The sequence below is a fragment of the Mycobacterium innocens genome, from assembly GCF_900566055.1.
In the GTDB taxonomy this organism is placed as follows: Bacteria; Actinomycetota; Actinomycetes; order Mycobacteriales; family Mycobacteriaceae; genus Mycobacterium; species Mycobacterium innocens.
Genome location: NZ_UPHQ01000099.1, coordinates 1 through 57,671, shown reverse-complemented (window position 1 = coordinate 57,671; position 57,671 = coordinate 1). Strand labels below are relative to the sequence as shown.

Annotated in this window: 50 protein-coding genes and 3 pseudogenes (1 of these 53 running past the window's edge); 16 read left to right on the top strand and 37 right to left on the bottom strand. The window is 67.2% G+C overall.

Features of this window, described 5'->3' with window-relative positions:
• Positions 1-197: the 3' portion of a Rieske (2Fe-2S) protein gene (locus tag EET03_RS11065; protein WP_082274519.1), read on the top strand. The gene continues 415 nt to the left of window position 1, outside the view; 197 of the gene's 612 nt are visible here — the last part of the coding sequence; its start codon lies off the left edge, out of view; the stop codon is at positions 195-197.
• An 81-nt stretch (positions 198-278) separates the two neighbouring features.
• Here the strand turns inward: EET03_RS11065 and EET03_RS11060 are convergent.
• Positions 279-1,546 (bottom strand): annotated as a pseudogene (locus EET03_RS11060) (PucR family transcriptional regulator).
• 334 nt (positions 1,547-1,880) lie between these two features.
• Between EET03_RS11060 and EET03_RS11055 the strand changes: the two are divergent.
• The 3 genes from EET03_RS11055 to EET03_RS11045 are packed head-to-tail and all read left to right on the top strand — an operon-like array spanning position 1,881 to position 5,533.
• Positions 1,881-2,621 (top strand): lysophospholipid acyltransferase family protein, encoded by a 741-nt coding sequence (locus tag EET03_RS11055; protein WP_099194373.1) that lies wholly within the window; start codon positions 1,881-1,883, stop codon positions 2,619-2,621.
• Positions 2,622-2,624: 3 nt separating this feature from the next.
• Positions 2,625-4,259, top strand: coding sequence for an acyl-CoA ligase FadD12 (gene fadD12 / locus EET03_RS11050; protein WP_075541796.1), 1,635 nt, complete (start codon positions 2,625-2,627; stop codon positions 4,257-4,259).
• The gene (locus tag EET03_RS11045) at positions 4,256-5,533 is read left to right on the top strand and encodes an alpha/beta hydrolase (protein WP_075541797.1); all 1,278 of its coding nucleotides are present in this window, start codon (positions 4,256-4,258) and stop codon (positions 5,531-5,533) included. Before fadD12 ends, EET03_RS11045 begins: the two co-directional genes overlap by 4 nt.
• A 671-nt stretch (positions 5,534-6,204) precedes the next feature.
• Here EET03_RS11045 and EET03_RS11040 read toward each other — a convergent pair.
• The 11 genes and pseudogenes from EET03_RS11040 to EET03_RS10990 form a co-directional block, all read right to left on the bottom strand.
• Complete coding sequence (locus EET03_RS11040) at positions 6,205-7,590, bottom strand: WS/DGAT/MGAT family O-acyltransferase (RefSeq protein WP_075541798.1); 1,386 nt, start codon at positions 7,588-7,590, stop codon at positions 6,205-6,207.
• 73 nt (positions 7,591-7,663) lie between these two features.
• Positions 7,664-8,641, bottom strand: a complete 978-nt coding sequence (gene whiA, locus EET03_RS11035) for a DNA-binding protein WhiA (RefSeq protein ID WP_099194120.1) — start codon at positions 8,639-8,641, stop codon at positions 7,664-7,666.
• Positions 8,638-9,724 (bottom strand): annotated as a pseudogene (locus EET03_RS11030) (YvcK family protein). Before EET03_RS11030 ends, whiA begins: the two are co-directional and overlap by 4 nt.
• Positions 9,721-10,626, bottom strand: coding sequence for an RNase adapter RapZ (rapZ, locus tag EET03_RS11025; protein WP_063470466.1), 906 nt, complete (start codon positions 10,624-10,626; stop codon positions 9,721-9,723). Before rapZ ends, EET03_RS11030 begins: the two are co-directional and overlap by 4 nt.
• The gene (uvrC, locus tag EET03_RS11020; RefSeq protein ID WP_075541801.1) at positions 10,623-12,566 is read right to left on the bottom strand and encodes an excinuclease ABC subunit UvrC; all 1,944 of its coding nucleotides are present in this window, start codon (positions 12,564-12,566) and stop codon (positions 10,623-10,625) included. Before uvrC ends, rapZ begins: the two co-directional genes overlap by 4 nt.
• 285 nt (positions 12,567-12,851) lie before the next feature.
• Positions 12,852-13,235 (bottom strand): ricin-type beta-trefoil lectin domain protein, encoded by a 384-nt coding sequence (locus EET03_RS32380; RefSeq protein ID WP_279637674.1) that lies wholly within the window; start codon positions 13,233-13,235, stop codon positions 12,852-12,854.
• A 111-nt stretch (positions 13,236-13,346) separates the two neighbouring features.
• Positions 13,347-14,030 carry a hypothetical protein gene (locus EET03_RS11010; RefSeq protein ID WP_075541802.1) on the bottom strand — a complete coding sequence of 228 codons (684 nt, stop codon included), beginning with the start codon at positions 14,028-14,030 and terminating at the stop codon, positions 13,347-13,349.
• A gap of 24 nt (positions 14,031-14,054) precedes the next feature.
• A complete protein-coding gene (locus EET03_RS11005) occupies positions 14,055-14,525 on the bottom strand; it encodes a PH domain-containing protein (protein WP_075541803.1) in 471 nt (156 codons plus the stop codon).
• Entirely contained in the window at positions 14,522-15,004 is a 483-nt protein-coding gene (ribH, locus tag EET03_RS11000; protein WP_075541804.1) for a 6,7-dimethyl-8-ribityllumazine synthase, read from the bottom strand. Before ribH ends, EET03_RS11005 begins: the two co-directional genes overlap by 4 nt.
• Positions 15,001-16,287: a bifunctional 3,4-dihydroxy-2-butanone-4-phosphate synthase/GTP cyclohydrolase II gene (locus EET03_RS10995; protein ID WP_075541805.1), complete on the bottom strand. Its 1,287-nt coding sequence runs from the start codon at positions 16,285-16,287 to the stop codon at positions 15,001-15,003. Before EET03_RS10995 ends, ribH begins: the two co-directional genes overlap by 4 nt.
• 383 nt (positions 16,288-16,670) lie before the next feature.
• Entirely contained in the window at positions 16,671-17,318 is a 648-nt protein-coding gene (locus EET03_RS10990) for a riboflavin synthase (protein ID WP_075541806.1), read from the bottom strand.
• Between the two features lie 118 nt (positions 17,319-17,436).
• On the opposite strand from EET03_RS10990, the gene EET03_RS10985 reads away from it, so the two are divergent.
• Both EET03_RS10985 and EET03_RS10980 read left to right on the top strand, forming a co-directional pair.
• On the top strand, positions 17,437-18,138 hold the full coding sequence (locus EET03_RS10985; protein WP_075541830.1) for an LppX_LprAFG lipoprotein: 702 nt from the start codon (positions 17,437-17,439) through the stop codon (positions 18,136-18,138).
• On the top strand, positions 18,138-19,691 hold the full coding sequence (locus tag EET03_RS10980) for an MFS transporter (protein WP_099194119.1): 1,554 nt from the start codon (positions 18,138-18,140) through the stop codon (positions 19,689-19,691). The genes EET03_RS10985 and EET03_RS10980 overlap by 1 nt, the downstream gene beginning before the upstream one ends.
• 4 nt (positions 19,692-19,695) lie before the next feature.
• Here the strand turns inward: EET03_RS10980 and ribD are convergent, their stop codons facing one another.
• The 4 genes from ribD to fmt are packed head-to-tail and all read right to left on the bottom strand — an operon-like array spanning position 19,696 to position 23,794.
• The gene (ribD, locus tag EET03_RS10975) at positions 19,696-20,715 is read right to left on the bottom strand and encodes a bifunctional diaminohydroxyphosphoribosylaminopyrimidine deaminase/5-amino-6-(5-phosphoribosylamino)uracil reductase RibD (RefSeq protein WP_075541831.1); all 1,020 of its coding nucleotides are present in this window, start codon (positions 20,713-20,715) and stop codon (positions 19,696-19,698) included.
• A 7-nt stretch (positions 20,716-20,722) separates the two neighbouring features.
• Positions 20,723-21,421 carry a ribulose-phosphate 3-epimerase gene (gene rpe / locus EET03_RS10970; protein WP_099194372.1) on the bottom strand — a complete coding sequence of 233 codons (699 nt, stop codon included), beginning with the start codon at positions 21,419-21,421 and terminating at the stop codon, positions 20,723-20,725.
• Between the two features lie 43 nt (positions 21,422-21,464).
• On the bottom strand, positions 21,465-22,859 hold the full coding sequence (locus EET03_RS10965; protein WP_075541808.1) for an RsmB/NOP family class I SAM-dependent RNA methyltransferase: 1,395 nt from the start codon (positions 22,857-22,859) through the stop codon (positions 21,465-21,467).
• Positions 22,856-23,794, bottom strand: coding sequence for a methionyl-tRNA formyltransferase (gene fmt, locus EET03_RS10960; RefSeq protein WP_075541809.1), 939 nt, complete (start codon positions 23,792-23,794; stop codon positions 22,856-22,858). The genes EET03_RS10965 and fmt overlap by 4 nt, the downstream gene beginning before the upstream one ends.
• 196 nt (positions 23,795-23,990) lie before the next feature.
• Here fmt and EET03_RS10955 point away from each other — a divergent pair, with 196 nt between their 5' ends.
• Positions 23,991-24,815 (top strand): class I SAM-dependent methyltransferase, encoded by an 825-nt coding sequence (locus EET03_RS10955; protein WP_075541832.1) that lies wholly within the window; start codon positions 23,991-23,993, stop codon positions 24,813-24,815.
• Positions 24,816-24,881: 66 nt separating this feature from the next.
• On the opposite strand, the gene EET03_RS10950 is transcribed toward EET03_RS10955, so the two are convergent.
• Positions 24,882-25,367 carry a MarR family transcriptional regulator gene (locus EET03_RS10950; protein ID WP_425271520.1) on the bottom strand — a complete coding sequence of 162 codons (486 nt, stop codon included), beginning with the start codon at positions 25,365-25,367 and terminating at the stop codon, positions 24,882-24,884.
• Positions 25,368-25,586: 219 nt separating this feature from the next.
• On the opposite strand from EET03_RS10950, the pseudogene EET03_RS10945 reads away from it, so the two are divergent.
• Positions 25,587-26,211, top strand: a pseudogene (locus tag EET03_RS10945) (class I SAM-dependent methyltransferase).
• Positions 26,212-26,236: 25 nt separating this feature from the next.
• On the opposite strand, the gene EET03_RS10940 reads toward EET03_RS10945, so the two are convergent.
• Together EET03_RS10940 and EET03_RS10935 are read right to left on the bottom strand one after the other, a co-directional pair.
• Complete coding sequence (locus EET03_RS10940; RefSeq protein ID WP_208649037.1) at positions 26,237-28,255, bottom strand: primosomal protein N'; 2,019 nt, start codon at positions 28,253-28,255, stop codon at positions 26,237-26,239.
• A 49-nt stretch (positions 28,256-28,304) separates the two neighbouring features.
• Positions 28,305-29,042 carry a lysoplasmalogenase gene (locus EET03_RS10935; RefSeq protein WP_075541810.1) on the bottom strand — a complete coding sequence of 246 codons (738 nt, stop codon included), beginning with the start codon at positions 29,040-29,042 and terminating at the stop codon, positions 28,305-28,307.
• Between EET03_RS10935 and EET03_RS10930 the strand changes: the two genes are divergently transcribed.
• Positions 29,041-30,006 (top strand): alpha/beta hydrolase, encoded by a 966-nt coding sequence (locus tag EET03_RS10930; protein ID WP_099194117.1) that lies wholly within the window; start codon positions 29,041-29,043, stop codon positions 30,004-30,006. The two genes, EET03_RS10935 and EET03_RS10930, sit on opposite strands and share 2 nt — an antisense overlap.
• Before the next feature lie 10 nt (positions 30,007-30,016).
• Here EET03_RS10930 and EET03_RS10925 read toward each other — a convergent pair whose 3' ends face one another.
• A complete protein-coding gene (locus tag EET03_RS10925) occupies positions 30,017-31,045 on the bottom strand; it encodes an AraC family transcriptional regulator (RefSeq protein WP_075541812.1) in 1,029 nt (342 codons plus the stop codon).
• Positions 31,046-31,120: 75 nt separating this feature from the next.
• Between EET03_RS10925 and EET03_RS10920 the strand changes: the two genes are divergently transcribed.
• From EET03_RS10920 to EET03_RS10910, 3 genes are all read left to right on the top strand, one after another.
• The gene (locus EET03_RS10920; protein WP_075541813.1) at positions 31,121-32,512 is read left to right on the top strand and encodes a cytochrome P450; all 1,392 of its coding nucleotides are present in this window, start codon (positions 31,121-31,123) and stop codon (positions 32,510-32,512) included.
• A complete protein-coding gene (locus EET03_RS10915; RefSeq protein ID WP_075541814.1) occupies positions 32,509-33,987 on the top strand; it encodes a flavin-containing monooxygenase in 1,479 nt (492 codons plus the stop codon). The genes EET03_RS10920 and EET03_RS10915 overlap by 4 nt, the downstream gene beginning before the upstream one ends.
• A gap of 89 nt (positions 33,988-34,076) precedes the next feature.
• Positions 34,077-34,652, top strand: a complete 576-nt coding sequence (locus EET03_RS10910) for a pyridoxamine 5'-phosphate oxidase family protein (protein ID WP_075541815.1) — start codon at positions 34,077-34,079, stop codon at positions 34,650-34,652.
• Positions 34,653-34,680: 28 nt separating this feature from the next.
• Here the strand turns inward: EET03_RS10910 and metK are convergent, their stop codons facing one another.
• The 13 genes from metK to pyrR all read right to left on the bottom strand — a co-directional run bounded on the left by metK (position 34,681) and on the right by pyrR (position 48,300).
• Entirely contained in the window at positions 34,681-35,892 is a 1,212-nt protein-coding gene (gene metK, locus EET03_RS10905) for a methionine adenosyltransferase (protein WP_063470482.1), read from the bottom strand.
• 126 nt (positions 35,893-36,018) lie between these two features.
• Positions 36,019-37,272, bottom strand: coding sequence for a bifunctional phosphopantothenoylcysteine decarboxylase/phosphopantothenate--cysteine ligase CoaBC (coaBC, locus tag EET03_RS10900; RefSeq protein ID WP_075541816.1), 1,254 nt, complete (start codon positions 37,270-37,272; stop codon positions 36,019-36,021).
• 16 nt (positions 37,273-37,288) lie between these two features.
• Positions 37,289-37,618, bottom strand: a complete 330-nt coding sequence (gene rpoZ, locus EET03_RS10895) for a DNA-directed RNA polymerase subunit omega (RefSeq protein WP_023373127.1) — start codon at positions 37,616-37,618, stop codon at positions 37,289-37,291.
• Between the two features lie 73 nt (positions 37,619-37,691).
• Positions 37,692-38,285 carry a guanylate kinase gene (gmk, locus tag EET03_RS10890; protein WP_063470484.1) on the bottom strand — a complete coding sequence of 198 codons (594 nt, stop codon included), beginning with the start codon at positions 38,283-38,285 and terminating at the stop codon, positions 37,692-37,694.
• 146 nt (positions 38,286-38,431) lie between these two features.
• On the bottom strand, positions 38,432-38,749 hold the full coding sequence (gene mihF, locus EET03_RS10885) for an integration host factor, actinobacterial type (protein WP_015355818.1): 318 nt from the start codon (positions 38,747-38,749) through the stop codon (positions 38,432-38,434).
• A 337-nt stretch (positions 38,750-39,086) separates the two neighbouring features.
• Complete coding sequence (locus tag EET03_RS10875; RefSeq protein WP_136625680.1) at positions 39,087-39,323, bottom strand: hypothetical protein; 237 nt, start codon at positions 39,321-39,323, stop codon at positions 39,087-39,089.
• A gap of 128 nt (positions 39,324-39,451) precedes the next feature.
• Positions 39,452-40,276, bottom strand: a complete 825-nt coding sequence (gene pyrF / locus EET03_RS10870) for an orotidine-5'-phosphate decarboxylase (RefSeq protein WP_075541819.1) — start codon at positions 40,274-40,276, stop codon at positions 39,452-39,454.
• The gene (gene carB, locus EET03_RS10865; RefSeq protein WP_075541820.1) at positions 40,273-43,647 is read right to left on the bottom strand and encodes a carbamoyl-phosphate synthase large subunit; all 3,375 of its coding nucleotides are present in this window, start codon (positions 43,645-43,647) and stop codon (positions 40,273-40,275) included. The genes pyrF and carB overlap by 4 nt, the downstream gene beginning before the upstream one ends.
• A gap of 82 nt (positions 43,648-43,729) precedes the next feature.
• Entirely contained in the window at positions 43,730-44,866 is a 1,137-nt protein-coding gene (gene carA, locus EET03_RS10860; protein ID WP_075541821.1) for a glutamine-hydrolyzing carbamoyl-phosphate synthase small subunit, read from the bottom strand.
• A complete protein-coding gene (locus EET03_RS10855) occupies positions 44,863-45,360 on the bottom strand; it encodes a PH-like domain-containing protein (RefSeq protein WP_075541822.1) in 498 nt (165 codons plus the stop codon). The genes carA and EET03_RS10855 overlap by 4 nt, the downstream gene beginning before the upstream one ends.
• Before the next feature lie 121 nt (positions 45,361-45,481).
• Positions 45,482-46,774 (bottom strand): dihydroorotase, encoded by a 1,293-nt coding sequence (locus EET03_RS10850; RefSeq protein ID WP_075541823.1) that lies wholly within the window; start codon positions 46,772-46,774, stop codon positions 45,482-45,484.
• Positions 46,771-47,727, bottom strand: coding sequence for an aspartate carbamoyltransferase catalytic subunit (locus EET03_RS10845; RefSeq protein ID WP_075541824.1), 957 nt, complete (start codon positions 47,725-47,727; stop codon positions 46,771-46,773). Before EET03_RS10845 ends, EET03_RS10850 begins: the two co-directional genes overlap by 4 nt.
• Positions 47,728-47,736: 9 nt before the next feature.
• Positions 47,737-48,300 (bottom strand): bifunctional pyr operon transcriptional regulator/uracil phosphoribosyltransferase PyrR, encoded by a 564-nt coding sequence (gene pyrR / locus EET03_RS10840; RefSeq protein ID WP_075541825.1) that lies wholly within the window; start codon positions 48,298-48,300, stop codon positions 47,737-47,739.
• 848 nt (positions 48,301-49,148) lie between these two features.
• Here pyrR and EET03_RS10830 point away from each other — a divergent pair.
• Positions 49,149-49,781, top strand: a complete 633-nt coding sequence (locus tag EET03_RS10830) for a class I SAM-dependent methyltransferase (protein WP_075541826.1) — start codon at positions 49,149-49,151, stop codon at positions 49,779-49,781.
• 3 nt (positions 49,782-49,784) lie between these two features.
• Here EET03_RS10830 and EET03_RS10825 read toward each other — a convergent pair whose 3' ends face one another.
• The 4 genes from EET03_RS10825 to EET03_RS10810 form a co-directional block, all read right to left on the bottom strand.
• The gene (locus EET03_RS10825; protein WP_208649036.1) at positions 49,785-50,795 is read right to left on the bottom strand and encodes a sulfotransferase domain-containing protein; all 1,011 of its coding nucleotides are present in this window, start codon (positions 50,793-50,795) and stop codon (positions 49,785-49,787) included.
• Positions 50,796-50,827: 32 nt separating this feature from the next.
• Positions 50,828-52,021, bottom strand: coding sequence for a type III polyketide synthase (locus EET03_RS10820; protein WP_075541827.1), 1,194 nt, complete (start codon positions 52,019-52,021; stop codon positions 50,828-50,830).
• Positions 52,018-53,487: a fatty acid desaturase gene (locus EET03_RS10815; RefSeq protein ID WP_099194115.1), complete on the bottom strand. Its 1,470-nt coding sequence runs from the start codon at positions 53,485-53,487 to the stop codon at positions 52,018-52,020. The genes EET03_RS10820 and EET03_RS10815 overlap by 4 nt, the downstream gene beginning before the upstream one ends.
• A 269-nt stretch (positions 53,488-53,756) precedes the next feature.
• Entirely contained in the window at positions 53,757-54,629 is an 873-nt protein-coding gene (locus EET03_RS10810) for an LppX_LprAFG lipoprotein (RefSeq protein ID WP_075541836.1), read from the bottom strand.
• A 363-nt stretch (positions 54,630-54,992) separates the two neighbouring features.
• Between EET03_RS10810 and EET03_RS10805 the strand changes: the two genes are divergently transcribed.
• The 3 genes from EET03_RS10805 (at position 54,993) to EET03_RS10795 (ending at position 57,285) form a co-directional block, all read left to right on the top strand.
• The gene (locus tag EET03_RS10805; RefSeq protein WP_075541828.1) at positions 54,993-56,198 is read left to right on the top strand and encodes a serine hydrolase domain-containing protein; all 1,206 of its coding nucleotides are present in this window, start codon (positions 54,993-54,995) and stop codon (positions 56,196-56,198) included.
• Between the two features lie 11 nt (positions 56,199-56,209).
• Positions 56,210-56,749, top strand: coding sequence for a GNAT family N-acetyltransferase (locus tag EET03_RS10800; RefSeq protein WP_075541837.1), 540 nt, complete (start codon positions 56,210-56,212; stop codon positions 56,747-56,749).
• Positions 56,750-56,973: 224 nt separating this feature from the next.
• Positions 56,974-57,285, top strand: a complete 312-nt coding sequence (locus tag EET03_RS10795) for an FAD-dependent monooxygenase (protein WP_075541829.1) — start codon at positions 56,974-56,976, stop codon at positions 57,283-57,285.
• The last annotated feature ends 386 nt before the right edge of the window (positions 57,286-57,671 follow it).

Genomic DNA, 57,671 nt, shown 5'->3' with positions numbered 1-57,671 from the left:
ACCGCTGTAGCCATCGCGGGTGTCTGCTGAGCGAGGGCGAGCTGGAGGGCGCGGTGATCACCTGCCCATGCCACGGGTCACAATTCGACGTTCGCGACGGAACACTGGTGCGCGGCCCTGCCACCACCGGCCAGCCCCTGTTGGACGTGCGGGAAACCAACGGGCACATCGAGGTTCGCACCGCCACCCGGGGCTGAGCCGTTGCGGCCCGAGCCACCGGCTATCGGTGGTGACACCGTCCCCCGCTGCGCCTAACAACCGCAACAAGAATCCGACCCTTACTGTGGTGCTCCTAGCACCGCCGGGGCCATCCACCGGCAGATTTCCAACGCGACCTGCACCCTGAACACGGCATCGGGATCGTCGAAGCTGCCTCCGCACAGCTCCATCGCCTGAGCTACCCGGTACTGAATGGTGTTGCGGTGCAACAGCATCGCTTCGGCTGTCGCGACATAACTGCGATTGCGCACCAAAAACTCGCGCAGTGTCTCGCGTAGCCACTCATTACGCTCGTCGTCCACGCTGAGCTCGCCCAGTACCTCTGCGACGTAGCACCGCAGCGCATCCACGTCGGCGGCCATCAACGCGATCGGCGCCACGTCGTCGTAGCAGACAACCCGGGCGCCGCGACGGGCTGCACCGGCATCCACCACCGCTTTCACCAACTGGGCCTGTTTCAACGATGCGCGGAAACCGCGCAGCCCGTCTGCCGCCTGGCCGTAGGCCAGCCGTGCTCGGATGCCCGCCGACTCGAACGCGGTGCGCAGCCGCGACGGATCACCGGCGCGGTCGTCCCAGACCGAAAACCACAGCCGCGCCTCCCGCTCGTCGGTCGGCACCAGCAACGAGCCACCCACCAAGCCCAGCTCGGCGGCCATCAGGCAACGGACCTGCTCGAACACGGCCATCACGTCACCGGTGGGCACCGCCGCATCCACCCATACCACCGCGGCGACGTGCATCCCGTCCAGCCGGTACCGCAACAACTTCTCGGCGCGCTGCACGTCCACCGGGGTACCGGCCAGCAACTCGCTGACCGACTGCTGCTGCAAGCCGCCACGGCGGCTCAGCCAGCGTTCGTGTTCCTCTTCATAGGCGACGATCATCTGGTCGGCCACCATGTCGACGATTCGCGACGAACGATTCACCAACTCGGTGATGGTCGGCACTCGCTGCGTGGGTTCCAGCAGCGACACATACTGCATGGCCACCTCGAGAAAGCGTGCATGGCCGAGTCGATGCGCCCGAACCAACGGCGCCAGCGGCACATCACGCTGCGCGCTGCCCGAGCGTAGGCCAGCGCGGCGGGTGGCGCTTCGAGCAACGATGTCGGCGCGTCCCGTTCCAGGTAATGAACGGCTGCGACGTAGTTCTCGGTGATACTGGCCTGCCACATGTCCATCATCCGGCTGTCGTAGTCGAGCCCCTGGATTTCGCTTTTCATGGTGTCGAACACTTCCGCGATGAACTGGTCGCGAATCGTGTCCATCTGTCGGGCGATCACCGAAATGGGGCTACCGCCGACCCCGCCACCGACCTGGGCCACTCTGCGTCCCTTCTGCTGGGCTCAGTTGGTCATTTGCCCGGCCGGAGGCGGGCACCACATGAACACCGTTGCCCGGCCGGAGGCGGGCACCACATGAACACCGTTGCCCGGCCGGAGGCGGGCACCACATGAACACTGTGCCCGGCCACGAACAAGAGCGGAGCGGTTTCGCCGCCCATGCCGGCGCGCCGGTCCGACACCGGTCGCTACCATCGAGGGACTCGACGGCAACGCAGCCCAGAGACAGCCTCGAGGGAGGAACGTGAGCACCGACAGGCCCGACATCGGAGGTCCCGAGATCGACAAGTGGGATCCCGGCCTGACCAAGCGGTTGATGAGTGTCATGCGCCCGATCTTGAAGACATACTTCCGGTGCGAGGTGCATGGCCTGGATTCCTTTCCGCCCGGCGGAGCGCTGGTGGTCGGCAACCACTCGGGCGGAATGTTCCCGATGGACGTTCCTATCTTCAGCATCGATTTCTACGACAGATTCGGCTACGACCGGCCCGTTTACACGCTGAGCCACGACATTCTGTTCATGGGGCTGACCGGATCGCTGTTCCGGCGCACCGGCTACATCCGGGCCAGCCGGGACAACGCAGCCAAGGCGCTGCGCTCCGGTGGCGTGGTGATCGTGTTTCCGGGCGGTGACTACGACGCGTACCGGCCCACCTTCGCCGAGAACGTCATCGACTTCAACGGTCGCAAGGGATATGTCAGCACCGCGATCGACGCCGGGGTGCCCATCGTGCCCGCGGTGTCCATCGGTGGTCAGGAGACGCAGCTCTACCTGTCGCGCGGCACCTGGCTGGCCGAGCACCTCGGACTAAAGCGGCTGCTGCGCAGCGACATCCTGCCCCTGTCGTTCGGTTTTCCGTTCGGTTTCAGCGCCGCGATTCCGCCCAACCTGCCGCTGCCGACCAAAATCGTCACCGAGGTGCTGGATCCGATCGACATCACCGCACGCTTCGGCGAAAACCCCGACATCGACGAGGTCGACACGCATGTGCGGTCGGTGATGCAGGAAGCCCTCAACAACCTAGCGGCCACGCGTCGCTTCCCGATTCTGGGCTGAGCCATGGCATCTCGCGTCACCGAGGCTCTCGGTCTGATCACGACGATGCGGCGCGCCGGGATTATCGCACCGATGCGGCCGGACCGTTACCTGAAGATCGCCGCCGCGATGCGTCGCGAAGGTCTAGGATTCACCGCGGGTTTCGCCGGCGCGGCCCAGCGATGCCCGGACCGCCCAGGGCTGATCGACGAACTGGGCACGCTGACCTGGCGGCAGCTCGATGAGCGCAGCAACGCCTTGGCCGCTGCGCTGCAGGCTTTGCCTGCCGGTCCCCCGAAGGTCGTGGGCATCATGTGCCGCAACCATCGCGGGTTCGTCGAGGCACTCATCGCGGCCAACCGGATCGGCGCCCACATCTTGTTGCTCAACACATCGTTCGCCGGCCCCGCGCTGGCCGACGTGGTGAGCCGGGAGAATGTCGACACCGTCGTCTACGACGAAGAATTCACCGCGACGGTGGATCGCGCCTTCGCGGCCAAACGGGAAGCCACTCGCATCGTGGCATGGGCCGACAACCAGCACGAGCTGACCGTCGAAAAGCTCATCGCCGGGCACTCCGGGAAGCAGCCTCAGCGCCGCGGCGGCAACGGCAAGCTGATCCTGCTGACGTCTGGAACCACCGGAACACCCAAGGGCGCCAAGCACTCCGGCGGAAGTGGTGGAGTCCGCACGCTGAAAGCTGTCCTGGATCGCACACCGTGGCGCGCCGAGGAGCCCATCGTGATCGTGGCACCGATGTTCCACGCCTGGGGGTTCTCGCAGCTGGTGCTGGCCGCGTCGCTGGCCTGCACGATCATCACCCGGCGCAAGTTCGACCCGGAGGCCACGCTGGATCTCGTCGACCGTCACCGGGCGACGGGTCTGGCGGTGGTGCCGGTGATGTTCGACCGGATCATGGAGTTGCCCGCTGAGGTGCGTAATCGCTACAGCGGCAGGTCGTTACGCTTCGCCGCCGCATCCGGCTCCCGGATGCGACCCGATGTCGTCATCGCCTTCATGGACCAGTTCGGCGACGTGATCTACAACAACTACAACGCGACCGAGGCGGGCATGATCGCCACCGCGACCCCGGCCGACTTGCGCGCCGCGCCCGACACCGCGGGCAAACCGGCGGAGGGAACCGAAATCCGGATCCTGGACCCGAAATTCAACGAGATGCCCGTCGGCGAGGTCGGCAGCATCTATGTCCGCAACGACAGCCAATTCGACGGTTACACCTCCGGGACCACGAAGGACTTCCATGCCGGGTTCATGGCCTCGGGCGACGTCGGGTACCTCGACCAGAACGGACGGCTGTTCGTTGTCGGCCGCGACGACGAGATGATCGTCTCCGGCGGCGAGAACGTCTACCCGATCGAGGTGGAGAAGACGCTGGCCGCCCATCCCGACGTGGCCGAAGCCGCGGTGATCGGCGTGGACGACGAGCAGTACGGCCAACGGCTCGCGGCGTTCGTGGTGCTGGAGCCCGGCGCTCATCTCGATAGCGGTGCGGCCCCCGAGGCCCTCAAACAGCATGTGCGCGACAACCTGGCCAACTACAAGGTGCCCCGCGAAATCACTGTTCTCGACGAGCTGCCGCGCGGCAGCACCGGCAAAATCCTGCGCGCCGATCTGCAGTCGAAGGTCAGCGGCTCATGAGAGGCGAGCGACTGCTGAGGCTGGCGCGCCGTCCCCGGCCGCTGACCCGCGGAGCCGTCGAACTCGTCAACGCCGCCAACGGATTTCACCCGATTACCCGGCACCCTTACGCCTCGGCCCTGGTGTTCTGGTTCGGCTGGCCGGCGTCGGAGGTGCCGGGGCTGTATCTGAGCGCCTCGGTGCTCGACGCGGTGCGGCGCGGCCGCCGCGGCGATTTCGCCGGACCTAAAGGGAAGGCGGCGCTGGCGTTGACCGTTGCGGCCTGGACGATCTTGGGGGTGATCCGCTACCGCGGCATCACCACTCCGGGCCCGGTACTGGAAACGGGGTTGAGCGAAGGACTCGGACCCGACTACGCCAAGGAGCTGGCCGCGCTGCCTACCGAGCCGACGCGCCGGGGGCGGCGTAACCTGCCGCTGCGCACCACCGTGGCGCGCCGGCGCTACGTCGAGAAGACCAACATCGTGGCGTACGGCCCGCACCGGCGTGCCAACCTGGCCGACATCTGGCGTCGCCGCGACCTGCCCCGCGACGGCAAGGCGCCGGTGTTGGTCCAGGTGCCCGGCGGTGCGTGGGTGCTGGGTTGGCGCCGCCCGCAGGCATATCCCTTGATGAGCCACCTGGTTTCGCGGGGCTGGGTCTGCGTGTCGCTGAACTATCGGGTCTCTCCGCTGCACGCCTGGCCCGCGCACATCGTCGACGTGAAACGTGCGCTGGCGTGGGTCAAGGAGAACATCGCGGCCTACGGCGGGGACCCGGACTTCGTTGCGATCAGCGGAGGTTCGGCCGGCGGGCACCTGTCGGCCCTGGCGGCTCTGACGCCCAACGAACCCAGGTTCCAGCCCGGTTTCGAACAAGCCGACACGTCGGTGGTGGCGGCGGTCCCCTTCTACGGGCGCTACGACTGGTATTCCACCGACGCCGACGGGCGACCCGAATTCATCGGGCTGCTCGAAAGGTTCGTGGTAAAGCGGAAATTCAGTGAGCATCGGCAGATTTTCGTCGATGCGTCGCCGATCCATCACGTGCGGGCCGACGCGCCGCCGTTCTTCGTGCTGCATGGCGCCGACGACTCCCTCATCCCGGTCGTCGAAGCCCGAGAATTCGTCGACGAATTGCGCGCGGTGTCCAAGTCCCCGGTCGCCTACGCTGAATTGCCAAATGCCCAACATGCTTTCGACATCTTCGGTTCCCCACGCGCGCATCACGCCGCCGACGCGGTAGCCCGGTTCCTGTCCTGGGTCTATGTGACGAACGGGCCCGGCGCACGGTAGCTGCGGCGGTCCGACAAGCCAACGCGGGCACCGAATTTCGTCGCTGCTAAGGTTCGGGGGCTGCGGTGCGGGAGGCGAAATTCGGGGGCGTCGAGCGTGCATTCATGGCGTCGAGCGTGCGTTCGTGGCGCCGAGTGTGCGTTCTTGGCGTCGAGCGCGCGCTGACGGCGTGACTGTGCCGCCAGGGCGGTCCCAGCGCGAAGTTCCCGCCCCGCACGCACACTCAAAGCCGTCACCGCACACTCGATACGACGGCATCACAGTCGCCCGGTAAGCATCTCCGTTCTCCCGAACACCAGCCATCCCAACAGATTCGAGCGAAAGAGCAGGCGCCCGCGAGTCACAAGCAGTGCTCGAGCATATCGAAGACCAGAAGCATTGTGGCGCCGCGCAAGCATCCGATCCCCGAACAGATCACCTACACGATGACCGAGCCGACACAGCGTACGGGAAGCGTTCTGGAAGTCACCGTCAGGATCGCCTAACCCAACACCTGATTCCCGCCAATGGACGGCCACCGAGCCACACCGACCCACGCACCGCCGGGCAGACCCCAGGTACAACGCCTCTCACCTTATGCACCGCGGCCGCATCCACTTGCGAAAGCCCAAGGACGGCCACGGGCGACTGACCAGACCAGTCGCCCGACAGCTCAAGGGGCGACAACAGCGTCAGCGCAAGCCGGCGGCGTGCTCGAGTTCGGTCAGCGCCGGCTCGATGGCGTCGGCCATCTGGTCGATGTCGTTGGCCACTTCCGGTGTCGTCACAAAACCGAAGTCCAGGTACTCCATGTACGAGAAGCAGGTGATGTTGAGGGCGACATCCATCACCGGCGGCCCCAACGGAACCAGCGAATCCAGTTTGGCACCGGCCATGTACAGCGGGAACTGCGGACCGGGCACGTTGGAGACGACCAGGTTGATCGGCGCCAGGTTGTGCGACAGCCCGGTGGCCGTATACGCGCGGGCGGCCAGCTGCAGCAGCCCCGGCGGTGTGGTCTCGGTCAGACCCATGATCTGATGCGCCGAGAGCGCCTTGGCCATTTCCTTGGCGCTCCGGGTGCTTTCGTGGATCGCCTTGAGTCGCTCGGCGGGGTCCTCGATGTGAGTTGCCAGCGAGGCCGTCATCGAGCTGATCTGGTTGCCCACATCGGATTTCGTCTCGTCGGTACGAGTAGAGACGGGGATCTGTGCGATCAGCGGCTTGGTGGGCAGTTCGTCGTGCTTTTGCAGGTATTCCCGGGCCGCCCCCGCCACAAGTGCCAGGACGACGTCGTTGAGCTTGACCCCGAAGGTGTCCTTGACGGCTTTAGCCCGGGCCAGCTCTACCCGCGCGCCGCTAATCCGCCGGTGCGGCGACACCGACGCGTTGAACCGGGTCTTGGGGGCGTCGAAGTAGCGCGGCGGCTTGCTGCGCACACCCAAAGCAGCGATCTGTTGGCGCACGGTCTGCTCCACCAGCCGCGCGATGCGGAACGGTGTCATGATGCCGACGTTGATGAGTGCGCTCACCGCACGCCGCTCCAGTCCGGGAATCTGGAATCCCACGAACCCAACCGTTTCCTGTTGCGGCGCCCGCGGTTCGGGCGTGACGTCCAACAGAATTTCGCCCAGACCGGCGCCGGAGACGCCGTCGACGATCGCGTGGTGCATCTTGGTCAGCGTGGCGATCCGGCCGCCCTCGACACCCTCGATGACCCACAGTTCCCACAGCGGCCGGGAGCGATCCAGTTTGTAGGACATCAGCCGGCCGACGAGCTCCTCGAGCTCGCGTCGCCCGCCGGGACCGGGAACGCCGATACGGCGGACGTGGAAGTCGATGTCGAGGTCCTCGTCCTCGACGAACCAGGGCCGGTCCAGGCCCAGCGGTGCGCCGGCGACCTTCCACCGCAATTGCGGCAGCTCCGGCAATCGCTCGACGAGCAGTTCGCGGAGCCGCTGAAAGCTGTAGTCGTGCGCGCCACTGGGATCGCAGATCGCCAGCGCACCCACATGCATGTGCCAGCCTGCGGTTTCCGCAGACCAAAACGCCGCATCGACACTCGAGAGCCGCTTCATTCCGCGACGATAGCCCGCGCCTACCGGCCGGGGCCAGCTATCCCGAGAATCTCACATCGCGCCGACCGGCGGGTTAGGCGTCCTCGAGTAGGTCGGGCGTCACCGCCGACTCGGTATCCGGAATCCCGTCGACCTTCGCCTTGCGGTCGGCCATCGACAGCAATCGCCGGATCCGGCCTGCCACAGCATCTTTGGTCATCGGTGGTTCGGCGAGGCGGCCCAGCTCCTCCAGCGATGCCTGCCGGTGCTCGACCCGCAGTTTGCCCGCCGCGGACAGATGGTCGGGCACGGTGTCGCCGAGGATCTCCAGCGCACGCTCCACCCGCGCCGCCGCTGCGACCGCCGCCCGGGCCGAGCGGCGCAGATTGGCATCGTCGAAGTTGGCCAGCCGGTTGGCCGTCGCGCGTACTTCGCGACGCATCCGGCGCTCCTCCCATACCAGCCGGGTGTCCTGCGCTCCCATCCGGGTCAGCAATGCACCGATCGCCTCACCGTCGCGCACCACCACCCGGTCGGCGCCGCGCACCTCGCGGGCCTTTGCGCTGACCCCGAGCCGACGCGCCGCACCTACCAGCGCGAGCGCGGCCTCCGGGCCGGGACAGCTCACCTCCAACGCCGACGAGCGTCCTGGCTCGGTCAGCGATCCATGCGCCAAAAAGGCTCCGCGCCAAGCGGCTTCGGCGTCGGCGACACTGCCCCCGACCACCTGTGCCGGCAGACCGCGCACCGGACGGCCACGCACATCGAGCAACCCGGTCTGGCGAGCCAGCGCCTCACCGTCATTGGTGACCCGCAGCACGTATCGGGTGTTCTTGCGAATGCCGCTGGCCGACAAAACGTGCACCACCGCGTTGTAGCCATACAGCTCGAAGATGTCCTTGCGCAGCCGCCGGGCGATGCTGCCCAAGTCCACCTCGGCTTCGACCACCACCCGGCCGCCCACGATGTGTAATCCGCCGGCGAACCGCAGCAGGGAGGTGACCTCAGCTCGCCGCGCACTGACCGATTTGACCACCAGACGACTCAACTCGTCCTTGACTTCGGTCGTCATCGCCACGCGTCGTCACTCCTCGGTCCGTTGCCGCCCAGCGCCGTGCACGCCGGTCTGTTGACGTCCACCCTCGATCGGTATCTCCTGTGTCGTCACCGGAGTCGCCGCCGGGCCTCTGTCCCGCGCCCGCACCGCGTCGAGGACGGCCGCCAGCTTGCCCGGGTCATGTAAAGGTGTACCAGGTCTGGCGACGTCGGCGAAGTGCACCTCGGCCTGCAGCAGCGTTGCGGTGCGGCGCAGTTGCTCGCGCTCCCGCTCGCTGGGCACTCGTTCGGCGTCGATGACGATGTCGTGCACGGTGAACCCCGGGGCATGCTGGGCCAGCACGTGCAGATGACGCTCCACCGAAAAGCCCGCCGTCTCCCCCGGCTCGGCCACCAGGTTGAGCACCAGGGCCCGCTGGGCGGTGGTGGTCTGCAGCGCCGTGAGCAGTCCGGGCACCAGCACATGCGGGATCACGCTGGTGAACCACGAGCCGGGTCCCAGGACCACCAGGTCGGCAGCCATGATGGCATCGACAGCCTGGCGGGTCGCCGGCGGGTCCGGGGGCAGCAACCGCACCCGCCGCACCTTTCCCGGCGTGGTGGCGATCGCCACCTGCCCGCGGATCAGGCGGAACATTCGCGGGTCGGACTCCAGGCCGGACACGTCGGCCTCGATCTGCAGCGCGATCGGGCACATCGGCAACACCCTGCCCTTGACGCCCAGGATGCGTCCGAGTTCGTCGAGCGCGGCAACCGGATCGGCCAGCACCTCCGACAGACCGGCAAGAATCAGGTTGCCGATCGGATGTCCGGCCAGGGCGCCATCACCGCCGAATCGATGCTGCAGAATGGTCGCCCACAATCGCCCGTGCGGGCTATCAGATGCCAAGGCCGCCAACGCCATTCGCAAGTCTCCGGGCGGCACCACGCCGAGTTCGCTGCGCAGCCGGCCGGAGGAACCACCGTCGTCGGCGACGGTCACGATCGCGGTGACGTAGGGAGTCAGCCGGCGCGCCGCCGATAACGTCGCATACAACCCGTGTCCGCCGCCCAGAGCGACGATGCTGTGGCTTGAATGCGGGCTGCCTGCCGTATTCATTCGCGACCCAGATCCCGGTGCAGCACCCGTACCGATAGTCCCGAATCGGAGCCGAGCAGCCGCATCAGCGCTTCGGCGATCGCCACACTGCGATGCTTGCCGCCGGTGCAGCCGACGGCAACCGTCATATAGCGCTTCCCCTCCCTGCGGTAGCCCTCGACGACCAGCGACAGCAGCCGATGGTAAGTCTCCAGGAACTCGGCCGCGCCCGGTTGCTCCAGCACATAATCACGCACCGCGGGGTGTTGGCCGGTGAGTGGCCGTAGCTCGTCCACCCAGTGTGGGTTGGGCAGAAAACGCACGTCCATCACCATGTCGGCGTCCATCGGCAGCCCGTATTTGAAGCCGAAGGATTCGACGGTGACGCTGGTGGTCGCGCCGCCGTCGCTGCCGAACGCGCGCTCGATGCTTTCCCGCAAGCCCCGTACCGACAGGGTCGAGGTGTCGATGATCAGGTCCGCATTGGCGCGCACCGGCGCCAGCATTTTTCGCTCGGCGGCGATGCCCTCGGCCAGCGTCTGCTGGCCCTGCAGCGGATGGCTGCGCCGATTCTGTTCGTAGCGGCGCACCAACATGTCGTCCGACGCCTCCATGAACACCACCCGGGGGGTGATGTTGCGGGTGGCCAGTTCGTTGCGCACCTCGTCCAGGTCGCCGGTGAATCCGCGTGACCGCACGTCCATCACCACGGCTAGTTGGGTGATCCGCGATCCCGCTGCCAGCCCGAAGTCCACCATGCGGGTGATCAGCTGGGGCGGCAGGTTGTCTGCGACATACCAGCCCAGGTCCTCCAGCACCTTGGCCGCCGTGCCGCGTCCGGCTCCGGACAACCCGGTCACCAGAACCACGTCGATATCGGGCGTTGCATGGTTTTCCGGGCCCGCTGAGCTGTCCCCGGTCATTCCGAAGCGTCCGATCGGTCAGGGCGCAGCGCCTCGAGGACGGCCGTAGCCGTGGCTACGCCGATACCCGGAACGGCCGTGATCTGGTCTACGGTGGCCTCCTTGAGGCGGGCGATCGACCCGAAATGGGTGACCAGCGCCTTGCGACGGTGTTCTCCCAATCCGGGCACCCCATCGAGCGCCGATGCCGTCATTCGCTTGGATCGTTTGCTCCGATGGTAAGTGATGGCGAATCGGTGCGCCTCGTCGCGCACCCGCTGCAGCAGATAAAGACCCTCGCTGTTGCGGGGCATGATGACGGGGTCCGGCTCGGACGGCACCCACACCTCTTCTAGCCGCTTGGCCAGGCCGATCACCGCGACGTCGCTGACACCCAGTTCATCGAGGACGGCTTTGGCCGCATTGACCTGCGGTGCGCCGCCGTCGACGACGTAAAGGTTGGGTGGGTAAGCGAACCGCCGTGACTTCCCTTCCGGGCTAAGCAGATTCGGATCGCTCTGATCACTTACGTGGCGCAGGAAGCGTCGTCGGGTCACTTCCGCGATGGAGGCGACGTCGTCGGAGCGTCCCTGGCCGGCGGCCTCCCGGATCCCGAAGTGGCGGTAATCCGACTTGCGCGGCAGGCCGTCCTCGAAGACCACCAGCGAGCCCACCACGTCGGTGCCCTGCACATGGCTGATGTCGACACACTCGATGCGCAGCGGCGCGTCGAGCAACCCGAGAGCTTCCTGAATATTCTGTAGTGCAGCCGATCTGGCGTTGAAGTCACCGGCTCGCTTCAGCTTGTGTTGCTGCAGCGCCTCTTTCGCATTGCGCTGCACGGTCTCGGCCAGCGCCCGCTTGTCGCCGCGGCGCGGCACCCGCAGCGTGACCCGGGAGCCGCGCAGCCCCGACATCCAGCTGGACAACTCCTCGGAGTTGGACGGCAGACAGGGCACCAGCACCTCACGCGGAACCGGGTTGACCGATTCGTCTGCGGCGCTACCCAACTCGGCCTGCTCACCATAGAACTGGGTGAGGAACTGTTCGACCAACTGCTCCTCACCGGAATCCCCGGGGTCTCCGGACTTTTCGACGATCCAGCCGCGCTGGCCACGGACCCGGCCGCCGCGGACGTGGAACACCTGCACCGCGGCTTCGAGTTCGTCGTCGGCGAAGGCCATCACGTCGGCGTCGGTACCGTCGCCGAGCACCACGGCCTGCTTTTCCATGGCGCGCTTCAGCGCCGACAGGTCGTCGCGAAGCCGGGCGGCTCGCTCGAAATCCAGCTGCTCGGCCGCGGCGTTCATCTGGCGTTCCAACTCGCGGGCATACCGGTCGGTCTTACCCGACAGGAAATCGCAGAAGTCCTCCACAATCTGGCGGTGCTGCTCGGCGCTGACCCTGCCGACACAGGGAGCCGAACATTTGTCGATGTAGCCGAGCAGGCATGGGCGCTCGATTTGCTTGTGGCGCTTGAACACTCCGGCTGAGCAGGTTCGCGCGGGAAACACCCGGGTGAGCAGATCGAGAGTTTCCCGGATGGCCCACGCGTGCGAGTACGGCCCGAAATAACGCACACCTTTGCGCCGTGGACCGCGATAGACCATCAACCGGGGAAATTCCTCGTTGAGCGTGACGGCCAGCGCCGGATACGACTTGTCGTCGCGGTAGCGAACGTTGAAGCGGGGGTCGAATTCCTTGATCCAGTTGTACTCCAGCTGCAGCGCCTCGACCTCGGTGTTGACCACCGTCCACTCGACCTTGGCCGCGGTGGTCACCATCTGCCGGGTCCTCGGATGCAGATGGGCGACGTCGGCGAAGTACGACGTCAGCCGGCTGCGCAGACTTTTTGCCTTGCCGACGTAGATCACCCGCCCGTGCGGGTCCCGGAACCGGTAGACGCCAGGCTCGACCGGGATGGACCCGGGCGTGGGGCGGTACGTTGCGGGATCTGGCACGTACCCAGGCTAGTGGTCGTTCGAAGCGCATCTAGAAAGGCGGGGGCTCGTCGGGATCAGGTGGCAGTTCCGGGGTGTCGGCAGGCGGCGACGAGCGCGGGTGTCTTGGCGGCTCTGGCGGTTGTGCCGGCGTTCGGCGTTAATGCGGTGCGCACGCTCCTGGACGCGGGTGCGGGTACCCAGCAGCGATTCGGGGACGTTGGCGGGTCAAGGCGATGGTCCGGGTTCGCAGTGATGCGCACAGCGATCTCGTCGACCCGCGAAGGCTCAACGGGTAACGAGACGTCAGCAACGAGCACGGTCACGGAACTTGATCCCACTTTTGGCGGTCCGTCGAGGCCGCAATTGAGGTGGTTCACCAGAGTTCCCGGGTGCGGCGCGCCAACGCCGGCGTTGAGCCCGGCACCGAGGCCGCTCGAGGTTTGACCATTGGACGAAAGACCGCACGAGGGTGACCAGCCAACTGCTCACTACATTGGTTGCCAGGCAAGTCCCGGGGAAGGCCACGCTCTCGAGCTGCCGCGCAGCCGTGAGGTTCCAGCGCTGAATAGCCCGACACCCATTGCAGGGGTTGATCACCGCCGGGGCGTTGAAGTTGCCGCTCGGTCCCTTCAGACACAGACCAGCTAATCGGTTCTTCAACTGGACGACGCCGTCGGCACTAGCCACACTGGCTCTGAGCAGCGCGACACCGACGCTGCGCCCGTTAGCACACCGACCCGGCGCACACCGCCCGTCAACCGGAATGCGTGCATGCGTCACGCTCTCATCCGGCCTAGCTCAAGCTCGGGTGTCCAATTGCGTCCTTCGTTGAGACGCCCACTCTGCCATGGGGAATCCGGACTGGAAATCACACGCCGACACGACCAAAGCCGCCCGCGAAACCACCGCCAACCCATAATCACACGTCCAGCGCGGGCTACTCATGGTCCATACCAGGACGCCGTCTGCCGCTATCGCGAAGTAATTGAGTCTCATTGGCGTGGACCTTCCGGACGGGCTGACCCCGACCGCGTCACCATGGCAGCCTGACACCGCACGAAAGGCGTTCCAAACCACGTCGTGCACGTTCAGCGTGTTGGCGTAGACGTCGACCGACTCGGCGTAGAGCGGTTCACCTCCGACGTTATACGCCGCCTCAGCGTGGTCCGAGGAGCCCGGCGGCCGCAGTGGTGAGTCCTTGAACAGCAGCGCCGCCTGGCACTCCGGCGGCACGGCGCTGGTGAAGTAGTTGTCGCCAACCCGAGACTGGGTCACCTGGCCGAACGGAGCACGGTCCCCGTCCGCTAGCAACAGCTCCCTCGCCGGAGCGGGCTTGGCGGACGTGGATGGCCCCGCGGGCTGGCCGGTGGGACGCATGGCATGGCCGGCCACCGTTGAGGTGCACGCGCACATCGTGGCCACGACGGCGGCCAGCCCGGCGGCTATCCAGCCCCTGCCGCCATCTCGACCAATGCGTGCCATGGCGCGATGGTACGGGCAGCGCGTTCACTGTGCATGCTGGTCCGGTCGGTATTTGGCCAGCAGGGTTCGCACGGTGTCCATGGCGGCCACGGCGCGTTCCTTGTCCACCGCCTGAATCGCCATCACCGGGATGTACTCGTCGTCGGGCAAGTCGATCCGCGCCCATCGGCTGCCACCCGGAAAGGAGACACCGACCACGTCCGGCCAGGCAAGCAGCTTGTAGCCCAAGAGATTACGTACCGAAAGGCCGGCCGGCCCCACCCGCAGCCGGGGCCGGGTCAACAGCAGCGCAGCGCCGGCAAAAATCAGCCCCAGCGCGCCCATCGCCACCTGGTCAGCGGTTCGCAGGACCACGCCGGTGGTCCCGACCTTCAGCAGCATGCCCACCGCGACATGCACCGCGACAATCAGGAATGCTGCGACGCAGGCGAATCTCGGCGTCCAGTAGGGACGCAACACCACGTCCCAGTCGTCTTGCTGCGGGTCCGCCGTCACGACTGAACGCGTAGCTCGCGCAAGGTCAGCGCGGTGGTCAGTGCCGCCGCGGTCGCTTGCGCGCCCTTGTCCTCCGCCGACGTCGGGAGCCCGGCTCGATCCAGGGCCTGCTCCTCGGTGTTGGTGGTCAGCACCCCGTTCGCCACGGGGGTGGACTCGTCCAGTGAGACCCGGCTCAGCCCTTGGGTCACCGCATCGCAGACATAGTCGAAATGCGGTGTCTCACCACGGATTACCACACCCAGCGCGACGACAGCGTCGTGCTGGCGGGCCAATTCCTGTGCCACTACCGGAATCTCGATTGCGCCCAGTACGCGCACCACCGTCGGGTTGTCGATGCCGGAGTCGGCAGCCACCTTCTGCGCGCCGGCAAGCAGCGCGTCGCAGATTTGGCTGTGCCAGGTGCTGGCCACGATCGCCAGCCGCACACCGGACGCGTCAAGCGCCGGGATGTCCGGCACGCCGGCCCCACCGCTCACAAAGCACCACCGAATTCGCCGGGCAGCGGGACCGATTCCTGGAAATGACCGAATTCGTCCAGCCCGACCAGGTCGTGGCCCATCCGGTCGCGCTTGGTCATCAGGTAGCGGATGTTTTCCGCATTGGCGCGCACCGGCAGCGGCACCCGCTCGATGATGTGCAGTCCGTATCCGTCCAGCCCGACCCGTTTGGCCGGGTTGTTGGTCAGCAGCCGCATCGACCGGACCCCGAGGTCGACCAGGATCTGCGCGCCGATCCCGTAATCCCTTGCGTCGGCAGGCAAACCAAGCTTGAGATTGGCATCCACGGTGTCCGCACCCGCGTCCTGCAATTGGTAGGCCTGCAATTTGTGCATCAGGCCGATGCCGCGGCCCTCGTGGCCGCGCATGTACAGCACCACGCCACGCCCCTCCCGCGCAACCATCGCCATCGCGGCGTCCAACTGAGGTCCGCAGTCGCAGCGGCGCGACCCGAACACGTCCCCGGTCAAGCATTCGGAGTGCACCCGGACCAACACGTCATCGCCGTCAGCGTTCGGGCCGGCGATCTCGCCGCGCACCAGCGCCACGTGTTCGACGTCCTCATAGATGCTGGAGTAACCGATGGCGCGAAACTCCCCATGCCGAGTCGGGATCCGGGCTTCGGCGATTCGCTCGACATGTTTTTCGTGCTTGCGGCGCCACTCGATCAAATCGGCGATGGTGATCAGCGCCAGACCGTGCTCGTCGGCGAACACCCGCAACTCGTCGGTCTGGGCCATTGCCCCTTCGTCTTTTTGGCTGACGATCTCGCAGATGGCGCCGGCGGGTTGCAGTCCCGCCAGCCGCGCCAGGTCGACGGCCGCCTCGGTGTGGCCGGGGCGGCGCAACACGCCGCCGTCCTTGGCCCGCAACGGAACGACGTGACCGGGACGAGTGAAGTCGTCGGCGATGCTGGCCGGATCGGCCAGCAACCGCATGGTGGTGGCCCGGTCGGACGCCGAAATACCGGTCCCGATACCTTGTCGCGCATCGACGGTGACGGTGTAGGCGGTGCCGTGCTTGTCCTGGTTGACCGCGAACATCGGCAACAACCCGAGCCGGTCGCAGATCGAGCCGTCCAGCGGTACGCAGAGGTAGCCGGAGGTGTAGCGAACCATGAAGGCGACCAACTCCGGAGTGGCCTTCTCGGCGGCAAAGATCAGGTCGCCCTCGTTCTCGCGGTCCTCGTCATCGATGACGATGATGGCCTTGCCCGCCGCAATGTCGGCAACCGCCCGCTCGACGGAATCCAGCCTCGTCATCGTTGTTACCTTTGCTGTCGGGGAGCCGGGCCGGCAATGCCCGCATGTCGCATTCAGTATGAACCACGCTGCCGCCTCGGATGTCGCCTTATTCAGTGAGATGGCTCATTCGCGTGCCTTCTGATCAGGCAGTCGGCAATGCCGTCGAGCAACCGCGCACCGATTCACGCATTCATTCGTGACTCCTCCAAGGCTGGGCGACCCGAATGTTGCCGACTTTATTGGGTTATTCCGCTATCGGTGTTTCGCCGCCATTGGAAAAGCGCGACCACGCGCGAACGGGCAAGCGATAATCGACACCGTTTTCCTCGTTGACTGATTGACTGCCATCGCGCGGCTCACTGGTTCGCAACGTGGGGGCATACCCGAGCGCGTTCGCCTTGCTAAGCGGTGTTCTCGGTTGCCGCCGCGCTTCCGGCGTCGGCTGTTCGGGGGGCCTGCAGCAGCCGCTCAACATACTTGGCGAGCACGTCGACCTCCAGGTTCACCCGCGTCCCCACCGGCGCAGAACCCAGCGTGGTCAACTCCCGAGTCGTCGGAATCAGCGAGACCTCGAACCAGTCCCGCGGCTGGGCGCCGAGCCCGGAAACGGTCAGCGAAATGCCGTCGACGGTGATCGATCCCTTCTCCACGATGTAGCGAGCCAACGTCGCGGGAACCTCGATCCGGACCACTTCCCAATGCTGCGACGGTGTCCGGGCCACGATCTCGCCGGTCCCGTCCACATGCCCCTGCACGATGTGCCCGCCGAGGCGGCTGTTGAGCGCGGCGGCCCGCTCCAGGTTGACCCGGCTGCCTTGCCGCAGATCGCCGAGGCTGGACCGGTTGAGCGTCTCGGCCATCACGTCGGCGGTGAACTGGCCGTCGGGCAGCACTTCCACCACGGTCAGGCAGACACCGTTGACGGCGATGGAATCGCCGTGGCCGGCGTCGGAGGTGACGACGGGACCGTGGATGGTCAGGCGCGCCGCGTCGGTGAGGGTGTCCCGCGCGATCACCTCGCCGAGTTCCTCGACAATTCCGGTGAACATCGCCCCAGGCTAGTGGCTCCGGGTGGCCCCGGGTTCGCCGGTATAACCGCGATGCCCCGACCGACCGCGGGCCCTGCGTTGCCCGAGGCGGTCACCGGCACCCTCTACGATGCTGGGTATGCAACCCCCCAGACGTCTCTTCGCTGTTGTCGCCGCCCTCAGCCTCGCCACCACGGTGGTCGCGGGCTGCTCGTCGGGCAAGAAAGACAGCGGCGGACCATTACCCGAAGCGACGGCATTGGTGAAGCAGGCGACCGACAAGACCAAGATCGTCAAGAGTGCACATCTGGTCCTGACGGTGAACGGCAAGATCCCGGGATTGTCGATGAAGACGCTGACCGGCGATCTCACCACCAATCCCACTGCCGCCAAAGGAAACGTCAAGCTCACCCTCGGCGGGTCCGATGTCGATGCCGACTTCGTCGTCTTCGAAGGGATCCTGTACGCCACCCTCACACCCAACAAATGGAGCGACTTCGGTCCGGCCGCCGACATCTACGATCCCTCGCAGATCCTGAACCCTGACACCGGGCTGGCCAACGTGCTGGCGAACTTCACCAACGCCAAAGCCGAAGGGCGCGACACCATCAACGGACAGAGCACCATCCGCATCAGCGGGAAGGTCACGGCGGACGCCGTGAATCAGATCGCGCCGCCGTTCAGTGCAACCGATCCGGTGCCGGGCACCGTGTGGATCCAGGAGAACGGCGACCACCAGCTGGCCCAGGTCAAGTTGGATCGGGGTTCGGGCAATTCCGTCCAGATGACCTTGTCGAATTGGGGCGAGCAGGTGCAAGTCACGAAACCGCCGGTGAGCTGATGAGCACGCAGACGGGCCGCCGGGTAGCGATCAGCGCGGGCAGCCTCGCGGTGCTGCTGGGTGCCCTCGACACCTATGTCGTGGTCACCATCATGCGCGACATCATGAACAGCGTCGGTATCCCCGTGAACCAGCTGCAGCGGATCACCTGGATCGTCACGATGTACCTGCTGGGCTACATTGCCGCGATGCCGCTGCTGGGCCGGGCCTCCGACCGGTTCGGCCGCAAACTCATGCTGCAAGTCAGCCTCGCCGGCTTCGCCGCGGGTTCGGTGATCACCGCGCTGGCCGGACACTTCGGCGATTTCCACATGCTGATCGCCGGGCGCACCGTCCAGGGGGTTGCCAGCGGCGCACTGCTGCCGATCACGCTGGCGCTGGGTGCCGATCTGTGGGCCCAGCGCAACCGCGCCGGTGTGCTCGGCGGCATCGGCGCCGCACAGGAACTCGGCAGTGTGCTGGGTCCGCTGTACGGGATCTTCATCGTCTGGTTGTTCCATGATTGGCGCGACGTGTTCTGGATCAACGTCCCGCTCACCGCGATCGCGATGGTGATGATCCACTTCAGCCTGCCGTCCCATGACCGCAGTGCCGAGCCGGAACGGATTGACGTGATCGGCGGGCTACTCCTGGCCACGGCGCTGGGTCTGGCGGTGATCGGGCTCTACAACCCCAACCCCGACGGCAAACAGGTGCTACCGAGCTACGGGTTGTCGCTGGTGATCGGCGCGGTCGTGGCCGCGGTGTTGTTCTTCGTCTGGGAGCGCATGGCCCGCACCCGGCTGATCGAACCGGCCGGTGTGCACTTCCGGCCGTTCCTGTCCGCGTTGGGCGCATCGGTGTGCGCCGGCGCGGCGTTGATGGTCACCCTGGTCAATGTGGAGCTGTTCGGCCAGGGTGTGCTGGATATGGACCAGGCCCAGGCGGCAGGGATGCTGCTGTGGTTCTTGATCGCCCTGCCGATCGGGGCGGTGGTGGGCGGTTGGGTCGCCACTCGGGCCGGCGACCGTGTGATGACGTTCATCGGCCTGCTGGTGGCCGCCGGCGGCTACTGGCTGATGCATTATTGGCCGGTCGACCTGCTGGCCTATCGCCACAGCATCTTCGGCTTGTTCACGGTGCCCGCGATGCACGCCGACCTGCTGGTCGCCGGGCTGGGGCTCGGTCTGGTGATCGGGCCGCTGTCCTCGGCGGCCCTGCGGGTGGTCCCCTCCGCTGAGCATGGCATCGCCTCAGCGGCGGTGGTGGTGGCGCGGATGACCGGGATGTTGATCGGGATGGCCGCGCTGAGCGCCTGGGGGCTGTACCGGTTCAACCAGATATTGGCGGGGCTGTCGGCGGCCGTCCCGCCCAACGCCACGCTGCTTGAGCGTGCGGCCGCAATCGGAGCCCTGTACCGGCAAGCGTTCGCCTTGATGTACGGAGACATCTTCAAGGTGACGATGGTGATTTGTGTGTTCGGAGCGCTGCTGGGCCTGTTGGTCAGCGGCCGCAAGGAGCACGCTGAGGAGCCGGAACTCCCCCGGCACCAGGCGGTCGCACCCCAGCAATGAACGGCTAACGCGGTATCAGGCTGAGCAGCAGATCCGGTCCCACCTTTTCGACGCTGTCGTATTGCCACCGCAGCGCGTGCGCGATGCTGGACACCCCCACGTCGTCGACCGCGGTGACCGGCCCGCCCAGCAGGATCGGCGCGACATAGGCCAGGATGCGGCTGATCGCCCCGCACCGCAGAAAGGCGCCGGCGAGCGTGGGACCACCTTCCAGCAGGACGTCGGTGTAGTCCAACAGCGCCCTGAGCACCTCCACCGGCTCGTGGGTACGCAGCACCATGGTCCGTGCGTCGTCGTTGAGAACTTTTGCCTCCGGCGGTATGTCGCGGGTGCCCACCACCACCCGCAGCGGCTGTTTCGCCGCCAGGGACCCGTCCGGCAGGCGGGCGGTCAGGGCCGGGTCGTCGGCCAGGACGGTGCCGGTGCCGACTACGATCGCGTCGGCGATCGCGCGCCGGCGATGCAGGTCGGCGCGGGCGGCCTCGCTGGAAATCCACTGGCTGGAGCCGTCGGCGGCAGCGCTGCGGCCGTCGACGCTGGTGGCGTACTTCCACGTCACGTGCGGTAGCCCGGTGCGCTGCTTGTGCAGCCACTCGCGCAGCGGTCCGGCCGCCACGTGGTCGGCCAGCACCCCGGAGCGCACCTGCAGGCCCGCTGCCGACAGCCGCCCGGCACCGCCCCCCGCGATTCCGTTGGGGTCGGCTACGCCGTAGATCACCGTGCCCACCCTGGCTTCGATCAGCGCGTTCACACATGGCGGGGTCTTGCCGTAGTGGTTGCAGGGCTCCATGGTGACCACCGCGATGGCGCCGGCGGCCAAACCGCCGGCCCGACGTAGTGCCACCACCTCGGCGTGGTCGCCGCCGGTGGGCTGGGTACCGCCGACGCCGACCACCCGGCCCTCGGTGTCCACAATGACCGCCCCGACGGGTGGGTTCGGATACGTTGAGCCCTTGACCAGGTAGGCCTGGTCGATGGCGAGGCGCATGGCGTCCTCGATGCTCTTGACCTGCTCGACAGTCATCGGCTGCTCACCGGCCACGGTGGTGTGACGCGGCCCTGGCCCGTTGCCGAAGTGCCTCTACCGCGGTAGCCGGGTTATCGGCGCCATACACCGCCGATCCGGCGACGAAGCAGTCGACGCCCGCCTCGGCCGCCTGCTCGATGGTGTCCGCGTTAACGCCGCCGTCGATCTCGATCAGGATCTTCAACTCACCCGAATCGACCATCTTGCGTACCGTCCGCACTTTGCTCAACACCTCGGGAATGAACTTCTGGCCGCCGAAGCCGGGCTCCACCGACATGACGAGCAGGGTATCGAAGTGCGGCAGGATCTCCAGATACGGATCCAGCGGCGTCCCCGGTTTCACGCTGATACCGGCTTTGGCGCCCGCTGCCCGGATATCGCGGGCCACCCCGACCGGATTGTCGGCGGCCTCGGCGTGGAACGTGACGTTGTGGGCGCCGGCTTCAGCGTAGGGCGGAGCCCACCGGTCCGGGTTGTCGATCATCAGATGACAATCCATCGGGATGCGGCTTACCGCCAGCAGGCTTTCCACCACCGGCAGGCCGATCGTCAGGTTCGGCACGAAGTGACCGTCCATCACGTCGACATGCAGCCAGTCGGCACCGTGCACCGCGGCTGCTTCGTCGGCGAGCCGGGCGAAATCGGCAGCCAGGATCGACGGCGCAATCATCGGCCCTCCCGTGCTGCAAGGCATGAGCGACAGACTACTGAGCCCGGCGGCGCGGCGTGCGACGCGCACCGGCGCGTCACGCGAGCCGTTGCAGCGCGGCAGCGAACATCGCGTCGGTGCCGTGCCGGTGTGGCCACAGCTGAACGTACGGTCCGTCACCGAGCCCTTCGGTGACGGGTTCGAACAACGGCCGGGTGTCCAGCGCGGCCACCGGATGCCGGCGCAGGGCGTCGGCCACCACCCCCACGGTTTCGGCGAGGTGCGGCGAGCAGGTCGCGTAGAGCACCACGCCGCCCGGCCGGACCAGCGCAATCGCGGCAGCCAGCAGCTCACGTTGCAGCTTGGCCAGCGCGGGCACGTCGGCCGGTTGACGCCGCCAGCGCGCCTCCGGGCGGCGGCGCAATGCGCCCAGCCCGGTGCACGGGACATCGACCAGCACCCGGTCGAAGCCGGGGTCGAGCCCGCTGTGGCGACCGTCGGCCTGCACTACCGAGACCGGCAGCCCGGCGGTGTTGGCCCTCACCAGGCCCGCGCGCTGCGGTGACGGCTCGACAGCGGTCACCCGGGCCCCTGATTGCCCGCCCAGGCCGGCCAGCAACGCGGTCTTACCACCCGGTCCGGCGCACAGATCGAGCCACCGGCCGTGGTCGTCGTCGACGGGAGCCAGCGTCAGCGCCCGCGCCACCAGCTGGCTGCCCTCGTCCTGGACCAGCGCGTGACCGTCACGCACCGGCGCCAGCTGTGCCGGGTCGCCGCCGGGCAGGTACACCGCGTACGGCGAGTACCGGCCGACGGTGCCGCCTACCGCGGCGGCGAGTTCGGCGGCGGTCAGTACCCCGGGGCGAGCCGCCAGGTGCACCTGCGGGCGTTCGTCGTCACTGGCCAGCACCGCGTCGAGCTCGGCGGCCGCTGCGCCCAGGGCGTCGGCGAATGCCTGTGCGATCCACCGTGGGTGGGCATGCACGAAGGCGGCATGTCCGATCGGGTCGCTACGCGGGTCGGGAGCCAGCTCCTCCACCCAGCTCCGCTCGTCGCGGCCGGCGATGGTTCGCAGCACACCGTTGACGAATCCTGCTCGGGCGGAATCGAATTCGATGCCAGCCTGGTCGACCGTGGTGGACACCGCGGCGTGGGTGCCGACTCGGGTGCGCAGCAGCTGGTAGGCGCCCAGCCGTAGCAGGTCGAGCAGGACCGGGTCGATCGCCTCCGGTGCCCGTCCCGCTGCCGCACCGATGACCGCGTCGAGCAGGCCCCTGGTCCGGCAGGTGCCGTAGGTCAGCTCGGTGGCGAAGGCCGCGTCGCGGCCGGTGATGCCGCGCTTCCGTAGCAGCGCGGGCAGCGCCAGGTTCGCATAAGCGTCCCGGCTGGCTACCGCGCGCAGGGCGTCGAATGCCGCGGCGCGTGCGGGGTCCAGTGGCCGGCGGCGACGGCCTCGTTCGCCGGTTCGGGAACGTTGGGGCCTCGCGGTCATGAGGCCCGCGCGCCCGGGTCGAGCCGGGCCCCGCGCGCCCAGTCGGCCGCCTGCATCGGCTTCTTGCCCGGTGGCTGAATCTGGCCCAGCCGCACCGGTTCGGAGCCGGTGCCGATCCACACGCTCGTGCGGTCTGCGTGAATAGCGCCGGGCGGTAACGGTTCTGGAGGTTTTGGTGCGCCGTCGAGCTGTACCGGTCCGAGCTTGACCCGCAGGTCGCCGATGAGGGTCCAGGCGCCGGGGTTGGGGGTGACGGCGCGGATTCGGCGTTCGACGACCGCCGCCGGAAGTTCCCAGCGCACCCGCGCCTGCTCCACGGTGATCTTCGGTGCCAGGCTGACTCCGTCGGCCGGCTGTGGTCGCGGCGTCAGCGTCTGGTCGGCGATGCCGTCCAGCGTGGCAGACAGCAGGGCCGCACCCGAAACGGCAAGTCGCTCAAGCAGATCGCCCGCGGTGTCGGTCGGCCGAATGGCTTCGGTGACCACACCGTAGACGGGGCCGGAGTCCAGACTGGGCTCGATCTGGAAGGTCGTGGCGCCGGTAATGGTGTCCCCGGCGGCAATCGCGGCCTGCACCGGCGCCGCGCCGCGCCAGGCGGGCAGCAGCGAGAAGTGCAGGTTGACCCAACCGCGCTGCGGAATCGCCAGCAGCGCGTCGCCCAGCAGCGCCCCGTAGGCGACCACCGCGCAGCACTGCGGCGCCACCTCCGACAGTTCAGCGACGAATTCCGGCGAGTTGGGCCGCGACGGCCTCAGCACCGGTATGCCGCGATCGAGTGCCTCGCGGGCCACCGGCGACGGCTCGGGCCTGCCTCGCCGCCCGGATGCGGCGTCGGGCCGGGTCAGCACCGCGACCACATCGTGACGGGGCGAGTCGATGAGGCGACGCAGTGCCGGCAGCGCGGGTTCGGGCGTGCCCGCGAAAACGATGCGCACCGCAACAGTCTAGGTAGCCGGCCAGCCGCATCGATGTGTCGCGGGCCACAATCCGGACCCGCCAAATTCTCAGCCAGTTATAACCTTGCTAATACATACTATGTCCTACGGAAATGATCTGCCCCGAGGTTCCCACCGCGCCAGCGACGACGAGGTCGAAGTAACGCAGCCCTTCCCCTTCCCAAAGGAGCTCTCCATGACTATCGACACACCGATCCGCGAAGACGCGACGCTCGCGGCCACGCACCGGGCGATGTGGGCCCTCGGCGACTACGCCCTGATGGCCGAGCAGGTGATGGCCCCCCTCGGTCCGATCCTGGTCGCTGCCGCGGGCATCGGGCCGGGCGTGCGGGTGCTCGACGTCGCGGCCGGTTCCGGCAACATCTCGCTGCCGGCGGCCAAGGCCGGTGCCACCGTCGTTGCCACCGATCTCACCCCGGAGCTGCTGCAGCGGTCTGCGGCACGCGCCGCGGAGTTGGGGCTGACCCTCGAGTACCAGGAAGCCAACGCGCAAGCCCTGCCGTTCGCCGAGGGCGAGTTCGACGCCGTGATCTCGGCGATCGGCGTCATGTTCGCTCCGGATCACCAGTGCTCGGCCGACGAGCTGGTCCGGGTCTGCAAGCCGGGCGGAACCATCGGCGTGATCAGCTGGACCCCGGAAGGATTCTTCGGCCGGATGCTGGCCACCATCAGGCCATACCGGCCGAGCCTGTCGGCGGCGTTACCCCCGTCGGCCCAGTGGGGCCGGGAAAACTACTTCCGCGGCCTGCTGGGTGATCGAGTCACCGATGTCAAGACACGTCGCGAGCCGTTGAAGGTCACGCGTTTCAGCAGCGCGCAAGACGTCCACGACTACTTCAAGACTCACTACGGCCCGACGATCGAGGCCTACGCCAACATTGGCGACAACGTGGTACTGGCTGCCGAACTCGACGCCCAGCTGGTTGAGCTGGCCGCGGAGTATCTGACCGGCGGCGTCATGGATTGGGAGGTCCTGATCGGCACCGCGGTCAAGATCTGAGTCGGCCCAGTTCCGTGGCGGGCCATCCGCTGCCGAGCGACCGGCCCGCCACGGTACTGCGGCTTGCTACAACTCCATTTCGACGTGCGCGTCGGGTTCGCCGCCGGCGGCGGTAAACGCCGTCAGCGCACGCACCAACCCGCGGCGTTCGGCCTGCGGCATCTGCTCCACGATGCGGGCGATCTCGGCACGCCGAAGCGCGGTGACCCGGCGAACCAAATCCCGGCCCCGCTTGGTCAGCACGGCGAGCAGTTCGCGCCGGGAGTTCGGGTGCGGCTGACGGTCGATCATCCCCGCGCCGACCAGCCGGTCGACCATGCGGCCCGTCGCCGATGGTTGCACGCCCAGCAGGGTCGCCAGGGTGGCCAAGTTGATCGGACCCCTATTGGACAGAATCACCAGGGTCCGGAACTGCGGGATGGTGATCGTCTCATCGATCTGTGCGATGGAATGAGCCGAGATGGCCACCAGCAACCGGGATGCCGTCAGTAGCGAATCGGTGATCGCATCCACCGACTCCTCAGCTGCCGTCGCGTTCTCCGTGGACATCATGGCCCCCTCCCCCGGTCCACCGGGTCGTCAACTTCGCCGTCGCGCTTACACGGGCTGCAGCAAAATGAAGTGTAACAGCGTCCCATAGTCGTAGACATGGATTATTGACCAGCTATATATTTTCTTCCGGGCATGAATCGGATTCGGTTGCCGAAACCTCCAGCCCGCCGGCGACGACGACGTCGCTCTGTGAGCCGTCCACTGTCGGCAGGAGGTCCGATGGCTCATGACACCCCCGTCAGCGAAAGCCAGCCTCCGGCCACCACTCACCGGGACATGTGGGCGCTGGGCGACTACCCCGCGATGGCAGCCGAGGTGTTGGCGCCCCTCGGCCCGATCCTGGTCTCCGCCAGCGGTGTTCGTCCCGGCGATCGCGTGCTGGATGTCGCCGCGGGCACCGGGAACGCAGCGATCGCCGCAGCCCTGGCGGGTGCCCACGTCGTCGCCAGCGACCTGACCCCGAAGTTGCTGCGCCGTGCTCAGCAGCGCGCGGAGGCAGCGGGGCTGAAACTTGGCTGGCGCGAAGCCGACGCGGACGCCCCAGGAGGTGTGGTGGGGCCGCGAAGACTATATCAGCGACCTGTTCAACGACTACGTCTGCGACGTCCGTATGCAGCGCGGATCGCTGCGGGTGGACCGGTTCGACCACCCCGACGGGTGCGTCGAGTACTTCAAGGAGTGCTAGGAGTACTAAGGCCCGGCGATCAACGGCTACCGCAACATCGGCGGCGACCAGAATCGCGTCGCCCAGCTGGATGCCGCACTCAGCGAACTCAGCCGCGAATACTTCACCGACGGCGTGATGGAGTGGGGGTACCTGATTTTCACCGCGCGGAAGCGGTGACCGCGGGTTAGCCGCTAACCCGGAGCTAACCGATGTGCAGCGGGTCGATCTGCACCCGCACCGGCTCGTGGGTTTGACGTGTGCTGAGCACGGAGACCGCGCGCCGCAGGCAGGCTGCCAGTTCCAGGCCGTGCTCGCGGCGAACCCGCACCAGCATCCTGGTGACGGGCGCTCCGGCGGGGATGCCGGCCGGTCGGCGCACGCCGGGCGGCAGATCGACCGGGCCGAGCAACTCGGCTTGGAAGCGTTCGGGGTCGGGCAGCCCGGCCTGGTCAAGCAACGCCATGACCGCCTCGGCGGTGCCGTCGAGAGCGGCGATGTGCACGCTCGGCGGCAGCCCCACTTCGCTGCGGGCCATCAGCTCGGCCTCGGCGTGGCCCACCGGGTCCCAGCGAATCAGGGATTGCACCGTCGGGATGGCTGATTCGGCGACCACCATCACCACGCCGCCGTCAGCCCGCGACCGCACCAGCGCCGCCGCCGCCATCCAGCGCCACAGCGCGTCCTCGGCGGCGCGCAGGTCCTGTCGCCCCAGCAGCGCCCAGGTGTCCAGCAGCAGCGCCGCCCCGTACCCGCCGGACGCCCGGGGTTCGGCTCCGGGGGTCGCGACCACCAACGCCGGGCGGGCGGCCACCTCGGGGATGACGGCATCGCCCGACGAGGTGATCACCGCCGTACCCGGGAACGCCCGGCCGAGCTCTTCGGCGGTGCGCCGGGCCCCGACCACCGCGGCACGCACCGCATCCGATCCGCAACGCGCGCAGCGCAGCGCCGGCTCGGCGCGACCGCACCAGCGGCAAACCGCGCCCGGCCCGCCGCGTTCCTGCAGCGACAACGGGCCGGTGCAGTGCCGGCAGCGGGTGATCGCCCGGCAACGACCGCAGGCCAGTGACGGCACATAGCCGCGGCGGGGCACCTGAACCAGGACCGGCGCTGCGGCCGCCAGTGCCGAGCGGGCGGCGCGCAGGGCGATGGATGGCAGTCGGGCGGTGCGAGCGGCCGGGTCGCGTTCCTCGGCGTACCCGCTGTCATCGAGAGCGACGACACGCGGACTGCGCGCCCGCACCACCGGCCGGGCCGCGACGATGTCGTGGGCCCAGCCGCTGCGCACCAGCGCGTGGGCTTCGGCGGTTCTCGCGTAGCCGCCGATCAGCGCCGCGCACCGGGCCTGATGGGCACGCAGCATCGCCACCTCCCGAGCATGGGGATAAGGCGCCCGCGGCTCGGCCAGGCTGTCGTCGCCGTCAGCCCAGACCATGACCAACCCCAGGTCGCTCAGCGGCGCGAACACCGCGCTCCGAGTGCCGATCACCAGCCGCGCGCTGCCCCGCAACGCGGCCAGCCACCTGCGGTAGCGGGCGGCCGGTCCCAGGCCGGCCGACAGCGCCACCACGTTGGGTTCGTCGATCCGGGCCGTCACGGCCTGCCACAACGTGTCCAGATCGCGCTGATCAGGCACTATCCCCAGGACCGCACGGCCGGCGCGCACCGTCTGCGCGGCGGCCTCGGCGAAGCGATCCGCCCACCGCTCCCCCGGCAACGCCTGCCAGACCGCGCGGGCGGCCCGAGCCTGGGCGAGCGCGGCCAGGAACTGGCCGCCGCGGCCGTAGACCTGCCAGCACGACGGGTCGACCGGGTCGACATCGGGCCGGTCGGCGATCAGCCCGGGCTCCCGTTCCACCCTCGCGTGCCGGGCCGGAATCGCCAGCCGCAACACGTCGGCCCGGGTGCCGGCATAACGGGCGGCCACCGCGTCGACCAACCGGCGGATTTCCGGGGTGAGCACCGGTTCAGCCGACACCACCCGATCCAGCCAACCCAGCTTGCCCTGGTGGTCGGTGTCGTTGCGGCGCTCCAGCACGAACCCGTCGACCAGCCGGCCATGGAACCGCACCCGCACCCGCACCCCCGGCTGGGCGTCGTCGGACTGCTCGGCAGACACCAAATAGTCGAATTCGCGATCCAGGTGCGGCACCGACAGCATCGGCAGGATTCGAGCGATCGGCTCGACCTGGATGGGGGTACCGCCCGAGCCGCGAGACATGTTGCCAGAAAACCTTTTTCTTGCTGGTTGGCGCCTCAGGAGCAGTCGGCTAGCGGTCTGCGGGCTCAGCAGCGCCGGCCGGGATTTCCCGCCCGAAGAAGAACCCGGCGGTGATCAGGATTTCCGCGGCGGCGTACGACCACCAGATCGGGACCGCCAGCGCTTCGTTGCCCAAGATGAATCGGCTGATCGCGATCATCGAATCCGATACCGCGAAACTCAGCGCCCCGACGGCCGTCCAGATCGTCGGAAGGCGCGCCAAAAAAGCAGTGCACACCATCGCCGTCAGCGCCAGGATGTAGACGGTCACCGGAACCGTCAGCTTCTCCTGGCCCAGGTGCGGCCAGAACCAGACCAACAGCGATATCGCCCCCACACACATCAGTACTACCGGGGCCAGGCGCGCACGCGACGGGGCCCGCCTTAGCGCCAAGGGCAGCATTGCGCCCAGAAAACACAGGTGCGCCAACAGGAATGAGCCGAGGCCGAAGACGAACGACTGTGTCCACCAAGGGATGGCCAACAGCCAGTCGCCGGTGGCAGAGAACAGCAGTGCCGGCACCAGCCACCGCCGCTCACGCGCAATCGGGTGCGCAACCGCCGCCAGAGCCAGCAGCACCGCCATCGACGCCTTGAACGGCGGCTGCAGAATCCAGTGTCCGGTCAACTCGGTGCCCGGCGGGCGGCTCATCGCGATCACGGTCAAGTACACGCCGTAAGCCAGACCCGCCCACCCGGCCACCACCCAAGCACCGGCCACCAGACGAGATGCGTACGGTACCTGCATGCCCAGCTTGGACCAGACCGCCGACGAACGACCCGCTCTCGACTCCATCCTGCTGAAGGTACTGGATGCGGTTCCCTTTCGGCTATCGACCGACGACGGAATCGACGCCATGCGCCAGCGGATGCGCGATTTGCCGCGCCGGCCGGTGCACCCCGACCTACGCGTCGAAGACCGGTCGATCGACGGGCCAGCCGGCGGCATCGGCATCCGGATCTATTGGCCGCCAACTGATTCCGTTCAAGGCAGTGCCCCGCCGGTGGTACTGTACTTCCACGGCGGCGGTTTCGTAATGGGCGATCTGGACACCCATGACGGCACCTGCCGTCACCATGCCGTGGGCGCCGGCGCGGTGATCGTGTCGGTCGACTACCGGCTGGCGCCCGAGCATCCCTATCCCGCCGCCGTCGAAGACGCCTGGGCCGCAACGTTATGGGCCGCCGAACGGGCTGCCGACATCGGGGCCGACAGCACCCGGCTGGCGGTCGCCGGAGATTCGGCGGGCGGCACCATCGCCGCGGTGATGGCTCAGCAAGCTCGTGACAATGCCGGACCGAACCTGGCCTTCCAGCTGTTGTGGTATCCCTCCACGATGTGGGATCAGTCGCTGCCGTCGTTCACCGAGAACGCCACCGCGCAGATCCTGGACGCCAAGGCGGTGGCCGCGTTCTCTCGTTGGTACGCAGGCGGAATCGACTTGTCCGACCCGCCGGTGGGAATGGCGCCGGGCCGGGCGGAGAACCTGGCCGGCCTGCCGCCGGCCTACATCGGGGTCGCCGGATACGACCCGCTGCGCGACGACGGCATCCGCTACGGCGAGCTGCTGAGCGCCGCCGGCGTGCCCGTCGAGGTGCACAACGCCGAGACGATGGTGCACGGCTACGTCGGCTACGCCGGTGTGGTGCCGGCAGCCACCGCCGCGATGGATCGCGGGCTGGCCGCGCTGAAGCTGGCGTTGCACGCTTAGCTGCCGCTTCCTAGTTTCGCTGTGGATACGCGCTGGGTGCCACGCCGTACCACCGTTTGAAGGCGTGCGAGAACGTCGAGACCTCGGTATAGCCCAGCCGCCTGGACACCTCTTCGGTGGTCAGGCCGACATTGCACAACAAGTCGACGGCCACGGTGGACCGCGCCTCGTTCAGCAAGGCGCGAAACGACGTGCCTTCCTCGGCAAGCCGGCGCCGCAATGTGCGCGGATGCAGGCCGAGCTCGGCCGCGATGTCGGGCAGCGTCGGAAACAGTCCGGAATCACGAAACAGCTTGGTGCGCACCAGCGCAGTGATGCCCCGGCGTTGCTCATTGCGCTGCATCAGCACGTCACACTGCGCCATACACATTTCCAGAGTGTGCCGATCTGCTTGCGGCAACGGCTCGTCGAACATGGCACGCGGGAAGTGCAACCTGTTGTGGGCCCGGCCGAATGCGACGTGATGAATCGGCACCAGGTCGAGCAGCGGCCGCAGCAACCGCTCGTCGACCGCCACTTCCGCCGACACCTGCTCGGCATACTTGGCCGCCACCGGCAATGCGAAACTTGTTGTGGTGGCCAGGATTCCGGCGATGTCACGTTCGATGAAAAACCGCCGCACGTCGGCCGGCAAGTGACCGGCGTCCAGCTCGAGCAAACAGTCTCCGGCCGTTTCGAACAACCGGACGTCGATGTGCAACATCGTCAGCGCGAAGTAGCGCATCGCGATGCTGAAGAGTTCGCGCAAAGTGGCACAAGACATCACCGCAAAACCGAACAGTCCCAAGTGGGTGAGCGTGAACCGACTGCCCACGTCGACCCCGATCCCGGCATGGTCCGGCAACCGGGCCAGCAATCGGCGGACGGCAAGGATCTCGTCGCCGGCACTGATGACGGCATCGGGATCATCGAGATCCGCCGGCTGGATCGCGGTGCCGGCAAGCACGTCGCTGGTGGGCACCCCGTGCTCGTTGGCCACCTCGCACAGCACCCGGGTCGCATAGACCCCGTGACTCACCTCGGCTTGCACGTGTTCCATGATCTGTCCTAAATTCCCAACTCTTTGTCCCATAGTCTCATTACCGGCGGCCGACGTCGTCCATACAGTGAACCCATGGCCACTGTGATCGCCGAGCGACCCCTTAACAGACCAGCCAGACGCCTGAGCACCTGGACTATGACGCGTGAGGCCCTCACCGTCGGCTTCGATGCCGGCGACGGATTCCTGGGCCGGGTACGGGGCAGCGATATCGTCCGATTCCGTTGTGCTGGAAGACGTTTCGTTTCCATCACGTATCCCGGCTATATCGACCACGTGTTACACGAGGCGCGGCTGAAATACGTCAAGTCCGACGAATACGAGCCCATCCGCGCGGCCGCCGGCATCAACCTGCTCACCGATGAGGGCGACTCGTGGGCCGCGCACCGCGGCGTGCTGAACCCGACGTTCGCCCGGCGTCACCTCAACGGCCTCGTCGACCTGATGATCGACCCGATCGAAGACGTCACCGCTACCCTCGTGCCCGCCACGCCGTTCGACATGCACGAGACGATGGTCCAGGCAACCCTGCGCGTGGTCGCCAATGCCCTGTTCAGCCAGGATTTCGGGCCGCTGGTCCACAGCATGAATGATCTGGCGACCCGCGGGCTGCGCCGGGCCGAGAAATTGGAACGACTGGCATTGTGGGGGCTGATGCCGCGCCCGGTCTACGACGCGCTGGTCTGGTGCACTTTCTCCGGCGTCCACCTGCCGCCGCCGTTACGGGAGATGCAGGACATCACGCTGGCGCTCGACGCCGCGGTCAACGCGGTGATCGACGACCGGCTGGCCCATCCGACCCACTCCGAAGACCTGCTCAACGTGCTGCTGCACGCCGACGACGGAAACTGGCCGCGCCAGCGGGTCCGCGACGAGGCGCTGACCTTCATGCTCGCCGGCCACGAAACCACCGCGAACGCCATGTCGTGGTTCTGGTATCTGATGGCGCTGCACCTCGATGCCCGCGACCGGATGCTCGCCGAGGTCGACGACGTGCTCGGGACCAGCCGGCCGAGCGCCGACCACCTGGGCAAGCTACCGTGGACGACGGCCTGCTTGCAGGAGTCGCAGCGCTACTTCTCCTCGGTGTGGGTTCTCGCCCGCAAGGCCGTCGCGGAAGACGTCATCGGCGGGCACCACATCCGCCGCGGAACCACCGTCGTCATCCCGATCCACCACATCCACCACGACCCGCGCTGGTGGCCCGGCCCGGAGAAATTCGATCCCGAACGGTTCCTCGGCAGCGGCGCCAAGGACCGTCCCCGCTCGGCCTATCTGCCGTTCGGAGGGGGCCGGCGCATCTGCATCGGACAGAGCTTCGCCCTGATGGAAATGGTGTTGATCGCGGCAATCATGAGTCAGCGCTTTGTCTTTGACCTCGCGCCGCACTACCCTGTCGAACTTGAGGCGACACTGACCCTGCGACCCAAGCACGGGCTGCACCTCATCGGAAGCGAGCGCTCATGAAGCCCGACTACCAGATACTGATTGTCGGCGCCGGATTCTCCGGGATCGGCGCGGCGATCGAGCTCGACCGGGCCGGGTTCCACGATTACCTGCTGATCGAGGCCGGCGACGGAGTCGGCGGAACCTGGTACTGGAACACCTATCCCGGTATCGCCGTGGATATTCCGTCGTTTTCCTATCAGTTCTCGTTCGAGCAGAGCCCGCGCTGGTCGCGCACCTACGCACCCGGTCACGAACTTCGCGCATACGCCGAACACTGCGTCGACAAATACGCCATCCGGTCCCGCATCCGGTTCAACACCAAGGTCCAGGCCGCCGAATACGACGACGAGCACCGTCTGTGGCGGATCCAGACAGACCCCGGCGGTGTGCTGACCGCCAGGTTCGTGATCAACGCCAGCGGCGTGTTGACCGTGCCGAAACTGCCCGACATCGACGGGGTGGACTCGTTCGACGGCATCACCATGCACACCGCACGGTGGGACCACGGCCAAGACTTGACCGGTAAGCGCGTCGCGATTATCGGCACCGGCGCGTCGGCGGTCCAAGTCATCCCGGAGATCGCGCCAATTGTCGAGCACCTCACCGTTTTTCAGCGGACCCCGATCTGGTGCTTCCCGAAGTTCGACGTGCCGCTGCCGGCGGCGGCCCGCTGGGCGATGCGCATTCCCGGCGGCAAAGCCGTCCAGCGGTGGCTCAGCCAGGCCTTCGTGGAAGCAACCTTCCCGATCTCGGCCCACTACTTCACGGTGTTTCCGCTGGCCCGATGGAGCGCGGTGCTGGGACGGCGGTATCTGCGCCAGCAAGTCGACGACCCGGTGGTACGCGACCAACTCACGCCGCGTTACGCGGTGGGCTGCAAACGGCCGGGCTTCCACAACGGCTACCTGTCCACCTTCAACCGCGACAACGTCCAGTTGGTCACCCAACCGATCGACAAGATCACCCCGTCGGCGGTGGCCACCGCCGACGGCGTCGGCCACGAGATCGACGTGCTGATCCTGGCGACCGGCTTCAAGGTGCTCGACACCGACGACGTGCTCACCTATCCGGTGATGGGGCGCGGCGGCCAGTCCCTGAGCCGGTTCTGGGACGAACACCGGACTCAGGCTTACGAGGGTGTCAGCGTTCCCGGCTACCCGAACTTCTTCACGGTGTTCGGCCCCTACGGCTATGTCGGCTCGTCGTATTTCGCGCTGATCGAGGCGCAGACCCACCACATCCTGCGGTGCCTCAAGCGGGCCCGACGAGACGGCGCGACCTGTGTCGAGGTGACCGAGGAAGCCAACGCCCGCTATTTCGCCGAGGTGATGCGCCGCCGGCACCGCCAAGTCTTCTGGCAGGACAGCTGCCGGCTGGCCAACAGCTACTACTTCGACAAGAACGGCGACGTGCCGTTGCGTCCGACGACGACCATGCAGGCCTACTGGCGCAGTCGCCGCTTCGATCTCGACGACTACCGCTTCACCAGTTAGCTTCACCAATTAGCGCGAGCAGACGCAAAGGTGCCCTATTCGTCGGCGTGTCGGGGGACTTTGCGTCTGCTCGCGTAGGCTCGGGACCTATGGCAAAGGTGTTCTCCCGCATCGACGAATCGTTGAGGGAGTTTATCGGCAAGCAGGCGATGTTCTTCGTTGCCACCGCGCCGTCCGATGGCGGTCGAGTCAACCTCTCCCCCAAGGGATACCGGGACACCTTCGCGGTGCTCGACGACCACACCTTCGCCTATCTCGACTTGTTCGGCAGCGGCACCGAGACAATCGCCCACCTGCGCGACAACGGCCGGATCACCATCATGTTCTGCTCGTTCACCCGCAACTCGCGGATCCTGCGACTGTTCGGCACCGGACGAGTGGTACGCCCCGACGACGCCGAATTCGACAGGCTCCGAACGCATTTCAAGTCTCTACACCCGGGAACCCGGGCCGCCGTCGTCGTCGACGTCGACCGGATCGCCGATGCGTGCGGCTTCGCGGTGCCCTATTACGAGCTAGTCGACGAACGGCCGGTGCTCGACGCCCATCTCGCCAAGGCATCCGAGGGAACCTACGTCCGCCTGGTCGAGCGCAATCAGCACAGCATCGACGGTCTGCCCGGGTTGGAGCCCGATCACCCGATGCCGCCCAACGCCGAACACTGAGCGCACGCGAACTCGCGAGCACCGGGAACTAGATAGCGCGCTTGAGGTCGTCGACCTTGTTGAGCTGCTCCCACGGCAGTTCGATATCGGTGCGGCCGAAGTGCCCGTAGGCAGCCGTCGGCGCATAGATCGGGCGCAGCAGGTCCAGGTCGCGGATGATCGCCCCGGGCCGCAGATCGAACACCTCACCGATGGCCTTTTCGATCTTGACCGGGTCGACCGTTTCGGTGCCGAACGTCTCGACGAACAAGCCCACCGGGGCGGCTTTGCCGATGGCGTAGGCCACCTGCACCTCCACCCGCTCTGCCAGCCCGGCCGCGACGACGTTCTTGGCCACCCAGCGCATCGCGTACGCCGCCGACCGGTCCACCTTGGACGGGTCCTTGCCGGAGAACGCGCCGCCGCCGTGGCGGGCCCAGCCGCCGTAGGTGTCGACGATGATCTTGCGGCCGGTCAATCCGGCGTCACCCATGGGCCCGCCGAGCACGAACTTGCCGGTCGGGTTCACCAGCACCCGCACCTGTGAGGCATCCAGCGTCTGGTGGGCCAACTCGTCGAGCACACTCTTGAGCACGTGCTGGCGGATGTCAGGATCCAGCGTCTTCTCCAGGTCGATGTCGGCGGCGTGCTGCGTGGAGATCACCACGGTGTCCAGCCGCACCGAGACGTTGTCCTCGTAGGCGATGGTGACCTGCGTCTTGCCATCAGGGCGCAGGTAGGGCAGCACGCCGTTCTTGCGGACCTCGGTCAGCCGCCGCGACAGCCGGTGGGCCAGCGCGATGGGCAGCGGCATCAGTTCAGGAGTGTCGTTGATCGCGTAGCCGAACATCAGCCCCTGGTCGCCGGCGCCCTGAGCGTCCAGCGGGTCCGCAGCACCCTCGACGCGCGCCTCGTGGGCGGTGTCGACCCCCTGGGCGATGTCAGGAGACTGTGCGCCAATGCCGATGTTGACACCACAGGACGCCCCGTCGAAGCCCTTGTCCGACGAGTCGTAGCCGATCTGGAGAATCCGGGCCCGCACAGTGTTCGTGATGTCGGCGAATGCCGCTTTCGCCGAGGTGGTCACCTCGCCCACCACGTGCACCTGCCCGGTGGTCACCAACGTCTCGACCGCGACGCGTGAGCGGGGATCCTCCGCCAGAAGCGCGTCGAGGACCGAGTCGCTGATCGCATCACAGATCTTGTCGGGATGTCCCTCGGTCACCGACTCACTGGTAAACAGCCGACCCTTTTCGCTCACTCTGCGTCCTTTCAATAATTAGTTAGCCGAATTATATCCTCCGGCAACAATTTTAGTTCGTCCACTCGGGCAAGGGATCGTCCAGCACCTCTCCAGCAGCCGTACAGGCCTCCACCCGCCGATCCGCTACCCGATACAGCCATGCAAAAACGCGACGATCGCGTCAACGATACGACTGGCCATCAGCGTCTTGGAACCGTGTTGCAGCGCCGACTCGGTTCCGTCGGAAGCCAGCAGCCAGCCATCGTTGTTGTCCACCTCGAAGGCCCTGCCGTCACCGACCGCGTTGACGACCAGCAGATCGCAGCCCTTGCGTCGCAGCTTTTCCCGAGCGTGAAACAGCACATCGCCATTGGCGTCACCGGTCTCGGCCGCGAACCCCACAATGGCCCGCATCTTGGGCAACTGCCCGTGCTCGCGGGCGCGCACCACGCCGGCCAGGACGTCGTCGTTGGGTACCAATTCGATCGTCGGCGGCCCGTCGGAACCTTTCTTGATCTTGGCCGCCGAGACCTGGGCGGGCCGGAAGTCGGCGACAGCTGCCGCCATCACCAACACGTCGACCTCAGGTGCATGCTTGGACACCGCTTCGCCGAGTTGCTGCGCCGAGCTCACGCGCACCACGTTGACACCGGCAGGGTCGATGAGCCCGGCCGTATGTCCGGCGATCAGCGTGACCTCGGCGCCGCGCTGGGCGGCGACCCGCGCGACGGCATATCCCTGCTTGCCGGAGCTGCGGTTGCCGATGAAGCGCACCGGGTCGATCGGCTCGCGGGTGCCGCCGGCGGTCACCAGGAGTTTGCGACCGGCAAGGTCGTAGTGCAGGGCGTCGTGCCGCTCCAGCAGCAGCTGGGCAAAAGTGGTGATCTCCTCGGCCTCGGGCAATCGTCCCGGGCCGCTGTCACTGCCGGTGAGGCGCCCGAATGCGGGTTCGAGCACCACCGCACCACGGCGGCGCAGGGTGGCGACGTTGTCGACGGTGGCCGGGTGCAACCACATCTCGGTGTGCATCGCCGGCGCGAACAGCACCGGACATCGCGCCGTGAGCAAAGTCGCGGTCAGCAGGTCGTCGGCGCGGCCGTGCACCGCCCGGGCCAGCAGGTCGGCGGTGGCCGGTGCGACGACGACAAGGTCGGCCTGCTGTCCCAGATGAACGTGCGGGACGGCGGGCACGTCGTCGAAAACGTCGGTGCGCACCGGCTGACCGGAGAGCGCCTCGAAGGTCGCCGCCCCGACAAAGCGCAGCGCGGATTCGGTGGGGATGACCCGGACATGATGCCCGGCCTCGGCGAGCTGACGAACGACTGTGCAGGCCTTGTAGGCGGCGATACCACCGGAGACGCCGACTATGACCTGTTGGGGGATCCGCTTTCGGTCCATCCGGGGCCCGGCCCTGTTACTCGCCCTCGGTGTGCTCGAGTAGGTCGGCGTGGATCTCGCGCAGGGCGATGGATAGCGGCTTTTCCTGCAACCCGGGCTCGACCAGTGGACCCACGTACTCCAGGATGCCCTCGCCGAGCTGGTTGTAGTAGTCGTTGATCTGCCGGGCGCGCTTCGCAGCGTAAATCACCAGCGCGTATTTGCTCGAGACGCGGTCCAGCAACTCGTCGATGGGCGGGTTGGTGATGCCGAGCGGGGTGTCGTAGGCCCCAATTCCGGCGGATGCCGGATCGAACTGATCCGAGGCGGAACCGGCTAGCGGCGCGTCTGACTGCGGAATACTCACGAAAGACTTTCTCCTGGCGGCGTAGAGCGGTGCGAAAGCGGCAAAAATCTCGATTCTCAAATCCGGCTGGGACTCATGCAGAGCCGGGCATAGCACTAACCAGCAAGGATACCAATTCGGCGCACGCAGACTCCAATCGACGGTTCACCACGACCTTGTCGAAGTCATGTTGGGCTGCCAATTCGATGCGCGCGGTGTCCAGGCGGCGGCTGACGACCTCCGGCGTTTCGGTGCCCCGGCCGACCAGTCTGGCCTCCAGGTCTTCCCAGCTGGGCGGCGCCAGAAACACGGTGATGGCCTCGGGCATCGCCTTCTTGATCGCCCTGGCCCCGGCGAGGTCGACCTCGATCAGAACCGGCTCACCCGACGCGGCGGCTTGCCGCACCGGCTTGGCCAGAGTGCCCGACCGGTGCAGGCCGCCGTGGATCTCGGCCCATTCCAGCAGTTCGCCGCCGTCGATCAGTTGCTGGAAACGGGCGGGGCTGACGAAGTGGTAGTCGACGCCGTCGACCTCACCCGGGCGTGGCACCCGCGTCGTGGCCGAGACGCTGAAGTGCAGGTTCGGGATCCGCTCACGCAGGCACCGGACCACGGTCGACTTGCCGACCGCGGAGGGACCGGACAACACGACTACGCGTCCTGCGCCCGGTCCCTCGCCGGCACTCACTGATACTGATGCCCCTGGGCCGGCACCCCGTACAGACCGTTCGGACTGCATTGCCGGGGGTCGGGCCGGGCGGCCCGCCTCGCCCCCGCACGCGGGCGGAACACCCACCTCAGGCCCTCCGGCCTGCATTGTCGGCGGGGGCTGGGCTAGGCGGAGCCGAATTTTTCCAGCAAGGCCTTGCGCTGACGGTCGCCCAGACCACGCAGGCGGCGAGTTGGCGCGATCTCCAGCTCGGTCATGATTTCCTGCGCCTTGACCTTGCCCACCTTCGGCAACGCCTCAAGCAGCGCGGACACTTTCATCTTGCCCAGGACTTCGTCGGTTTCGGCGTCCTTGAGCACCTGGGTGAGGTTGGTGCCGCCACGCTTGAGCCGGTCCTTGAGCTCTGCTCGCGCTCGACGTGCGGCAGCAGCCTTCTCCAACGCGGCCGCGCGCTGCTCGTCGGTCAACTGGGGAAGGGCCACGATTCCTCCGTCTCTCATCGATATCAATCGATCTTCATTTGTCTTGGCCGGGTATTCCAGCCAGCGCAGACGACCGTACTCACGCTGTCTGACGAAATCTAACCCGACCCCCTGGTTACGGCGACGAATGCCCAGCGTGGACCCAAGATGCCAGGCGACTCACAGGTCCGCCGGGCAGACCCGGGAGCCCGGCCGGAGGTCCGGCCAGATCTCGAGGTTTCTCACTGTGATAACCCCCTCTAGCAGCGGTTTTCGGTACCGGATGCGCTGATCAACCATCACCGCCAGGCAGCCGGGGCTCGCCGCCCCCGGCATCAACGAAGCATAGTGCCGCGGATCACGCATTTTCGGTGACGAGTCGCGCGTGTCTCTTTACTTTCAGCACGTCGCGCCGCGGCGGGGTGTCGGCGCCAATGACTTCTCCGGCGGCTGCGCTATCCGCCGGCCGGCTGAGTTCGCAGAGCGCATGGCGTGCCCCGCTGCGGGAGCAATACACCCGCGTGAGGCGGCTGCGGGCCTTGGCTGCGTCGAGATTGCCGCCATGGTCGAGACCGGAGCCCAGATCAGAGCCCACCATGGCAACCTCGGCAGGGCAGGACCTCGCCGAAGTTTGTGCCCCTCAACACGTAGCCCGGTCTCGGCTCCGGTGAGGCGAACCGCCGGTGGGTGCCGGGTTCGTAGGGCAGTGACCGGGACGGGCCGCTACACCGCCGACAGGTAGGCGACCGCCTCGAGCAATCGTTCGGCCGCGGACCGGATCGCCGGAACACCGGGACCCGCCCGCAACACCTCACGCGACACCGCGGGCAACAGCTGGGCGGGTGCCGCCCCGCCCAGTCCGCCGAGCGCCTCGGGCCGCCCGCCCTGCACTCCGACGCCGGGCACCAGCACCGGTCCGCCCAGGGCGCTCAGGTCGGGCGGCTGCAGGACGGTTGCCCCGACCACCACGCCGACGGATCCAGGCCCGGGTTCGGTCGCCTTGTTAGCTGCGGCGACGTGGTCGACGATCAGCTGCGCCACCGTGCGGCCGTCGGCGTCGGCACGCTGCACTGTCGCACCCTCGGGGTTGGAGGTCGCCGCCAGCACGAACACGCCTCGGTCATGAGCCGCAGCGACCTCCAGCAGCGGCCGCAGCGACCCGAACCCCAGGTACGGCGAGGCGGTCACGGCGTCGACGGCCAACGGCGAGTCGCCGGCCCAGGCCGCGGCGTAGGCGGCCATCGTGGAGCCGATGTCGCCGCGCTTGGCGTCCGCCAGCACCAGCACCCCGTTGGCTCGCAGCGCGGCAATGGTGCGTTCCAGCACCGCATATCCCGCGGCGCCGTAGGCCTCAAAGAACGCCACCTGGGGCTTGACCACCGCAAAACCGGCGTAGGCCCGCACACAGATATCGCAGAACGCGGCCAGGCCGTCGGCGGTGGCCGGCAGATCCCAGGCCCGCAGCAGCTCGGGGTGTGGATCGATGCCCAAACACAGCGGCCCCCGGCGCGCCTTGGCCTCGGCCAGCCGGGCACCGAAACCGGTCACCGGTCAGCGCTCCGGGAATCGATCGCGCGGTGCAGCTCCTGCAGCGACCGCACCCCGATGTCGCCGCGAATCCCGGCTTCGATGCCCTGCACGGCGGCCGACGCGCCCTGCACCGTAGTGATGCACGGAATGTTGACGGCCACCGCGACCGAGCGGATCTCATAGCCGTCGATGCGCGGACCGGAATTGCCGTAGGGAGTGTTGATGACCATATCGACCTCGCCGGCCCGGATGGCGTCGACGGCCGACATCTCGGGGCGGCCCGGCTGCTTAGACTCGAAATGCTTGCGTACCTCGTCGCACGGAATCCCGTTGCGGCGCAGCATCTCTGCGGTCCCCTCGGTGGCCAGAACGCGAAATCCCAAGTCGGCGAGTCGTTTCACCGGGAACACCAGTGAACGCTTGTCGCGGTTGGCGACCGACACGAATACCGTCCCGTGAGCCGGCAGCGAGCCGTAGGCTGCCGTCTGACTCTTGGCGAACGCGCTGCCGAAATCACGGTCGATGCCCATCACCTCACCGGTGGATTTCATCTCCGGGCCCAACAGCGAATCGATGGCGGCCCCGTCGGCGCGGCGGAACCGGTGAAACGGCAGCACGGCTTCCTTGACCGCGATGGGGGCGTACGGGTCGGCGTTCCCGCCGTCGCCCGAGGCCACCAGCATGCCTTCCTCGCGGAGTTGGGCGATGCTGGCGCCCAACATGATCCGCGCGCACGCCTTGGCGAGCGGGACGGCGGTGGCCTTGGATACGAAAGGAACGGTACGGCTGGCGCGTGGGTTGGCCTCCAAGACGTAGAGGACGTCGTCTTTGAGTGCGTATTGCACGTTGAGCAACCCCACCACCCCGATACCGTGCGCGATGGCTTCGGTGGCCTTGCGCACCTTCTCGATGTCGCTGCGGCCCAACGTCACCGGCGGCAGCGCGCAGGCCGAATCGCCGGAGTGGACGCCGGCTTCCTCGATGTGTTCCATGATTCCGCCGATGTAGACCTCGGTGCCGTCACACAGCGCATCCACGTCGATCTCGACCGCATCTTCGAGGAAACGGTCAACCAGCACCGGATGTTCGGGCGAGAGCTGGGTGGCCCGCGTGATGTAGCCCTTCAGCGTCTCCTCGTCGTAGACGATCTCCATGCCGCGCCCACCCAGCACATACGACGGCCGCACCAGCACCGGATAGCCGATCTCGTCGGCGATCCGGCGGGCCTGCGCGAACGTCGTCGCGGTGCCGTATTTCGGCGCCGGCAGGCCCGCGGTGCTCAGCACGTCGCCGAAGGCGCCCCGGTCCTCGGCCAGGTCGATCGCCTCCGGCGGGGTGCCCACGATCGGGACGCCGGCGTCGGCAAGCCGCTGCGCCAGCCCGAGTGGGGTCTGGCCGCCGAGTTGCACGATCACGCCCGCCACTCCAGCGTTGGGGCCCGTGCCCTCCGCGCCGCCGGCGGCCGACTGTTGCTCGGCGTGGAACACCTCGAGGACGTCTTCGAAGGTCAGCGGCTCGAAGTACAGCCGGTCGGCGGTGTCGTAGTCGGTGGACACCGTCTCCGGGTTGCAGTTGATCATCACGGTCTCAAAACCGGCCTGGCTCAACGTGGTTGCCGCGTGCACGCAGCTGTAGTCGAATTCGATGCCCTGCCCGATGCGGTTGGGACCCGATCCCAGGATCAGTACTTTGGGTTTCTCGGTCTGCGGCGCCACCTCGGTCTCGGCGGCCGGGTCCAGCTCGTAGCTGCTGTAGTGGTAGGGCGTCTTGGCCTCGAACTCCGCCGCGCAGGTGTCCACCGTCTTGTACACCGGGTGGATGCCCAGCCGCTCCCGCAGCGACCGCACCCCGTTTTCGCCGGCTAATTCCGGCCGCAGGGACGCGATCTGGCGATCCGACAGTCCGCTGTGCTTGGCGTGTCGCAGCAGCTCCGCGTCCAGTACCGGCGCGTCGACCAGTTCAGCGCGCAGCTTGACCAGCTCACCGATCTGGGCGACGAACCACGGGTCGACACCGCTGGCCTCGGCGGCTTGTTCCACCGAAGCGCCCAGCCGCAGGGCCAGTTCGATGTCGTAGAGCCGGCCTTCGGTAGGGGTCTGCAGCCGGGTCAGCACCTGATCGATGTCGCCTTCGGGATCCGGGGCCGTCCAGAACCCGGCGCGGGTGGTCTCCAGCGAGCGCATCACCTTGCCGAGCGCCTCGACGAAGTTGCGGCCCAACGACATCGCCTCGCCGACGGATTTCATGGTGGTGGTCAGCGTCGGGTCGGCGCCGGGGAATTTCTCGAACGCGAACCGCGGCGCCTTGACCACTACGTAGTCGAGGGTGGGCTCGAAGCAGGCCGGGGTCTCCTTGGTGATGTCGTTGACGATCTCGTCGAGGGTGTAACCGATGGCCAGCTTCGCGGCGATCTTGGCGATCGGGAAGCCGGTGGCCTTGGACGCCAACGCACTCGACCGCGACACCCGTGGGTTCATCTCGACCACGATCAGCCTGCCGTCGCGCGGGTTGACCGCGAACTGGATGTTGCAGCCGCCGGTGTCCACACCGACCTCGCGCAGGATCGCGATGCCCAGATCGCGCATCCGCTGGTATTCGCGGTCGGTCAGCGTCATAGCCGGCGCGACGGTGACCGAGTCACCGGTGTGCACGCCCATCGGGTCGACGTTCTCGATCGAGCACACCACCACCACGTTGTCGTGGCCGTCGCGCATCAGCTCGAGCTCGAATTCCTTCCAGCCGTAGATCGACTCCTCGATCAGCACATTGGCGCTGGGTGAGGCGGCCAGCCCGGCACCGGCCATCCGGTCCACCTGGTCGGCCGAATGCGCCATCCCCGAGCCCAGCCCGCCCATGGTGAACGACGGCCGCACCACCACCGGCAGGCCGAGCTCGTCCACCGTCTCGCGGACCTCGTCCATGGTGAAACACACTCGGCTACGGGCCGATTCGCCGCCGACCTTGGTGACGATGTCCTTGAACCGCTGCCGGTCCTCGCCGCGCTGGATGGCGTCGAAGTCGGCGCCGATCAGCTCGATCCCGTAGCGTTCCAACACCCCGTTCTCGTACAGCGCGACGGCGGTGTTGAGCGCTGTCTGGCCCCCCAACGTGGCCAGCAGCGCGTCGATCTTGTTGCCGCGCTCGGCCTGTTGGGCGATCACCCGTTCGACGAATGCCGGGGTGATGGGCTCGACGTAGGTGAAGTCGGCGTATTCCGGGTCGGTCATGATGGTGGCCGGGTTGGAGTTGACCAGGCTGACCTGCAATCCCTCGGCGCGCAGCACCCGGCAGGCCTGAGTGCCGGAGTAGTCGAACTCGCATGCCTGTCCGATGACGATCGGCCCCGAGCCGATGACCAGGACGTGGTTGAGGTCCGAGCGACGCGGCACTAGCAGTCCCCTTTCTGGGCGCGAGCGGACGCAGCTGTACACCTGTTACGACGTGGCGGTGTACAAACACACGCGCTCGCGGTCATCGGCGGCCCTCCATCAGCTCGACAAATTGGTCGAACAGGTACTCCGCGTCGTGCGGACCGGCTGCGGCTTCGGGGTGGTATTGCACCGAAAAGGCCAGGCCGTCTGTGAGTCTGACGCCCTCGACCACTCCGTCGTTGGCGCAGGTGTGGCTGACGACGGCCGGGCCGAAGGGCGTGTCGAAACGCTGGCCGGCCTCTCCCTCCAGCGCGAAGCCGTGGTTTTGCGCGGTCACCGCCACCCGCCCGGTGGCGTGGTCGATCACCGGGATGTTGATCCCGCGGTGGCCGAAGACCATCTTGTAGGTCGACAGGCCCAGCGCCCGGCCCAGGATCTGATTGCCGAAACAGATTCCGAACAACGGGATTCCGGCGCCCAGCACCTCACGGGTGAGCGCGACGACGTGGTTGGCGGTCGCCGGGTCACCGGGGCCGTTGGACAGGAACACGCCGTGTGGGTTGATGTCGGCGATCTGTTCGAAACTCGCCGACGAGGGCAGCACGTAACTGCGGATCCCGCGCCGGGCGAAATTGCGCGGCGTGTTGGTCTTGATACCTAGGTCGAGTGCGACGACGGTAAACCTGGGAAGTCCCGGCGGCCCTTCGGGTTCGACGATATACGGCTGCGGGGTACTGACCTCGGCGGCGAGATCGGCGCCCAGCATCGGCGGCTGGCCCTGCACGCGCCGCAGCAACACGGCTACGTCGGGGGGCTCGGCGAGCGCAGCACCGGAGAACACCCCTGCCTTCATCGAGCCGCGGCTGCGCAGATGGCGCACCACCGCCCGGGTGTCGATGCCGGCGATCCCAACGATGCGCTGGCGGATCAGCTCGTCTTCCAGGGTGCCGGTGGCGCGCCAGTTGGACGCCCGCGGCGACGGGTCGCGGACCGCGTAGCCGGCGACCCAGATCTTGTCGCCGCGGCTCTCGGCGTCCTCGCCGTTCCAGCCGGTGTTGCCGATTTGCGGTGCGGTGGCGACGACGATCTGGCGGTGATAACTGGGGTCGGTCAGCGTCTCCTGGTAGCCGGACATGCCGGTGGAAAACACGGCTTCGCCAAGGGTTTGGCCGATGGCGCCGAACGGCGTTCCGGTGAAGACGCGGCCGTCCTCGAGTACCAGCAGGGCCTTGCTCACGCGGCTCCTTCCACCCAGCCGTCGTAGTCGTCGCGGTTGTCCGCGCGGAATCCGGTGTCGATTTCGGTACCCGACGGCAGTTGCCACCGGATCGCCAAAATCCCGTCCCGGGCGGCGACCTTACCGGCGATGCCACGCTCGGTGCGCACCGCGGTAATGGACTGCCATGGAATCCAAACCGGCTGCGCCCCAATACGTTCCAGGAGAATTCCGTCGCGGTGTCGGGTCAGCACCGCGATGCTTCGGTACCCGAGATCGCCGGCGGTGACCCGGTCGTTCCAGGCCGGCGAGAGCGTGCAGCCGACATAGACACCGCGGGTGGTGACGGACGCCGGGCCCAGGTCGTCAGGCACGTCGGGCAGCGCGCCGATCAGCTTCGCCTGCCGGTGCGAACGCCGCCGCCAGCCCCGCATCATCAGCGCGACCACCACCGCGATCGTCGCCACCAGCACCGCCGCGAAGATCACCGAGCCCACCAGCGTGCCCGAGTTCATGCGCGCCGCTCCTCTCCCCCGCAAGCGGGTGGGGGTACCTCCCACTTGTGGGGGAGTACCCCCACATCGCTTCGTCCCCCGCAAGCGGGCGGTACCCCCACTGCAGCGGCGCCGGCGCGGTTCACGCGGGACTCTTTCCGTCCCGGGCGGTGACCTTCCCGCGCAGCAAGGTCACCGTCACGGTGGCCGGCAATGTCATCGACTCGTAGGGGGTGTTGGCCGACCGGCTGGCCAGCTCGGCCCCGGTGACCGTCCAGGTGGCGTCGGGGTCCACCACGGTCAGATTGGCCGGCTCCCCCACCTGCAGCGGACGCCCATGATCAGGCAGGCCCGCGATCCGCGCCGGATTCTCGCTCATCACCCGCGCCACGCCGCGCCAGGTCAACAGGCCGGGCCGCACCATGGTTTGCACCACCACCGACAGCGCGGTCTGCAACCCGAGCATGCCGGGGCGCGCTGCGGAGAATTCGACACACTTCTCGTGTTCGGCGTGCGGGGCGTGGTCGGTGGCCACACAGTCGATGATTCCCTCGGCCAGCGCTTGGCGTAGGGCGCTGGCGTCGGCGGCTTCGCGCAGCGGCGGGTTGACCCGGTTTACCCCATCGTAGCCGGCCAGTCGGCCGTCGTCGAGCAGCAAGTGGTGTGGGGTGACCTCGGCTGTGATCGAAATGCCTTGGTTCTTAGCCCATTTCAGGATCTCGACGGTACCCGCAGTAGAAGCGTGGCAGATGTGCACCCGGGCACCCGCGTCGCGGGCCAGCAGCGCGTCGCGGGCAACGATGGATTCCTCGGCGGCCCTGGGCCATCCCGACAGCCCCAGCCGCGCGGCGTTCGGACCTTCGTGCGCGACGGCGCCGACGGTCAGCCTGGGCTCCTCGGCGTGCTGGGCGATCAGCACGCCCAGACCGGTGGCATATTCCAGGGCGCGGCGCATCACCAGCGGGTCGTGCACGCAGACGCCGTCGTCGGAGAACATCCGCACCTGGGCGGCACCGGCGTTCATCATGCCCATCTCGGTGAGCTCGGCTCCGGCCAGCCCCACCGTCACCGCGCCGACCGGGTGCACGTCGACCAGGCCCACCTCCTGACCGCGGCGCCACACATGGTCGGTGACCACCGGGCTGTCGGCCACCGGGTGCGTATTAGCCATCGCGAACACCGCGGTGTAGCCGCCCAAAGCCGCTGCGGCCGAGCCGGTTTCGATGTCTTCGGCGTATTCGCGGCCGGGCTCGCGAAGATGGGTGTGCAAGTCGACCAGCCCGGGCAGCAGCACCTGGCCGGTGGCGTCGATGACGTCGGCCCGGTCCGGGATGGCCAGCCCCGCGCGGATGTCGGCGATCTGGCCGTCATCGACCAGTACGTCGACCCGCTCCCCCTCCCCGTACAACCGGACCCCGCGGATGAACACAGTCACGCCGCACCTTCTTTCCCGGCCGACTCAGCCCCCACCAGCAGGTGGAACAACACCGCCATCCGCACATGGACACCGTTGGAAACCTGTTGCAGCACAGCCGATTGCGACGAGTCGGCAACCGAAAAGGCGATCTCCATGCCACGCAGCATCGGCCCGGGATGCAGCACCACGGCATGACCGGGCAGCATCGCCTGCCGCCGGTCGGAAAGCCCGTAGCGCACCGAATACTCACGCGCGGACGGGAAGAAACCGCCGGTCATCCGCTCGGCCTGCACCCGCAGCATCAGCACCGCGTCGGCGGCCGGTAATTCGGCGTCGAAGTCGTAGGACACGGTGACCGGCCAACCCTCGGCCCCCACCGGCAGCAATGTCGGCGGCGCCACCAGCACCACCTCGGCGCCGAGCGTGTGCAGCAACATGACGTTGGAGCGCGCCACCCGGCTGTGCAGGATGTCGCCGACGATCACGACGCGCCGGCCCTCGATGCCGCCGAGCCGCTGCCGGATGGTCAGCGCATCCAGCAGCGCCTGGGTCGGGTGCTCGTGGGTGCCGTCGCCGGCGTTGATCACCGACGGGCCGTCCTCGCCGTTTCTGGTCCAGTCGGCCAGCAGACGCGCAGCACCCGAGGCCGGATGGCGGATGATCAGGGCATCGGCGCCAGCCGCCCGCAGGGTCAGCGCGGTGTCGCGCAGCGACTCGCCCTTGCCCACCGAGGATCCGGCCGCGCTGACGTTGATCACGTCGGCGCTCATCCACTTGCCGGCCACCTCGAAGGACACCCGGGTTCGCGTCGAGTTCTCGTAGAACATCGTGACGATGGTGCGGCCGCGCAGCGTCGGCAGTTTACGGACCTCCCGGCCCACCAGAGCCTGGGCGAACCGGTCGGCGTCGTCGAGGATGGCGGTGGCCTGGTCGCGGCTCAGGTCGCCGGCGGCCAGCAGATGCCTACTCATAACCGGTCCTCATCGCGAGATCACCACGCCGTCGTGCCCGTCGTGTTCGCGGAGTTGGACGTGCACGCTCTCGCTGTGGGAGGTCGGAACATTCTTGCCGACGTAGTCGGCGCGCACCGGCAGTTCCCGATGGCCGCGGTCGACCAGGACGGCCAACTGCACCGCGCGCGGGCGGCCCACATCGCGCAGCGCGTCCAGGGCGGAGCGCACCGAGCGCCCGGAGTACAGCACGTCATCGACCAGAATCACCAGCGCGTCGTCGATACCCCCGGCCGGGATCGCCGTCTCCTCCAGCGGCCGCGGCGGCTTGCTCATCAGGTCATCGCGGTACAGCGTGATGTCCAGCGCGCCATGGGCAACCTCGACACCGCTGTATTCGCGGATATGGGTTGCCAGCCGCCGGGCCAGGGTCACGCCGCGAGTCGGGATGCCCAACAGCACCACCCGCGGCGAGTCGGGGCTATCCAGCGCGGTTTTTTCGATGATCTGGTGCGCGATGCGGGAAATGGTGCGACCGACGTCGGCGGCGGACATCAGTTCGCGACCGTTCGCGGCATCACTCGCAGTACCCATGCGAGATGGTGACCTCCTTCTCCGCCTCTCTGGACGGATCGTTAAAGGATGTCGGCTGCCCGGGAGCGTAGCACCTGCGTCGGGTACGGCGACGATGCGGGCGGCGTGGCGGATTTCGCTGTCGCGTGTCTTGTCACTTCCGCCACAGTGGCCTCTGGAGAAAAGGGATGCGTGTTGTGCCCAGCTCACAGCGACAACGCGCAGACTGCCAGAGTTGTCGCTCTGAGCGGTCATGGGGCTGCATTCTGGCGTGAAGAGATGCAGGTCGTGGGCTGTGCGGTTGGGTGGGCACCAATGCGCGGTGTCGAGTGTGCGCCGGGGGCGTTGAACGTGCGCCGGGGACGTTGAGCGTGCGCTGAGGGCGTTGAGCGTGAGCTGACGGCGCCGAGCGTGAGCTGACGGCGCCGAGCGTGAGCTGACGGCGCCGACTGTGCCGTCGGGGCGGCCCGATCGCGGATTTCCCGCCCTGCATGCACCCTCAAAGCCGCCACTGCACACTCGATACGGCAGCATCACAACCGACTCGGCGAGGTCGTGAGACATCCGCCAAGCACCCGCCATCACAAGAAGTTGCAGCGAAGATGCGCCGTGCCGAAAACAGACGCCAATCGGGATGGTCCATCCAAGGCTGCACAAGAGTCATCGATGACCAGCAGCTCCTGGTCGCCCCGAATTTTCCGGTGAAGTGGGCGCATCGGGTATCGGCTCAGCCAGAGAGTGTTGTGGCACGTCACGTGTGACCCATGTGACGCTTACCGGCCGGCCGGGCCAAGCTCGTCGGCAAGGGTTCTATCCTGGCGAATGTGACGGATCCCAACCCTTCCGCAAACGAATCCGGCCGGCCGCACATGGATTTCGATGCGCTGTATCGCGGGGAAAGTCCCGGCCCGGGCATCCCGCCGATGACGACGCCGCCGTGGGATACCAAGGCGCCCAAAGAGAACGTGATCGCGTGGCAGACCGGTGGCTGGGTCCACGGTGAGGTGCTCGACATCGGCTGCGGGCTCGGCGACAACGCGATCTATCTGGCTCAGCACGGACACCGCGTGACCGCCTTGGATATTTCTCCGACCGCGCTGATCACCGCCGAACGCCGCGCCGCCGACGCCGGAGTCGACGTGAGGTTCGCGGCAGCCGACGCCACCACGCTCGACGGCTACACCGGCGCATTCGACACCGTCATCGACAGCGGCATGTTCCATTGCCTCGACGACGACGGCAAGCGCAGCTATGCCGCCGCCGTGCACCGCGCCACCCGTCCCGGCGCCACCCTGCTGATCAGTTGCTTCTCGGACGCCAATCCGCCGAATGAGCAATGGCCACGACCGGCGGTATCCGAGCAGACGCTGCGCGACGTGCTCGGCGGCGCCGGGTGGGATGTCGAATCACTGGAGCCCGTCACGGTGCGCCGCGAAATGGACGGGACCGAAACGGAAATGGCGTTTTGGTACGTGCGAGCCCAACGGCGTGCGTCGGACTGACCGTCACCGGGCCGGGTCGTATCCGCGGCGTCCCTCGTGCGCCCAGGCCAGCAGATCGGGCGGGGCGAGCTGGTTGATCCGATGGTTGTAGCGGCGGTGCTCGTCATGGGTGAAGTACTGCTGCCAGTCGCCGCTGCGGCCGCGGCGGAAGAATTGCTCCTCGCTGTGCCAGATGCCGTCGGTGGTGTTGGGGGCGATCTCCGCCGCGCGCGATCGCATGGCGTCCAGCGACGCGTGCGCGACCAGTTCGCGGGCCCGATCGCGACTCAGATCGATGCCGAGTACCGCGGCAAGCCGCATCAGCTCTGCTATCAGGTCCAGCTGATAGTCGGCGTAGTGGAACAGCGCCACATTCGGCAGGTGTCGCCGCTGCCATGCCGTGCCGAAGTGGTGCAGCACGTTGGCCAGCGTTCCGATCCCTTTGGGAGGCGCGAACCCCACTCCCGGCGGCGGCAGCGCCGGACCCTCCATCCAGTGCCGGAATTCCTCGGTTGGGCCACGCCCGCCAGCCGCGGGGCCGGGCTCGGGACCCGGCGGGCCCGATCGCAGCTGCGGCGGCACCGCGGCCTCATGCAATTCCCGCAACCGCTCGGCGTCGACATTGACAACGTGGAACAGCATCGACACTGCGGCATCGCGCGGATCGCGGCCCACGCAGATACAAGTGACCCGATCATCGAGCACCAGGCCGTCCAAAGGCGTATGGGTCTTGATGAACCGGCGGTGATCCTGCGCGTCGAGGACGGCAACCACCTCCTCGATGGGCCGGATGGTCTGGTCGAGCCACGGCGACACCGTCGACAACGGTCCCGGCAGCTCCGGTCCGTCGAACACCAGCAAGGACACCAGCCGTTGGGTCCAGGTCATCCCGCACTTCGACGGTGTCGAGATGACGATGTCGCCGGCGCGCAGTTGCAGGGCGTCCCAGCGGGTACTGTCGGTCATCAACGAGCGGTACAGGACGCGGTCGGCCGCCAGTGCATTGGCGTTCGGCGGCTCAGGGGCATTGGTCATGTGCCACCTCCCTTCGGGTATCACGGTCGCGTTCACCGTCGGACGATGTCGAACAGCATGCCTTCAACAGTGACCCCGGGCGCGAAGGCGAACGCCACGCCGGTCGAGAGGGGTTTTGCCGACTCCGCCTGCCGCACCATCATTTCCAACACGAAGATCAGCGAGACACTCAGCATGTTGCCATAGCGGGCCAACACGTCCCAGCTGTGCGCCGCGCATTCGGCTCCGATGCCCAACGAGCGCACCGACTGTTCGATGATCTTGGGCCCACCCGGATGGATCGCCCACAGATCGATATCGGATTGTTGTAATCCGTTGTCGTACAACATATTTGCGACGACCGGCGCGACTCCCCGGTAAATGTAGTCGGGCAGGTTCTCCGACAGCTCGCAGGTGATGCCGTCATGATTGACGCCCAGCACGATGCCGTCTTCGGCGTCGTCGAGGAGCTGGCTGAAGTTGCTGCGGATCACCACACTGCCCGCCGGCAACTGCTGTTGCACCTGGCTGGCGCCGATCACCAGCGCTGCGCAGCCATCGCCGAAGAGGCTGTGAATCACCACATCGTTGACGTTGTCGGCGAACACGGCGTTGACCGAGCACAATTCGATGCACACCACCAACGCCTTCATCGCCGGGTGGGCGCGGACGTAATTGGTGGCGGTGCGAATGGCGTTCATCGCGGCCGCGCATCCCATGAAATTGACCACGACTCGCGAAATCGCCCGCGACAGCCCGAGTTGCTTGACGATTGCCACGTCCACGCCCGGAGCGACGAACCCGGTGCTGGTGACGAACACCAACAACCCGATCTCTTCGGCGCCGTAGGAAAGCCCGTCGAGGGCACGCCGGCTCACCTCGACCGCCAACGGCACCGCATGCCGGTAGAACAGGCTCATCCGGTCCCGGATGGTAGCGGGTTCACGCCGGAACGCGTCGAACTCGGCGTCCAGCGGGTCGACGGCCATCCTGCGGGTGTCGATGCGTGCCTTCTCGTAGACCCGCGAAACCCGTTCCCGCTGTTGCGGGTCGACGAACATCTGGGCCACCCGCGCCGCGGCGTCGGACTGACGGACCACCCGTTGCGGCACACCGGTCGCCATGCCTTCGATGACGGCCACCGTCGTCGGCGGAGCCGGCGGCAACTGGGCGAGGTCATAGTGGGGTTCGTAGCCGGGCGCGTCGGCCACCGGGTGCAGGGCACCACCGTCGGCTGCGCTGCTCATACCGACCCGATTCCGACGAAGCCGGCGACCACGTAGCCGGCACTGGCTTTCCAGGCCGCCAGCGAGCAGTGTTCCCGCAGGAAACCCCACTTGTGCTCGCTGGCTTGGCGAGACGGCGAGAGCAGGTATGTCCGGCAGAGCTTCGGCAGCCGGTTAGTCACGAAACTCTTCGCCGGAAGCCACTCGACGCCGGAGTTCGCGGCTTCCTCCCGTAATACGTCCTCGGTGACGATGTTGGCGAAACCGCTACGCTGGAACGGCAATACATGGTGGACGCGGTGGGAGCTCAGGCCCGCCGACAGGAAGCAGTCGACGTATCGATTCCCGACCACCACCAGGTCGTTGGCATGCACCACCTGATCCACGCCCCAGTCGTCACCGGTTGCGGCAGCCTCGTCGGCGTCGTCCTCGAACTCGTGGCTCGCCACCACCAGGAAGGTGCTGACCCACAGGGTGACGACGAATTGCAGTGCCCAGGCCCAGAAGTCACCGGCGAGTGCGAAAACCACCATTTCGGTCACCAGGAGCAGCCGCACCCCGGACGACCCCAGGAAGTGCGGCAGCGCGTTGCGCCAGCTTCCATAGCCCTCCTCGACGCCCACCTTGCGCGTCATATTCCAGACGTCGGCGATGCGGATGGCCATGCCGGTGAGCAGGTGACCGAACTTGTGAACCGTATGCACCGGAACCCGATACAGCCGCGGCAACTGCATCATCATCGTGAAGACGTTCTTCTTGATATCGACGTCGCTTTGCGTGTACGGGTGATGCAGCAACGTGTGCCCGTCGGCGACCACCAACGACAACGCCACATAGTTCAGGTCGAAGGCATTGGCCAAGAACCGATTAGGGCCCCGTTGCGCCCGATGCAGTGCATAATGGCCATACCCGACCAGCGAACTGCGCAGCAGCACCATCGCAATGACGAAGGCCCACAACGGCATCCACCGCGGTTCGGCCAACCGCACGGCCTGGACCGCCAGATAGCCGACGGCCAGGAATGCCACCACGACGTTGAACAGCCGGTCCATCCGTTTGATTCGGGCGGCCAGTACCGGCTCGGTCAGGCGTGCTTTGACGCGGTGCATCAAGTCGTTCGGGTTGTCGAAACGGTACTTCGGGGTGTCGCGCCAGCTGTTGAAGTCGTCTTTGAAGAGGAAGGGCGGCGCGTTGTGTTTGGGATGAATGTCGCGCGGCGTTGCGTCGCGGCCCAATGCGTAGCGCCGCTCCAAGATTCGTTCGACCTTGGCCGGGTCACGATGGTAGGAGGCGATGATCGCGGTGATGTCGCGGTTCTTGGTCCGCCCGATGAAGAAGGCGCCACCGGGGTGCTTGGATATCCAGTCGCTGAGGTCGTATGCCCGGCCGTTGTAGACCCACACGTCTGACAGCGGTGGCCCGCCCGGAGGAGGAGCAGGATGCAGGCCGGGGCCACGCTCCTGTACGTCTGGGACGTCGTTCGTCATTCGTATTCCTCCAGGTCTGATCGGGTGAGATCGGGCGCTAGCCATCGTTTCCGGCGAAGTGACCCCAACGGTGCCCCAATAGTGGAGGTATGGCCTTGGAGAATTCTCAACGGAATTCCGGGCCGGGTAATCTGCGCTGCGGGTGCACCAAATCGGTTGCGCCCCAAGGTGCCAACCGTGGGCGGGAACCGGCCCGGAGACCGCCGGCAGCGCTAGCCGCCAGGTGGCAGTTGCGGGCCGGTTCCCAATCCGGAATGCACCCGCGCTGGTTATCCGGTCGGGTTGGGAATGGTGACCGGCGCGCCCCAGGCGGACAGGTTGATGGTGACGTGGCCCTGGCCCTTGTCGACGACCATCCGCACCAGGTTCGGGCCAGCTGTGGGAGCAGGCGCCCCCGACGTCGCAGTTGTGCCGGCACCCGCGCCCTTCACATCGACGATGTACAACGTGATCGGCAGCGTGCCCCCACCCTTACCCAACTGAGGCACCAGGGGATCGATCACGGCGGCGTCGATGGTTCCGGTCACCTTGACCGTGGCGATACCGTCGATCGTTTCATTTCCGGCGATCTGCGGACTCTGGACCTTGGCGATCACATTGCCCAGCCCCTTGTCCTTGTCGAGAACGATGCCCGGGTCGTAGATCTTCTCCGCCGGCCCGACCGAGGTGTACTTTCCGGCGTCGTCTTTGGTGTACATGGTCTTATTGCTGACCAGGAATTGTTTGGGGGCCGCAGGCGCTTTCGGCTGCAACCTGATCATGGCATCACCGACGGCTTGACCGTTGCCCTCGGGCTGATTGGTCACGTCGGCATTGACGCTCTCCATCGGAAGCGTCGTGATGTTGGTTGTCTGCAGGCTGACATGAACAGAGTGCAAGCCCTTGGTCGCCTTGGAGCTGTCCTGCAGTAGTTGCTGAGCTTCCGGTGACGGGGCGCCGGATGACCCGGATGCGCTGGTCGCGGCGGAGCTTGCCGATGCCCCGGAAGTCTGGGAGGTTGACGTGGCCGATTTGTGACCGCATCCGCTAATGACCGTCGCGATCAGTGCTGCCGCGAACAGCATCGCGGCCGACACCGGAAACGAGGACCGATGGGTGACACGTCGGTGGCAGGTTTGCGTTTGGGAGATCAAGCCATTCATGGCCAACCTTTGCTGAGGTATCCAACCGGTGGTGGCGAGCAGCGGGTCGCTGGCTTCGTCATACGGCATTGACGGCGACCGGCAAGCCGGCCCCTGTCAATGGTGGCGGGTCTCGGTGACTGCTCCCCCGCACCCTGGTTCACCGCACCGGCACCGTTGTCATCCGCATGCCGCTGCGCCCACAGGCTGTTCACCAGATCGCTTTGCCGGAGAGCGCGACAGTAACACGCCATGGCCAGCCCGGAAGGCTATTCGCACAAGTATCGACCGCCTGCGCCGCGCCGGAAACAATGGCCAGCGCGATGAGCCGACAGGCCGTCCCACCGCCGCGCCCGCCCACATCCGGCGACTAACCTAGGGCCGGTGAAGCTCGACGGCAATCAGGCATCCGTTCGGCAAGTCTGTGACGCCGGCTTGCTGTCCGGCGCGGTAACCGTGGTCTGGCAACGCGGAGAGGTGTTGCAGGTCAACGAGATCGGCTACCGCGACGTCGATGCGGGCCTGCCGATGCGACGAGACACGCTGTTTCGCATCGCGTCGATGACCAAGCCGGTGACGGTTGCCGCGGCCATGAGCCTGGTCGACGAGGGCAAGCTGACAGTGCGGGACCCCATCGCGCGCTGGGCGCCGGAACTGGCCGATCCGCGGGTGCTGGACGACCCGCATGGCCCGCTGGACCGCACACATCCGGCCCGGCGCCCCATCCTGGTCGAGGATCTGCTGACCCATACCAGCGGCCTGGCCTACAGTTTCTCGGTCTCCGGGCCCATCTCGCGGGCCTACATGCGACTGCCCTTCGGCAAGGGTTCGGACACCTGGCTGACCGAACTGGCCGCCCTGCCACTGGTTCACCAGCCCGGCGACCGGGTGACCTACAGCCATGCGATCGACGTGCTGGGCGTGATCGTGTCTCGCATCGAGGACAAGCCGTTCCATCAGGTTCTCGACGAGCGAGTGCTGGGTCCGGCCGGCATGACCGACACCGGCTTCTTCGTGTCGGCCGAGGCGCGAGGACGCGCCGCCACCATGTACCGGCTCGACGAGGACGACCGGTTGCGCCACGACGTGATGGGGCCGCCGCAGGTCAAGCCGCCGTCGTTTCCCAACGCCGGCGGCGGGCTGTGGTCGACCGCCGACGACTACTTGCGGTTCGTGCGAATGCTGTTAGGCGACGGGACGGTCGACGGAGTCCGGGTGCTGTCAGCGGAGTCGGCGCGGCTGATGCGCACCGACCGGCTCACCGACGAGCACAAGCGCCACAACTTTCTGGGAGCGCCATTCTGGGTGGGCCGCGGGTTCGGGTTGAATTTGTCGGTAGTGACCGATCCGGCGAAATCGGCGCCGCTGTTCGGTCCCGGCGGGCCGGGAACGTTCAGCTGGCCCGGCGCATACGGGACATGGTGGCAGGCCGACCCGTCCGCCGACCTGATCCTGCTGTACCTGATTCAGCACTGTCCCGATTTGTCCGTCGACGCCGCGTCGGCGGTGGCGGGCAACCCCGCGCTGGCCAAGCTGCGGACGGCCCAGCCGAGATTCGTCCGTCACACCTATCGCGCCCTCGGGCTTTAGCGGTGCGCGCCATGGCCCGGTTCCCGCCCGAGTACCTCGAAGGCTCACGGCTGCTGCTGCGCCCACCGGTGCTCGATGACGCCGAGACGTTGTTCGACGGGATCACCGGCGATCCCGAGGTCACGCGCTACCTGCTGTGGTCGCCGCATCCCGATGTCGCCGAGACGCGACGGGTGATCACCGAGCATTTCAACGCCGACGGCGACGAGCGGACCTGGCTGCTCGTGCTCCGCGGCAGCGGCGACATCGTCGGCCTGATCAGCTGCCGAAGCCGGGTGCGTCACTCCGTCGAAATCGGCTACTGCCTTGGCCGGCGGTGGTGGGACCGGGGTTTCATGTCCGAAGCACTGGCCGTGCTGCTGGCCGAGCTGGCTGCCGACCCCTGCGTGTACCGTGTCTGGGCGACCTGTCACGTCGACAACACGCGCTCGGCGCGGTTACTGCAGCGAGCCGGATTCGCTTTGGAAGGCCGGCTTGGCCGCGACTCCGTCTACCCGACCTTGGGGCCCGAACCACACGACAGCCTGCTCTACGCCAAGATCCTGCGCTGAGTGCCATGGGCTCAGGGGCATACCAAGACCGACCGTCCTGATCAGCGGCGCGGGTATCGCCGGCCCGGCCCTCGCGTACTGGCTCAGCCGGAGCGGCCCCGACGTAGTCGTGGTCGAGATCGCCGACGGCATCCGCCCGGGTTGTCAGACCGCTGAGCTGCAGAGCGCGGGACGGGCTGTGGTCGAGCAAGACATTGCAGTAGGACCAGACGCGCGACCGGAGCTTGGACCAACGCGGTATCGCCCGAGCGGATACCGCCGTACGGCGCCGCGCCGAAATACCGGTCGCGGCCTTTCACGGCGATGGTGCGGTTAGCCCGCGGGAGATCCTGCGCGGCGACCTGGTCACTGTGCTGTACCGGGCGAGTGCCGCGGACGCCGACTACCGCTTCAATGCCCGGATCACGGATCTGGTGCAGGAATACGACGTAGTCGTGGCGACGTTGTCCGACGGCACGACGCTGGGCGCCGATCTTGTGGTGGGCGCCGACGGGCCGTATTCGACCGTGCGAGGGCTGGTCTTCGGGGCCCGATGAGCGCTTCGTGCGGCCGCTGGGCGACACCTGGTTCAGCGCGTCCGATACCGTCTGCCGGGACGGCGGTGTCTGATGTACCAAGCGCCCGGCGGTCTGAAAGCGTCCATACGCCCGTCGGTCTGAACGAGTCGCGCCCGTCGCGTGACCCGGCGGCGATTGCCAAGGCTGGATTAGTGAGCTCAAGCGGCGAAGCCGCAAATCCTGAGTCAAGTGTTGTTCGATGGGTGTTCGAATCGGTGCCTTTCCATGGCGGGGTCGGGGTGCTGTCGGCTGTTCAGGTGGGCAGGCGGGCGCGTCGGGTGAGGTCGGTGAAGGCGTGCCGGTAGGCGGTGGCGGTCTTGCGTAGCGGTGGTGGGTCGGCGCCGCGGTCGGTGGCCTCGGCCGTG

What these genes read in the sequence shown, in the direction of transcription:
- EET03_RS11055 (WP_099194373.1), top strand. Translation starts at nt 1,881, where the DNA reads ATGAGTGTCATGCGCCCGATCTTGAAGACATACTTCCGGTGCGAGGTG.
- fadD12 (WP_075541796.1), top strand. Translation starts at nt 2,625, where the DNA reads ATGGCATCTCGCGTCACCGAGGCTCTCGGTCTGATCACGACGATGCGG.
- EET03_RS11045 (WP_075541797.1), top strand. Translation starts at nt 4,256, where the DNA reads ATGAGAGGCGAGCGACTGCTGAGGCTGGCGCGCCGTCCCCGGCCGCTG.
- EET03_RS11040 (WP_075541798.1), bottom strand. Translation starts at nt 7,590, where the DNA reads ATGAAGCGGCTCTCGAGTGTCGATGCGGCGTTTTGGTCTGCGGAAACC.
- whiA (WP_099194120.1), bottom strand. Translation starts at nt 8,641, where the DNA reads ATGACGACCGAAGTCAAGGACGAGTTGAGTCGTCTGGTGGTCAAATCG.
- rapZ (WP_063470466.1), bottom strand. Translation starts at nt 10,626, where the DNA reads ATGACCGGGGACAGCTCAGCGGGCCCGGAAAACCATGCAACGCCCGAT.
- EET03_RS11010 (WP_075541802.1), bottom strand. Translation starts at nt 14,030, where the DNA reads ATGGCACGCATTGGTCGAGATGGCGGCAGGGGCTGGATAGCCGCCGGG.
- EET03_RS10995 (WP_075541805.1), bottom strand. Translation starts at nt 16,287, where the DNA reads ATGACGAGGCTGGATTCCGTCGAGCGGGCGGTTGCCGACATTGCGGCG.
- EET03_RS10990 (WP_075541806.1), bottom strand. Translation starts at nt 17,318, where the DNA reads ATGTTCACCGGAATTGTCGAGGAACTCGGCGAGGTGATCGCGCGGGAC.
- EET03_RS10985 (WP_075541830.1), top strand. Translation starts at nt 17,437, where the DNA reads ATGCAACCCCCCAGACGTCTCTTCGCTGTTGTCGCCGCCCTCAGCCTC.
- EET03_RS10980 (WP_099194119.1), top strand. Translation starts at nt 18,138, where the DNA reads ATGAGCACGCAGACGGGCCGCCGGGTAGCGATCAGCGCGGGCAGCCTC.
- ribD (WP_075541831.1), bottom strand. Translation starts at nt 20,715, where the DNA reads ATGACTGTCGAGCAGGTCAAGAGCATCGAGGACGCCATGCGCCTCGCC.
- EET03_RS10965 (WP_075541808.1), bottom strand. Translation starts at nt 22,859, where the DNA reads ATGACCGCGAGGCCCCAACGTTCCCGAACCGGCGAACGAGGCCGTCGC.
- EET03_RS10955 (WP_075541832.1), top strand. Translation starts at nt 23,991, where the DNA reads ATGACTATCGACACACCGATCCGCGAAGACGCGACGCTCGCGGCCACG.
- EET03_RS10950 (WP_425271520.1), bottom strand. Translation starts at nt 25,367, where the DNA reads ATGATGTCCACGGAGAACGCGACGGCAGCTGAGGAGTCGGTGGATGCG.
- EET03_RS10940 (WP_208649037.1), bottom strand. Translation starts at nt 28,255, where the DNA reads ATGTCTCGCGGCTCGGGCGGTACCCCCATCCAGGTCGAGCCGATCGCT.
- EET03_RS10930 (WP_099194117.1), top strand. Translation starts at nt 29,041, where the DNA reads ATGCCCAGCTTGGACCAGACCGCCGACGAACGACCCGCTCTCGACTCC.
- EET03_RS10935 (WP_075541810.1), bottom strand. Translation starts at nt 29,042, where the DNA reads ATGCAGGTACCGTACGCATCTCGTCTGGTGGCCGGTGCTTGGGTGGTG.
- EET03_RS10925 (WP_075541812.1), bottom strand. Translation starts at nt 31,045, where the DNA reads ATGGAACACGTGCAAGCCGAGGTGAGTCACGGGGTCTATGCGACCCGG.
- EET03_RS10920 (WP_075541813.1), top strand. Translation starts at nt 31,121, where the DNA reads ATGGCCACTGTGATCGCCGAGCGACCCCTTAACAGACCAGCCAGACGC.
- EET03_RS10915 (WP_075541814.1), top strand. Translation starts at nt 32,509, where the DNA reads ATGAAGCCCGACTACCAGATACTGATTGTCGGCGCCGGATTCTCCGGG.
- EET03_RS10910 (WP_075541815.1), top strand. Translation starts at nt 34,077, where the DNA reads ATGGCAAAGGTGTTCTCCCGCATCGACGAATCGTTGAGGGAGTTTATC.
- coaBC (WP_075541816.1), bottom strand. Translation starts at nt 37,272, where the DNA reads ATGGACCGAAAGCGGATCCCCCAACAGGTCATAGTCGGCGTCTCCGGT.
- EET03_RS10855 (WP_075541822.1), bottom strand. Translation starts at nt 45,360, where the DNA reads ATGAACTCGGGCACGCTGGTGGGCTCGGTGATCTTCGCGGCGGTGCTG.
- EET03_RS10845 (WP_075541824.1), bottom strand. Translation starts at nt 47,727, where the DNA reads ATGAGTAGGCATCTGCTGGCCGCCGGCGACCTGAGCCGCGACCAGGCC.
- pyrR (WP_075541825.1), bottom strand. Translation starts at nt 48,300, where the DNA reads ATGGGTACTGCGAGTGATGCCGCGAACGGTCGCGAACTGATGTCCGCC.
- EET03_RS10830 (WP_075541826.1), top strand. Translation starts at nt 49,149, where the DNA reads ATGGATTTCGATGCGCTGTATCGCGGGGAAAGTCCCGGCCCGGGCATC.
- EET03_RS10825 (WP_208649036.1), bottom strand. Translation starts at nt 50,795, where the DNA reads ATGACCAATGCCCCTGAGCCGCCGAACGCCAATGCACTGGCGGCCGAC.
- EET03_RS10820 (WP_075541827.1), bottom strand. Translation starts at nt 52,021, where the DNA reads ATGAGCAGCGCAGCCGACGGTGGTGCCCTGCACCCGGTGGCCGACGCG.
- EET03_RS10815 (WP_099194115.1), bottom strand. Translation starts at nt 53,487, where the DNA reads ATGACGAACGACGTCCCAGACGTACAGGAGCGTGGCCCCGGCCTGCAT.
- EET03_RS10810 (WP_075541836.1), bottom strand. Translation starts at nt 54,629, where the DNA reads ATGAATGGCTTGATCTCCCAAACGCAAACCTGCCACCGACGTGTCACC.
- EET03_RS10800 (WP_075541837.1), top strand. Translation starts at nt 56,210, where the DNA reads ATGGCCCGGTTCCCGCCCGAGTACCTCGAAGGCTCACGGCTGCTGCTG.